Genomic DNA, 47,487 nt, shown 5'->3' with positions numbered 1-47,487 from the left:
CTCGACTCGCGGCCGAAGCGGGCGGGGCCTGGAACCGCTACGCCCCCGATGACCACAGACGGTGACCTCCACAGTTCCCAGCACAAGGAACACAGATCACTCGATCAACGACTCCTGCCAGTCCCGGGGGCCTTATACGCCCCGGAAGCTTCTGTGCATTAGGGCGCTCACGCTTGTGGCGTGGTCGTCGTACTGCGATCTCGAGTCGCCGCTGACCGTGCAGGTCCAGGTTCGCCTGAGTTAGCGCAGTTGGTTGCGGCGGCGGGTCAGGTAGGCGGTCTCGGCGGTGTTGCCCGCCAACTCGATGGCCTTGTCGTAGGCCGCGCGTGACTGCGCGCTCTGGCCCAGCCGGCGCAGCAGGTCGGCGCGGGTGGCGTGGTAGGCGTGGTAGCCGGCCAGCTTGTCTTCCAGGCGGTCGACGGCCGCCAGCGCGACCTGCGGTCCGTCGAGTTCGGCGACCGCGACGGCCCGGTTGAGGGCGACGATGGGGGAGGCGTCGAGGCGGACGAGCTGGTCGTAGAGGGCGAGGACCTGCGACCAGTCGGTGTCGCGGACGTCGCGGGCGGAGGTGTGCACGGCGTTGATCGCCGCCAGGATCTGGTAGCGGCCCGGGGCCGTCCCGGCGGCGGCAGCGGCGAGGCGCTCGCGCACCAACCGGTGCCCCTCGGCGATCAGCGAGGCGTCCCAGGCCCCGCGGTCCTGCTCGGCCAGGGGGACCAGTTCGCCGTCGGCCGAGACCCGGGCGGTGCGGCGGGCCTCGATGAGCAGCATCAGCGCCAGCAGCCCGGCCGCCTCATCGTCGTCGGGCATGAGGGCGCGGACCAGGCGTGCGAGCCGGATCGCCTCGGCGGTCAGGCCGGGACGGAGGGGATCGGTGCCGGGGCCGGTCGCCAGGTAGCCCTCGTTGAACACCAGGTACAGGACGGCGAGCACCCCGGACACCCGGGCCGGGAGGTCCTCCGCGGACGGCACCCGGTACGGGATGCGAGCCGCCTTGATCTTGGCCTTCGCGCGGGTGATCCGCTGCTCCATGGCGGTCTCCCGGACCAGGAAGGCGCGGGCGATCTCGGGCACCGTCAGGCCGCCGACCATGCGCAGCGTCAGCGCCACCCTGGCCTCGGTCCCCAGCGCCGGGTGGCAGCAGGTGAAGATCAGCCGGAGCCGGTCGTCGTCGATGGCGCCGAGGGGCTCGGCCGGGTCGTCGTCGTACACCCTCTGGGCCTCCTGGTGCTTGCCGCCGCGCTTGTTCTCGCGCCGGATCCGGTCGATGGCCTTGCGGTTCGCGGTGGTGGTCAGCCAGGCGCCGGGGTTGGGCGGCACACCGTCGGACGGCCACCGCTGGACGGCGGTCGCGAACGCCTCGGCGGCCGCCTCCTCGGCGATGTCGAGATCACCGAACCGCCTGGTCAGGGCGGCGACCACCCGGGCCCACTCGGCGTGGTGGGCCCGGGTGACCGCGTCATGGGCGTTGGTCCCGCTCACAGGAACGGCCGCACCTCGATCTTGCGGTCGCAGACCTTCGACGCCTCGGCGGCGAGCCTGAGCGCCACGTCCAGGTCGGGGGCCTCCCACACCCAGACGCCGGCGAGGTACTCCTTGGACTCCAGGAACGGTCCGTCGCTGAACACCGCCTGCTCTCCCCGGTTGTCGATGACCGTGGCCGCCTCGGTGTCGGCGAGCCCGCCCGCGAAGACCCAGTAGCCGTCGGCTATCAGACGTTCGTTGAACGCGCTGATGGCGGGCTGCCTGTCCGTGCTGCCGGGATTGCTTTTGTCGTCTATGACGGAAACCAGGTACTGCATCAAAGATCATCTCCTGTGGTGTCACAACGGTGTGGTTCGGTGGCCGGGGACGTCAGGCCGAGGTCGCGTACCGCGGACGCCCGGCCGGCCGGTAGACCTGGATCGTCACGCCCTTGGAGTCGGCGCGCGACTCGACCAGGTCGAGCGCGAGGTCGGGGCCGGTCTCGGGGAACAGCCGCGCGCCCTGGCCGAGGACCACCGGCATCACGATCAGCGTCAGCTCGTCGACCAGGTCGTTCTCCAGCAGCCACCGGATCAGGGTGCCACTGCCGTGGACCTGGAGTTCACCCTCCGACTCGGCCTTCAGCTTCCGGACGGCGGCCGCGACGTCCCCGGGCAGGACGGTGGTGCCCGACCACGCCGGATCGGTGAGCGTGGTCGACGCGACGTACTTGGGACGCGTGTTCAACGCCCGCCAGACGCCCTCCCAGCCGGAGACGTCCTGGGCGGTCCAGGACCCCCACGAACCGGCGAACAGCTCGTAGGTCCGCCGTCCGAACAGGAACGCGTCGGCGCGCTGGTAGGTCTGGTTGATGAACGCGTGGGTTCCGTCGTCGCCCCTCCCCAGGGCCCAGCCGCCGCGGTCGAACCCGTTCCTGCGGTCCTCGTCCGACGCGCCGCCGTTTCCCTGCGTCACCCCGTCGACGGTGACCTGGGTCATGGTCGTCAGCTTCATGATCGCGCCTCCATGTCGGCGCCCCTCGTGGGCGGCCTCACCCCTGCTACGAACACCACCACCCCGATCCGACACCGCGTCTCCGATTTCTTTAAAAACTTCACGGGCTCCGGGAGGCAACCGTCTGTACCTACGAGTATGTACACTCCTGGCATGAGCACTGCGGAACGTCTCGTCGAGAGCACGCGCGAACTGCTCTGGGAACGCGGTTACGTCGGCACCAGCCCGAAGGCGATCCAGCAGCGGGCCGGGGCCGGGCAGGGCAGCATGTACCACCACTTCACCGGGAAGCCGGACCTGGCGCTCGCCGCGATCCGGCGCACCGCCGAGGAGATGTGCGCCAAGGCCGAGGAACAGCTCTCCGCGCCGGGGAGCGTCATGGAGCGCGTCACCTCGTATCTGAACCGGGAGCGGGACGTCCTCAAGGGCTGCCCGATAGGACGCCTCACCCAGGACCCCGATGTCATGGCGGACCCGGCGCTGCGGACCCCCGTCGACGAAACCCTCGCCTGGCTGCGGAAACGCCTGGCCGAGTTGCTGGACGAGGGGCGCGACAGCGGCGAACTGGACGCCGCGCTGGACCCGCGGGTCACCGCCGCGACGATAGTCGCGACCTTGCAGGGCGCCTATGTCCTGGCGCGCGCCGCCGACTCCGCACAGCCGTTCGACCAGGCGATCACGGGGGTGCTGGGCCTACTGGCCGCCCACGTCTCCACCACCCGTGAATAGAGCGGCCCATTCATGCGCGTCTTCGGCCGGGTCCTGCACGTCACCGAGAGCGAATACCTCGCCTGCTCGCCTGTGCGCCGATAGGCCGAGAGGAAAGGCAGCAGAGTCCGTGTATGCGAAACAGTACGAGATCACCCTGCCCGCCGACTATGACATGCGGATCATCCGAAAGCGGGTCGCCAAGGGCGGCCACGTCCTCGACGACCGGGCCGGGCTGGGCCTGAAGGCCTACGTCATCCGCGAACGCGGCGCCGGCGGTTCACCGGTCAACCAGTACGCCCCTTTCTACCTGTGGAACGACACCGGCGCGATGGCCCACTTCCTCGTCGGTGGCGGGGGATTCCAGAACATCCTCCGGGATTTCGGCCGCCCCGTCGCCCGGCACTGGACGGGCATCGCCTGCCATTCCGGCCCCGCCCGTGCGGCACGTCCCAGGGCGGCCTCACGTCGCCTCACCTCGATGCCTCCCGACGCGGACGTGGACGGCACCGGACTGGGCCTGACCGAACTGATCGCAGGGGAGGTCGAACAGCTACGACGGCTCTCCGGCCAGGACGGCGTCCACACCGCCGCACTGGCCGTCGACCCCCACCATTGGCAGTTGGTGCGTTTCGTGGTGTGGGCCGAATCCTCCGCGTCGGATGAGGAGGCGACCGAACATTACGAAGTGCTGCACCTGTCAGCCCCCGAAATAGGGGACCTGCCCGAGGGGCAGGTCTGGTAAAAACCACCTCGCCCCGGCCGCACCGACCGAGGAAATGTCGTGGAATCAGGTTCGTGCGACGGCCTTGGGACGGCCGAGCGCGGGCGTGGTGCGGTCGAGAGCCTGGAGAATGTCGTTGACCCGTTCCTTGGCGTCGCCGAAGAGCATGTGGGTGTTGTCGCGGAAGAACAGCGGGTTCTGGACGCCGGCGTACCCCGTGGCCATGGAGCGCTTGAACACGATGACCTGCCCGCCGTTCCACACCTCCAGGACGGGCATCCCGGCGATGGGGCTCGTGGGGTCCTCCTCGGCGGCGGGGTTGACGATGTCGTTGGCGCCGATCACCAGGACCACGTCGGCGGCGCCGAAGTCGTCGTTGATCTCGTCCATCTCCAGTACGAGGTCGTAGGGCACCTTGGCCTCGGCGAGCAGCACGTTCATGTGGCCGGGGAGGCGGCCGGCGACCGGGTGGATGCCGAACCTGACCTGGACGCCGCAGTCCCGCAGCCGCTCGGTCAGCGCGGCGACCGGGGCCTGCGCCTGCGCGACGGCCATGCCGTAGCCGGGGGTGATGATCACCGAGGAGGCCGCGGCGAGCGCCTCGGCGGTCTCCTCGGCGGTGATCTCCCGGTGCCGGCCCTGGTCGCCGCCGGACGCGGCGGGCGCCTCCAGCCCGAAGCCGCCCGCGATGACCGACAGGAACGAGCGGTTCATCGCCTTGCACATGATGGCCGACAGATAGGCGCCGGAGGAGCCCACGAGCGCGCCGACGATGATCAGGAGGTCGTTGCCGAGCAGGAACCCGGACGCGGCGGCCGCCCAGCCGGAGTAGCTGTTGAGCATCGAGACCACCACCGGCATGTCGCCGCCGCCGATGGAGGCGACGAGGTGCCAGCCGAGCAGCAGCGCGACCGCGGTGACCGCGACCAGCGCCCACGCCTGGGGCTCGACCACGAACACGACCGTGAGCGCGGCGAACGCGGCGAGCGCCGCGATGTTGAGCAGGTTCTTGCCCGGCAGCATCAGCGGCGCGGACTTGAGCCGTCCCGACAGCTTGCCGAAGGCCACGACCGAGCCGGTGAGGGTGACGGCGCCGATGAACACGCCGATGAAGACCTCGGCGCTGTGGATGCCGAGCATGTCCTCGCGGGCGAGGTCGGTCGCCTCCGTCCCGCCGGGGTGGCGCTCGACGTGCAGGTAGCCGCTCCAGCCGACCAGGACGGCGGCCAGCCCGACGAAGCTGTGCAGCAGGGCGATGAGCTCGGGCATCGCGGTCATCTCCACCGCCTTCGCCCGGTTCAGGCCGATCAGCGCGCCGACCGCGATCGCGGCCACGAGCAGCGCGAACGCGGGGACGCCGATACCGTCGTCGATGGTGAGGGCGACGGTGGCGACGAGCGCCACGGTCATGCCGAGCATCCCGTAGGTGTTGCCCAGGCGGGCGGACTCGTGCCGGGAGAGCCCGGCCAGCGCGCGGATGAAGAACAGCGCCGCGACGATGTAGGCCGCGGTCGCGGCGGTTGCGATCGTCATCGCCTAGCTCCTGACGAACATGGCGAGCATGCGGCGGGTGACCGCGAATCCGCCGAAGACGTTGATGCTCGCGAGCAGGATCGCCGCGAGCGAGAGCACGGTGATCGCCGCGTTGCCCGCGCTGATCTGCACCAGCGCTCCGACCACGATGATCCCGGAGATCGCGTTGGTCACCGACATCAACGGGGTGTGCAGGGCGTGGTGCACGTTCCCGATGACGTAGTAGCCGATCACGATGGCCAGCGCGAACACGGTCAGGTGCACCTGCAACGCCGCCGGTGAGAGCGCGACCAGGCCGAACAGCGCGGCGGCCGCGGCGGCGGTGCCGAGCCTGCGCAGCGCCGGGTTCGCCTTGCGGGACGGTTCGTCCGCCTCGGTGACCGGCTGCTCCGGCTGGACGGCGACCGGTGCCGCCGACACCGGCACCGGGGGAGGCGGCCAGGTCAGCTCGCCCTCGCGGACGACGGTCATCGAGCGCTGCACGACGTCGTCGAAGTCCAGGACGAGCGCGCCGTCCCGCTGCGGGGTCATCAGCTTCATCAGGTTGAGCAGGTTGGTGCCGTACAGCTGGGACGCCTGCGCGGGCAGCCGTCCGGCCAGGTCGGTGTAGCCGAGGATGACCACGCCGTTCGCGGTGACCACCCGCTCGCCGGGGACCGTGCCCTCGACGTTGCCGCCGTTGGCCGCGGCCATGTCGACGATCACCGAGCCCGGCCGCATCGTCGCCACCATCTCGGCGGTGATCAGCGTCGGCGCGGGCCTGCCGGGGATGAGCGCGGTGGTGACGATGATGTCGACGTCGCGGCACTGGTCGGCGTAGAGCGCGGCGGCGCGGGCGTTGTAGTCGTCCGACATCTCTTTGGCGTAGCCGGTGTCCGGAGCGTCGTCCGGACGGGCCTCGGCGACGGCGAGGTAGTCGCCGCCGAGCGAGCGCACCTGGTCGGCGACCTCGGGCCGCGGGTCGGTGGCGCGGACGATCGCGCCGAGGCTGCCGGCCGCGCCGATCGCCGCGAGCCCGGCGACACCGGCCCCCGCGACCAGCACCTTCGCCGGTGGCACCTTGCCCGCCGCGGTCACCTGGCCGGTGAAGAACCGCCCGAACTCGTGCGCGGCCTCGATCACCGCCCGGTACCCGGCGATGTTGGCCATCGAGGAGAGCACGTCGAACGACTGCGCCCGGGAGATCCGGGGGACCGCGTCCAGGGACAGTGCCGTGATGGGACGCTTCGCGAGGTCCTCCACCAGGTCCGGCCTCAGCCGGGGGCTCAGCAGGGCGATCAGCGTGGCGCCCGGTCGCAGCGCGTCCAGTTGCCCGGGAGCGGGCGGGTTGACGCCCAGCACCACGTCGGCGGCGTCCGTGTCGCCGATGGCGGCGCCCGCGGCCTCGTACCGGTCGTCCGGGAAGCCGGCCCCGGCTCCGGCGCCGGACTCGACGACCACCTCGTACCCGAGTTTCTGTAGTTCGGTAACGGTGTCCGGTGTCACCGCCACCCGCCGCTCGCCGGGCGGATCCTCCTTGAGAACTCCGATGATCATGGCAACCACCTCACATCTCTCGCGCGTCAGCGGTCCGCGGGCGCAGGACGGGGCATCGCGCCGCCGGCCCGGGGACGCCCGTCCGCCGGTGCGGCGGGCGAGCGAGCGGACGGCGTCGGATATCTTGGCATCAAGCTAATTCTGCCGCGCGCGCGCCCGCTTCCGCTTTGCGCTGTGTGCCAGTCTTGGCCATGAATGTTTGGGCACTTGAGATAGTGCCGCTGCGGGCGGTGACGGCGGGGATGCGTTCCGGCCCGCCGCCGTCCTAGCCTGCCCGGAGGCTCCGGTCCGCCTCCAGGACGCCGTTCCCGGCCGGTCTCACAGGCGTCGCCGCAGTGCTTCGATCTCCTGTACGACCTCCAGTGAGGCGTCCACCTCCTCGTCGTCGATGGACCCGGCACCGCGGTTCCACGGTTGGGAGGACTCCCATTCGTCCAGGTCATGGCGGTCGGCGAAGTGCTCGTGGAGGACGTCGAACAGGGACGTTCCGCAGTGGACGACGTCGAGGGCGGTCAGCTCATCGGCCTTCTCGCGTCCGGAGATGCGCGGAACGCCGTAGGCGGCCGAGCGGCCTTCGCGGAGGTCGCCGAGCCGGTAGCAGATCAGCAGGCCGCCGTGCCTGGCCGGCGGCGGGGACGTGATGTCGCCGTGGGCGTGCCGATAGTCGGCATAGAGCGAGAACACCGGGAGGAGATCGGGTTCCAAGGCGAGGATCTGCTTTTCGACCCTGGCTCTCGGGCCCGGCCGCAGAGGCGGTCCGCCCCTGTCGAGGGGCACCGCCAGCTGCCATGGCTGATCGGTGAACTCCATCGCCAGTTCCGGACGGGCTTCGGCGAGCACGAAGAACTCGTCCGGAAAATCGACCCCGTAGCACTCCCGCAGCACCTCACGCGGTCCTTTTCCGGCCCGGTAGAGCGCCCGGGCGAGAAGGGCCATCGAGTAGAAGTCCGCACGCGAGGCCGCCGCGCGCAGACTCGGGATCGGGTCCTCCTCGTGCGGGATGGCCGGGTCCTGGCCGGGGAGCCAGCGGCGCAGGTGCGCGAGGGCCGGCTCGATCGCGGCCGCCCACCAGTGGTCGGCGGCGCGGTCCTCATCGCGGGCGGCCTCCCCGCGCCGCCCCAGCCAGCGTTCGAGCTCGACGTGGTAGGTGAGAAGGACGTCCAGCAGCGACGCGCCGCACCGCTCCACGCCGGCGTCGAGGTCGAACGGCGAGATGCCGAAGACCGTGGAGCGGCCGGCGCGGAGTTCGCCCAACCGGTAGCAGAGCACCATGCCGCCGTGGGTCGCGTGGCGGTTGCGGAGCTCCACCAGCGGAACCAGATCACGGTCATGGGCGAGGATCTGCTCCTCCGCCCATTCATCGAGGTGGGAGTGCGACGCGGCCCGCCCCCTGCGTGGCGGTCCGGCCATGAGCCAGGGCTGGACGGTGAAGTCGAACGCATGCCGATCGTCCAGCAGGTGGTCCGCGATCAGGAAGAACTCGTCCGGGAAGTCGACCTCATGGCACTCGCGCAGCACCTCGCGCGGACTCGCACCGGCCGCGTACAGCACCCGGGCCAGGCGGGCCATGGTGCGGGCGTCCGAACGCGACGCCGCGGACCGGGCGTGGTCGAGGGTGCCGTCGGACGGCGCGGCCGGCCGATCGTCGCGCGCCTGACCTTCCGGTTCCTCGAAACCGTGCGGGCTGCACGGCAGGCCCCGCTTCTTGCACGTGTCGATGCCGCCGAGGGCGCGCAACCGGCGGACCAGGTCGCTGGTGTGCCGCATGCCCCGCGGAGCCCCCTCCATCGCGGCGTGGAGCGGGGTCTGGCCCCAGTCGTCGAGGGCGTTGACGTCCAGGCCGGCGGCCAGCAGCCGAGGCAGCAGGGCCTCGTGGTCGAGGACGGGGAGCAGGTGCAGCAGCGACCGGCCCCGATCGGTGTGCACGGCGGGATCGACGCCGGCCTCCAGAAGCTCGATCACCCCGGCCGAGTCGCCGTACTGGGCCCGGGCCAGCAAATCCGCCTGCCCACCGGATTCAGCAGAAGAGGAACTGTTCCTGGGATCGGACTCCAGTGCTGGAAAGAGGGCTCGCCTAACCAGTGGGTGGAGGTCGTCCGGCTCCAGGCGACCGAACCGGAGCAATTCGAAATCGACCGGGTGCCGATATTCGGGCATGGACAGGAACCGTTCCTCGTCCGGGCGGGGATACCGGTGCCCTATCGACACCGTCCCGTCGGCCTCGAACGACAGGTGCAGATCGGGCGCCCCCGAATACTCCCGGTACTCGTCCAGCCAGACCGCCTCGCGCCCGTCCCCGCCCGATCGCGTCCGCGCCGAGTCCAGCACGTCCCGGGCCGCTGCGACCAGGCGTTCCAGGGCGATCGGCGGCCAGATCCGCCAGTCGGCGAGCGCGTCTTCGCCGGCGATGATCCCGCATGCCGTGAGGGCCTCGCCGATGCGTTCGTGATCCCACAGGAGGGCGAGCCACTCGGCATGGGCGACCGGATCGTCCGGACGGGGGCCGTCGGGAAGCTCGTCCACCGCGAGGCGGCGGCCGTCGGGGTGGAAGAACGGGATCCGGTCGGCGCCCCCGCAGAGGGCCCGCAGCCCACCGGTCCGCCGGACGTCCCAGAAGGCCGGGTGCAGGCGGTACTTCCCGTATCCGCGGAACGTCGGGGCCGCGCCCGCCGTGGCGGTCATCAGCCGTACGACCGGCCGGGACGGATCGGCGCCGTCCCCGCGCTCGACCGTCAGGGTCACGTGCCCCTCGCCCGGGACCGGATACCGCCGGAGCACACCGATCCTGTCGACGACGCCGCCGCGCGGGTTGAGCATTCGCGGGACGTTCCAGCGCAGGAGATCGGAGGCGAGATGGCGCAGGTCGTCGGCGACCTGCTCGGCGATCTCCGGCCCGTGCGCCGCGGCGGCGGAGAGATCGACGTCCAGGTCGACTGCGGCAGCCGCGAACGCGCCGGCGGTGTCCCCCGCCAGCCGCCGTTCCGTGGCGGCCTCGATCAGCCGCCGCGGCACCGCGTACCGGCGCGCCTCCTGGTACATCTCCAGATCCACGTTCAGCTCGACGCGGGAATGCGCCTCGGCCTCGTGCGCCGAAAGCGGCCGTAGCGGTTTGCGGGACATGGCCGGATTCTTCCGTATTCGCACCGGCCAGGACCGGCGGATCGGGATGACCACGCGTCCGGCCGCCAGGGCGGGCGGCCTTAGTAGGGGTGATTCATTACTGGACGTCGGACCCCCGGGCGTGACCAGTTGGCCGTTCCCGGCGGCACGGTCAGGATTCGGCGTTGGCGAGCAGGGTCGCGGCGATCGCGCGGGCGCGGCGGGCGGGTTCGGGGGCGCGGACGCGCTGCGCGGTCACGATCGCCCCGTCCAGCAGCAGGACGAACTGCTCGGCGAGTTCGGCGTGGTCGGCGTACCCGGCCTTGGCGAGCAGTCCGTCGATGTAGGCGGTGACCGCGCGCTTGTGGTCGTCGGCGAGCGAGTAGACCGCGTGGTCGGTGTCGGCGATCTCGGCCATCGCGTTGATGAACGAGCAGCCGCGGTAGTCGTGGCCGAAGCCCGCCTCCAGCGCGTCGAAGACGGCCAGGGGATGGTCGCCGCGCGCCGCGACGTCCTCGGCCAGGGCGCGGCGCCAGGTCTCGTCCCGTTCCCGCAGGAACGCCGCGACCAGGTCGTCCTTGCTGGCGAAGTGGCGGTAGAAGGACGCCCGGCCCACGCCGGACCGCTCCAGCAGGCGTTCCACGCCGACCGCCTGGATGCCCTCGGCGTAGAAGAGGTCCTCGGCGGCCTGGACCAGGCGTTCGCGGGCGCGTGTCGGCATACCGCCGAGACTACCGCGACTTGCCCAAAAACGGAACCGATCGGTACCGTACCGTCCCATCACATGGAACTGATCGGTACCGTTTTGGAGGTCATGGTGGCGGATGACGGACGGACGCGGCACGCCCGCTGGAGCGTGCTCGCCCTTGGACTCGGAGTCTTCGCGGTCGGGACGGACGAGTTCGTCCTCGCCGGAGTGCTGCCCCTGCTCGGCGACACCTTCGACATCTCGATCGCCGCAGCGGGGCAGGTGGTCACCGCGTTCGCGCTGGTCTGCGCGCTGCTGGCGCCGGTCCTCGGCACGCTGACCGCCCGCTGGCCCCGACGCCGCATTCTGCTGCTCGCGCTCGGCGTCTACCTGGCGGGCAACGCCGCCACCGCGGTCGCGCCGACGTTCCCGGCGCTGGTGGCGGCGCAGATGGTCGCCGCGGTGGGGGCCGGACTGTTCGTCCCGGCGGCGTCGGTGACCGCGGCGGCACTCGTGCCCGCCGAGCGCCGGGGCCGGGCGATCGCCGTGGTCATGACCGGGTTCACCGCCGCCACCGCCCTGGGCGCGCCCATCGGGACCGTCCTCGGGGGGACGCTGGGATGGCGCGCGACGGTGTGGTTCCTGGCCGGTTTGGCGGTGCTCGGCATCGGGACCGTGCTGGCACTGGTACCCAGGCAGATCACGGCCCCGGCGCCCGAGGGCCTCGGCGAGCGGCTGCGTCCGCTGCGCGACCCGCGCGCGCTCGCGCTGATGGGCACCACCCTGGTCGGCTTCACCGCCGTCTACATCCCCTACACCTACATCTCCGCCGTCTTCGAGCCCGCGACCGGCGGGGACCCCGACCGGCTGGCCCTGCTGCTGTTCGTGTTCGGCCTGGTCGGCACGCTGGCCAACTACGCGGGCGGGGCACTGGCCGACCGGCTCGGCGGGCGTACCGTCGCGTCCGGCGCGATCGCACTTCTCTTCTTGGCGCTGCTGGTGATGCCGCTGACCACCGGTTCCTTCGCCGCCGCGACCGTGATGGTGGTCGCCTACGGAATCCCGGCCTGGGCGCTGACCACCCCCCAGCAGCACCGGCTGATCGCCCTGGACCCGGCCGCGGCCTCGGTCTACGTGTCGCTCAACGCCGCCATCCTCTACCTGGCCATCTCCCTGTCGGGCATGGCCGGGGCCGTCGGCATCGGCTGGCTCGGCGCCGACCGGCTCGCCCCGGCCGCCGCCGTGATCGCGCTGCTCGCCCTCGGGCTGTCGGAACTGGCCCACCGGCTCACCCGGCGGCCCCGCGCCGCAAAGATCCCCATGCCCGAGACCCTTGCGGGAGGCACGACCGTCGATCACGCGATGGACAAGTGACGACCGGCAGCGGCCCGTGGCATCGAGGGCGGGCAGGTGTAAATGGCTGGACGGCATGACGCCGGGGCTTGTAACTTGCTCCTGGCCGTGACACCGCCCGAGGAGGTGAGACCCATGAACGCAGTATCGACGTGGGTGCTCCCCTTCCGGTCGCGGTTGGGCGATTGACGTAGGTGTCGCCGGGAGCGCCCCACCACAGGGCACTCCCGAAAGGCAACACCTATGCACTCTCCGCGATCCACCGCCGAGTCGTCGTCGAACGACACTGTCGAGCGCGACCGCACATTCGACGTGATCATTGCCGGATGCGGGCCGACCGGCGCGATGCTGGCCGCCGAACTGCGGCTGCACGATGTGCGGGTCCTCGTTCTGGAAAAGGAGACCGAACCCGCGTCGTTCGTCCGCATCGTCGGTCTGCATATTCGCAGCCTCGAACTGATGGCGATGCGCGGACTGCTGGAACGCCTTCTCGAACACGGAAGGCGGCGTCCCGCGGGCGCCTACTTCGCCGCCATCGACAAACCCGCGCCGGAAGGCCTCGACTCCGCGTACGCCTACCTGCTCGGCCTCCCGCAGCCGGTCATCGACCGCCTGCTCGAAGAACACGCGATCGCACTCGGCGCGCAGGTCCGGCGCGGTTGCGCGCTGACCGGATTCGAACAGGACGATGAGGGCGTGACCGTCGAACTGGCCGGCGGGGAGCGGTTGCGGGCGCGCTATCTCGTCGGCTGCGACGGCGCGCGCAGTACGGTGCGCAAACTGCTCGGCGTCGGCTTCCCCGGCGAGCCCTCGCGGACCGAGACGCTGATGGGCGAGCTGGAAGTGGAGGCGCCGCGCGAGGAGGTCGCCGCCAAGGTCGCCGAAATCCGCGAGACCAACAAGACGTTCAGCTTCGGCCCCTTCGGCGGGGGTGTCTACCGTGTCGTGGTCCCCGCCGCAGAAGTCAGCGATCGCGCGGAACCCCCCACGCTTGAGGATTTCAAACAACAGTTGCGCGCCATCGCCGGAACCGATTTCGGCGTGCACTCCCCGCGCTGGCTGTCCCGCTTCGGCGATGCCACGAGGCTGGCCGATCGCTATCGGGTCGGCCGGGTCCTGCTGGCCGGTGACGCGGCGCACATCCACCCGCCCACCGGTGGTCAGGGCCTCAACCTGGGCGTGCAGGACGCCTTCAACCTCGGCTGGAAACTCGCCGCGCAGGTCCGCGGCTGGGCGCCGGAAACACTTCTGGACACCTACCATTCCGAGCGTCACCCGGTCGCCGAGGAGGTGCTGGACAACACCCGCGCCCAGATGGAACTGCTGTCCACCGAACCGGGCCCGCAGGCCGTGCGCCGCCTCCTCACCGAACTGATGGACTTCGACGAGGTGAACCGCCATCTGCTCGAGAAGATCACCGCGATCGGCGTCCGCTACGACTTCGGCGAGGGGCCCGCGCTGCTCGGCCGCCGCATGCACGACATCGACGTGAAGAACGGCCGCCTCTACGACCTGCTGGATCGCGGCCGCGGCCTGCTGCTGGACCGCACCGAACGCCTGACCGTCGGCGGCTGGTCCGACCGGGTCGACTACCTCGCCGACCCCGGCGCGGCACTGGAGGCGCCATGCGTCCTGCTGCGTCCCGACGGCCACGTCGCCTGGATCGGTGACGACCAGCAGGACCTGAACGACCACCTCTCCCGCTGGTTCGGCGAGTCCGCCGGCTGACCCACCTGAGCGACCGATTGAGCCGTGGTGCTCTTTCGTCAGGGTCGTGGGCACCATCCGGTGCGCACCATACGCTTGCACGGGTTCGGTGGGAGGGCGCCCGCCTGACCTTGGGGGCGCCGCCACCGCCAGACGTCCGGACGCCCACAAGAAACTCCACCGAGGAAGCGATTCACCATGCCGCTCGTCCCCGCCGACCCGACCGTCGTGCATCCCATGCCCGAGCAGCCGCGGGTGGTGCTGCTGAAGCCGCTGGTCACCTCGCCGCTGATCGAGGTCGGCGAGTTCTCCTACTATGACGACCCGGATGATCCGACCGCGTTCGAGACCCGCAACGTCCTGTACCACTACGGGCCCGAGCAGCTGATCATCGGGAGGTTCTGCGCGCTGGGCGAGGGCGTGCGGTTCATCATGAACGGCGCCAACCACCGCATGGACGGGCCCTCGACCTTCCCCTTCCCGATCATGGGCGGCTCCTGGACCGAGCACTTCGACCTCATCACCGGCCTGCCCGGACGGGGCGACACCGTGATCGGCAACGACGTCTGGTTCGGCTACCGGGCCACGGTGATGCCCGGCGTCCGCATCGGCCACGGTGCGGTCGTCGCCTCCGGCTCCGTGGTCGTCGACGACGTCCCCGACTACGGCATCGTCGGCGGCAACCCCGCCCGGCTGATCCGGCGCCGCTACAGCGACGCCGACATCGGCCGCCTCCTGGCGCTGGCCTGGTGGGACTGGCCGCTGGAGCAGATCACCGAGCACGTCCGCGCGATCATGTCCGGCGGTATCGACGAGTTGGAGGAGGCGGCCCGCGGAAGGTAGGGCTGCCACCGGCGGGGCTGTGGGGCAGATAGCGGAAAGGGCCCGCACATCCGGTGATGTGCGGGCCCTGTGTCTCGGCCTGTTCGGAATCCCTACTCATTCATTGGGATAGACCGCGGGATCGGCGGCGAGCAGGTAATCCCAGCTCCCGGGCCCGCCCTGCGGCGCCGCCGGGGCGGATGCCGGACCGGCCGAGGACGCGAACGCCTGGTGGGAGCCGCCCGCGGGGCACACCCCGTTCGTGGGCAGCCCGTTGTACCACAAGCCGAAGCACTTCGAACAGAACCGCCAGTTGCTCTGCCCCACTGGTGCAGCCATGAAGTCCTCGCCTTCCGTAGGATCGATTTGGGTGCGTTCAGGCAATTCCGCCCGTCAAGATCGGGAAGGTTCATTCCCATTCTTCTCTTCGGGCTTGGCGCCCGAGCGGCGCGAGTCCGTGCCTGTGCTGCTACTCCCTCACGATGCCCGAGCCCAGAAAGGCGAGCCATCCCAAAACCTGGGGGTTGTGCGGCGTCGAACGGCGCCACGTTCGTCCGGTCGGCCGCCGGGTCAGGGAATCGCGGTCTCGATCTGGGCGATGTGGGCGGCGAGGATCTCTTCGAACGCGGCGCGGCGGTCGGCGCCGAGGGGACGGATCTCGCGGGCGAAGTGGGCCAGGGCGGGAAAGCGGTCGGGGTCGGCGCCGAGGACCGCGACACGGAAGTGCTCCATGCCCTGCTCGTATTCGCCGGGGGTCAGGACGCCGATGCTCGCCTCGGAGGCGATCAGTGCGGCCAGGAGGATCACGAGCCGGTGGTAGCGGGACGGAATCTCCTCCTCGGGCAGGCCCGAGGCCCGCAATGCCTGTAGCACCTCCTCCATGACCAGCCGGGAACCGGTGCCGCCGGACGCGTAGCGTCCCCAGACCGCGGCGAGCTGGGGGTGCTCCCCGAAGGCCTCTCGCAGGCGCAGGGCCGTGGCGGTGATGCGCTGCTTCCAGTCGCCCGCGGGGCGGTAGCCGTCCATCGCGGCGGCGAGGATCCGGTCGGCGACCGCGCGCAGCAGCTCGGTCTTGTTGCGGAAGTGCCGGTAGAGGCTGGAGGAGTCGGTCCCGAGCGCGGCGGCGAGCTTGCGCACGCTGAACGACTCGGTGTCGCTCGTGCGCAGCAGATCCACCGCCGCGTCCAGGATCTCCTCGGTGGTCCAACGCCGTCGACCTGCCATCTCGCCCCTCTCGTCCGCGCCGAGCCTAGCCCATGCACTTGCCATTGCACGCACCGCGTGCATACTGTGTGCAACACGTTGGCCGAGGGTCCTCGGCCAGGGGAAGGAGAGGGAGACATGGGCGAGACCACTGCTGCGAAGCGGCCCCCGGAGCCGGACTTCGAGACGATGACGACCGAGGAACTGATCGCCTACCGCACCGCGGAGAACGACTGGCGGGCGTCCAGCGAGGCGTGGGCGTTCATCGGGGAGCCCGACCCCGCGGCCGCGATCGAGTGGCAGAGCGTGGAGCTGCCGGGCCGTGACCTCCCGGTCCGGGTGTACCGGCCGGCGTCGACGGACGAGGGTGAAGCCGCCGGCGCGGGTCTGCCGCTCGTAATCCATGTGCACGGAGGCGGGTTCGTGGGCACGGCGGCGCAGTGCGACTGGACCAGCAGCCACCTCGCCGCACGGCTGCCCGCCCTGGTCGTCTCGGTCGAGCACCGTCTCGTCGCGCCGGACAGCCCCCTCACGAACGCCGCCGACGACGGGTGGGACGTCCTCCAGCACGTCCTGCGGCATGCCTCGGAGTGGGGCGTCGACCCGGCGCGCACGGCCGTCTTCGGGGAGAGCTTCGGCGCGCTGATCAGCGCCCTGACCGCCATCCGGGCCCGGGACGCCGGCCTGCGGCTCAGGGCGCAGGTGCTGGTCAACCCCGCGGTCGACGTGAGCGAGACGATGCTGGACTACCCCTCCATCACCGAGTACGCCTACAGCCCGAGCCCCGCCATGCCGCTCCTCCGGTTCCTGCGGCGACTCGCGATCCCGCCGGAGGCCGACGCCCGCGCGCTCTCCCCGCTGTACGCGGACGACCTGAGCGGGCTCGCCCCCGCGCTGGTCGTGGTGCCGACCCAGGACGCGGTCGCCGATCACGGCCGCCGCTACGCCGAGGAACTGCGGGCGGCCGGGACGTCCGTGCGCCTCACCGAATATCCGGGGGCGCGGCACGCGTTCCTCACCCTGCCGGGCGTGGAACCCCAGGCGGCGGACGCCCAGGCGGAGATCCGCGAGTTTCTCCGCGAGGCCCTGGCGGAGTGAGACTGGTCGCCTGCGCGGTCTCCTTCAGGAGCGAACGCTGTGGCCTTCCGTGCCCGGGACGAGGCGGGCCCGGTCGCGCCACGCGCGTTCCCACTGCCGGGTCAGCGCGGGGTAGACGATGAGGTACCGGAACGGCTTGATGAAGGCCATGTACAGGCGCCCGAACATTCCGTTGGGCTTGACGAGCGCGGCCATGCGCAGCTCGTATTCGCCGTTGCCGGCCGGCACCCATCCCATGTGGCACACCGTGTGCACGGTCTTGTTCGCCAGTTCCAAGGCGTACTCGTCCTCAAGGACGTACAGCCGCGTGAACGGAGTGCCGCGGACGGCCACGCCGTCTGCGGCCGCGGGGAGGTCGGGCGGCAGGATCTCCCGCAGCGACCGGACCCGTGTCCCCAGGCTCGCCTTGGGCTTGTCCCAGCCGAACAGGGCGCCGAGCTTCCAGCGGGCCGCGAACAGGAAGCGCACCGCCGGCCCCGCGTTCGCGGGGCCGGCGAGCGCCTCCAGCGCGTCGAGCATGAGCGGGAAGTCGTCCGGACCCGCCCCGGGGGTGCGGTACCGCCACACGTCCTCCACCCGGAAGTCCCGCGTCAGTTCGTGGATCCGCCACGGGCGCGAGGTGTGCTCGGTATGCGGCAGCCGGTTCGACATGATCTCCTCCTCGACCCCATCCGTATACGCTGGCGTATATATCGAGGCTAGGCCTATATATACGGGTGCGTATAGATCTTGGGGAATGAGGTGGGTCACACCGTGGGAGCCGTTCGAACGCCGCGGTCCGCATGGATCGAGGAAGGGTTGCGGGCACTTTCCGCCGGCGGGCCCGACGCCGTGCGCATTGAGGCGCTCGCCAAGAGGCTCGGCGTGACGAAGGGCGGGTTCTACGGGTACTTCGCCGACCGGAACGCGCTCCTGGAGGCGATGCTGGACGTCTGGGAGCGCGAGAGCATCGACGACGTCCTGGCTCGCGTCGCTCGCGAGGGCGGCGACGCCCGGACCAAGATCCGGCTTGCCGGCCGGTTGACGCTGTCGGGGGAACGCCTGCTGCCGATCGACCTGGCCGTCCGGGACTGGGCACGGCGCGACGAGGCGGTCTCCGAGCGCCTGCGCCGCGTCGACAACCAGCGCATCGCCCTGGCGCGCGAGATGATCGGCACGTTCTGCTCGGATCCCGAGGAGGTCGAGGCGCGGAGCCTGCTGGCCTTCTGCCTGGCCATAGGCAGCCATTTCCTCGCCGCGGACCATCCGGGCCGCACCCGCGCCGACGTCCGCGCCCGCGCCGCCGACATCGTGTTGATGGACCTCCACGACGAGGACGGCTGACGGCCGTCCGGGGCGCCCCGCCGCGTCCTCAACCCCGGGGAGGGGGAGCCCTCCCCGGGGAGCCGTCCGACACCAGGCCCTGTGGCTCAGGACTCCAGTGCGTGGCCGATCGTCGCGTCCACGTGGTCCGGAATCTCGTCGTGGCGGTCGCCCACCGTCGACGTCCCGGTGGGCTCGAACAGGAGGATGGAGGCACCGGACGGTGCGTAGGGCCTGTGCTCTGTGCCTGCGGGAACGGTGAAGACCGCGCCCTGGGGGAGCAGCACCGTGCGCTCTCCTGTGGGCTCGCGCAGGGAGATGTGCAGCTCTCCGTCGAGCACGAGGAAGAACTCGTCGGTGTCGTCGTGGACGTGCCAGATGTGCTCGCCTTCGACCTTGGCGACGCGGACGTCGTAGTCGTTGACGCGGGTGACGATGCGCGGGCTCCACACGGCGTCGAAGGAGGCCAGAGCCTTGCCGAGAAGGACGGGTTCGTTGCTCATGGGCCCATCCTCGGGGGTTCGAACGCGCCGCGTGAGTGCTAGGAATTGCATATGGCGAAAGAATCCTCGCAGGCGGGGTCGCACCGGGTCGTCGTGATCGTCGACGAGAACTCCAACCCCTTCGAACTCGGCTGCGCGACCGAGGTCTTCGGGCTGCGCAGGCCCGAGCTCGGCCGTGACCTCTACGACTTCAGGCTCTGCGCCGCCGAGCCGAGCACCGTCATGCGGGACGGGTTCTTCACCCTCACCGGGGTCGCCGAGCTGGAGGAGGCCGACGCGGCGGACACCCTGATCGTCCCCAACCGCCCCGACGTGGAGGTCCCGCGCCGCCCGGACGTGCTCGACGCCATCCGGCGGGCGCACGCGCGCGGTGCGCGCCTGATCGGTTTCTGTAGCGGCGCCTTCACCATGGCCGAAGCGGGAGTCCTCGACGGGCGCAGGGCCACGGCGCACTGGCAGTGGGCGGACTCCTTCCGGGCCCGCTTCCCCTCCGTGCGGCTCGAATCGGACGTGCTGTTCGTGGACGACGGTGACATCCTCACCGCCGCGGGGAGCGCGGCCGCCCTCGACCTCGGGCTGCACGTGGTCCGCCGCGACTACGGCGCGGAGGTCGCCAACTCGGTGAGCCGGCGGCTGGTGTTCGCGGCGCACCGGGACGGCGGGCAGCGCCAGTTCGTGGAGCGTCCCATGCCCAACCTCCCGGACGAGTCCCTGGCACCCGTCCTGGACTGGGCCAACGAACGGCTGGACGCGCCGCTCACGGTGGCCGCCCTGGCGGCGCGCGCGGCGGTCAGCCCGGCGACCCTGCACCGCCGCTTCCAGGCGCAGCTGGGCACGACGCCGCTGAGATGGCTCACCGGCGAACGGCTCGCCCTGGCCTGCCGGTTGATCGAGCGGGGCGAGTCCCGCTTCGAGGTGGTCGCGCGGCGCAGCGGGCTCGGTACCGCCGCCAATCTGCGGACGCTGATGCGTCGCGAGACCGGCGTCACCCCGTCGGCGTACCAGCGCCGCTTCGGCCCGGATCGGACGGCGGGCTCGTAGCCGGCCCCCGGAGCCGTCCCCGGCCTGGGCAAGGACGGCTCCGAGGGCCCCGCGGTCTACTGGGCGGGGGCGAACAACTTCTGGGTCTTCATGGCCATCCATTCACCGGCGATGACGGCCTGGGGCCCTTGCTTGTCGGCAGCCGGGGTGAGGGGCGGTAGCGGCTCGATCACGGCGTCGTGGTTGGGCTGGAAGAAGAACGGGATGGACAGGCGGGAGGAGGTGTCCGCGCGTTCGGGGTTGACGACCCGGTGCATGGTCGAGACCCACCGGCCGCCGGTCCACAGGGCCATGAGGTCGCCGATGTTGATCACGAAGCTGCCGGGGATGGCGCGGACGTCGCGCCAGGCGTCCTCGCCCTGGAGGACCTGGAGGCCGCCCTTGTCGTCCTGCTGGTAGAGGACGGTCAGGCCGCCGAAGTCGGTGTGGGCGCCCCTGCGGAGCTGGTCCGGCAGCGGCTCGTCCACCTGGGGGTAGTAGAAGTTGGCGACCAGCGACGAGACGTGCCGGTCGAACTTGTCGTCGAAATGGCCCTCGTCGAGCCCGAGGGCCAGGGCGCACAGCCGCAGCAGGTCGGCCGCCAGCGCGTGGATCGCGGTCAGGTACTCCTGCCAGGTGTCCTTGAACTCGGCCGGGTCGCTCGGCCACAGGTTGGCCAGTTTCCAGGTCGCCCAGTAGTCGCCGAGCGCCTCGCGTTCCCGGTCGCCCATTTCTCCCGTGACGTGGACGCCGAAGGTCTCGCACAGGTCGGGCGGCGTCCTGCGGTCGAGGCTCTGGGCGGTGGTGCCGCCGGACCTGCGGAATCCGGAGAATCCGGGGCGGTGCGCGATCCGGTCCTTCTCGGCGTCGGGCAGTTCGAAGAACGCCGTGGTCGCCGTGTGCATCCGGTCGATGAGCTCGGACGGGATTCCGTGGCCGACGATGACGAAGAAACCCGAGGTCCGGCAGGCCTTGCCGATCGCCTGGGCCAGTGCGGCGCGGCCGGAGCCGGTGCGCCGCGCGGAGATGTCGATGACCGGCACATATCCGTCGACCATGGTGACCGAGTTCGGGTTCATGGGCGCCTTCGTCGCGTCTCGGTTGAAGCTGTCTTCTGGAGCCATGACTTCCAGTGTCACGTTGAACCGATCTCGGAGACTTCTGCCGGACACCGTCCCGGTGGCAGGCCCGAACCGGCCGAGAACCCTCAACCGCCGATCAAGGTTCCGGAATCGTAGGGGCCGCCGCGCTGGGCGGCTTCGCCGACTGGCAAGCTGGAGACGCCTGTCTCCCTGCGCAACCGAGCGGCGCTGCAAAGGGGCCCGCGTTTCCACGCGGCTCACAAATGGTCCTTCGGCGGAGTTCTCCTCACACTCTTTCAGCGGAAGGGCAAGGCCGCCTGAAAGGCGCCCGTCACACGGTTCGGGGTGCGCCTAGGTGTATCCCATGGCGGGGATGACATCTGCGAGTGTTCGTTCGATCAGAGTGCGCGTGGTGCTGTCGAACTGGCCGTCGCGGTGGGTGAGGCCGCGGAGGTGGAATGTCGACGTGGTCGCGAAGTCGTCAACGCCGACGCTCTCGAAAAGCGCTTCTCGCCGGGTGGGCCAGTCGGCGGCGAGGTCCTCCGCCTTGACCTCGCCGTATCGCCTGCTGCCGAGATCGGCGGTCGCCTTCCAGGTGAGCCAGCGGTCGTAGATCGGCTTGAGCCAGGCGAGCACACCCTCGACCGTTGACGGCGCCCACGGTTGGTCGACGTGCGAGGCGACCACTGCGACGGGGTGGCGCTTGATGTGGACGATGGTCGCCTCGGGGACGAGTTCCCAAAGGAATTCCATGCACAAGAGGTTGAACGGTGTCTTCTCGCACCATGCCGGTTTTCCGGCGTCGGCCGCGGCCCCGCCGAACATTTCGTCTACTGAGCGACGAAGGGTTTTGAGCAGTTCGCTCCGATCGCCGAAGTACCTCGGGATCGCCCGGCGGCGGCTCTGGCGCTCGAACGGCCCGGCGGCCCAGTCGGTATGGCCGGACCCTGCCGCCGGCACGGACTCGTCGAACGTGGTCGCGACGAGCTCCGACCACAGGCGTCCCACCGCGTTCCAGTAGTGCCGCTCGCCGATGGCCTCGGGGACGGTGTGACCGCGATCGATGTCCTTGCGGCCCACAAGCCGCACGGTGAGCAAGTCGCTGAGCCTGCGGAGGGCGTCGTCCCCGACGTAGGGGTCGTACCGGACCGTGAGCGCGTCCGCCAGGTCCCTGAAGCCGCCCGGGTCGACCAGGAACCTGGTCTCGATCGGAATCCTGTGTATCTCGGGATGCTCGCCGAGGATGTCGGCGAGCTGCGATGTTCCCGACCGGCCGGTGCCGGCTACGAAGATCGGCGATGGAAGGTTCACGGGGAAGTATCCGACCATGCGGGGCGACCTAGCCGACCGGGTCGTCCGGCGACCGGCGGTCGATCGGCCGGGCGAGGCCCGTCTGGTAGGCGATGACGACGAGTTGCGCCCGGTCGCGGGCGTCCAGCTTCGTCATGGCGCGTTGCACGTGGGCGCGGACGGTGAACGGGCTGAGGAACATCCGCTCGGCGATCTCCTGGTTGGACAGGCCGGTCGCGACCAGGGCCACCATCTCGCGCTCGCGCGGGGTGAGGACGGCGAGTTGTTCCGGGTGGTGCGCGGGGAGGCCGTCCGGGGTGGCGAGGAAGCGGGCGACCAGGGAGCGGGTCGCGGCGGGGGAGAGGAGGGTGTCGCCGGCGGCGATCGTCCGCACGGCGTCCAGCAGGTCCCCGGCCCCCATGCCCTTGCCGATGAAGCCGCCGGCCCCCGCGCGCAGCGCCTGGGCGACGTACTCGTCGGTCTCGTAGGTGGTGAGGATCAGGATGCGGCTGCCGCGCAGGTCCGGGTCCGCGCAGATCTCCGACGTGGCGGTGAGGCCGTCCACCTCGGGCATGCGGATATCCATGACCACCACGTCCGGACGCAGTTCCCGGGTCAGCCGCACCGCCTCGGCGCCGTCGGCGGCCTCGCCGACCACGGTGATGTCGTCGGCGCTGTCGAGCAGGATCCGGAACGCGCCGCGCAGCAGGGCCTGGTCGTCGGCGAGCAGAACCCGGAGAGTCATGGCGCGTCCCCCGTGGTCGTGTCACGGGCGGGCGGGAGGGGCAGTTCGGTGGAGACGAGGAAGCCGCCCTCCGGACGCCGGCCCGCGGAGAGGTGCCCGCCGACCGCGGTGGCGCGTTCGCGCAACCCGATCAGACCGTAGCCGGACGGCCGGTCCGGTGCCGCGGGCGCCGTGCCGTCGTCGGCGACGGTGATGGTGAGGCGGTCGTTCCTCCAGGCGAGGCGCACCCGGGCGCTCCCGGTGCCGGCGTGCTTGGTCACGTTGGTCAGGGCCTCCTGGACGATGCGGTACGCGGTGAGGTCCACCCCCGGCGGCAGCGGCCTGGCCGGGCCCTCCTGGTGCACCGACACCTCCAGGCCCGCGCGGCGGAAGGAGTCGAGGAGGGTGGGGAGCCGGGACAGTCCGGGCGCCGGTTCGGAAGGCGCCACCGCGTCCCCGGTCTGGCGCAGCAGGCCGACCGTGGCCCGCAGGTCGTCGAGCGCGTCCCTGGTGGTGCCGACGAGTTCTCGCAGGCTCTCCCGGGTCTGTTCGGGGCGGACGTCGAAGAGGTGGGAGGCGACGGTGGCCTGCGCGTTGGCCAGGGTGATCTGGTGGGCGACCAGGTCGTGCAGCTCCCGGGCGATGCGGACCCGCTCCTCGGCGACCCTCCGGCGCGCCTCGCTGTCCCGGCTCTCCTCGGCCCGCCTGGCCCGCTCCTCCATGGCCGCCAGGTAGGCCCGCCGGTTCCGCGTCGAGTAACCGAGGACGCCCGCCACCAGCGGGGACGCCGCCACCGCCGCCATCCTGCTCGCGTCCTTCCAGGAGAGGTCCTCGAACAGGAGGACCGAGGCGACCAGCAGCGCGGCGGAGGTGAGCGTCACCGCGCCCGCCGCGCGCCATTCGGTGCGCACGGCGAGCGAGTACGCGGTGATCACGACGGGGGCGACGGTGAGCGGGGTCAGCAGGAGGTCCAGGGGCTGCGCCAGCACGCCGCACAGGGTCGTGCCCGCGACGGCGGCCACGGGTGCCCGGTGCCGCAGTGGCAGGACGGCGCAGGACACCACGGCGATCACGTAGGCGGCGCCGGGCGGCGGTCCCACCGTGTCACCGGCCCGCAGCACACCGCCGAGCAGGCAGCACGCGAACGCCGCCGCCGTGACCGCCGCCTCGCGCCACCATGATCGCGCGCCTCCGTTCGTCATGGCCGGCTCAGCGCCCGCCGTGGGGGAGCTGCGGCAGGAGCGGCGCGGAGGACGGGGCGCGCCTGCTCAGCGCCTCGCCTTCGATGTCCACGTTCGGGAGCACACGGTTCAGCGTACGGGGCAGCCACCAGGCCCGGTCGCCGAGCAACGCCAGGACCGCGGGCGCGATCGCCATCCGGACCACGAAGGCGTCGAAGGCGACGGCGGAGGCCAGGCCGACGCCCATCGTCTGGATCGTCGGGTTGCTCATCCCGACGAACCCGGTGAACACGCTGATCATGATGATCGCCGCCGCGGCCACCACCCGTCCGCTGTGCCGGAAACCGTGCACGATCGCCTCTCCGGGGGGTGCGCCGTGGACGTAGGCCTCCCGCATCCGGCTGACGAGGAAGACCTCGTAGTCCATGGCGAGGCCGAACACGATGCCGATGATGAGGATCGGCATCAGCGACATGACCGGGCCGGTCTGCTCGATGCCGATCAGGTCCGCCGCCCAGCCCCACTGGAAGACGGCGACGACGACGCCGAAGGCGGCGCCCACCGACAGCAGGAAGCCGAGCGCGGCCTTGACCGGGACCAGCACCGAGCGGAAGACCACCAGCAGCAGGAGCACCGCCAGGCCGATGACCACGGCCAGGTAGGGGACGAGGGCGTCGGACATGGCGTCGGAGATGTCGATGTTCAACGCGGTGGTGCCGGTCACCAGGACGCCCGCGCCCGTGTCGGCCTCGACGCCGCCGGCCGCGTCCCGGATCGCGTGCACCAGGTCCTTGGTCTCGCCGCTGTTCGGCGCGGTCGTCGGGACGGCGGTGAGGACGGCCGTGTCCCCGTTCCGGCTGAGCACCGGGTCACCGACCGAGGCGACGCCGTCCACCCCGCGGACGGTCCTGGCGACCAGGTCCGCGGCGGCCCGGCGGTTCGCGGACCCCGACAGGTCCACGACCACGGTGAGCGGGCCGTTGAAGCCGGGGCCGAAGCCGTCGGACAGCAGGTCGTAGGCCCGGCGCTGGGTGGTCTCCACCGACTTGGACTCGTCCCCGGGCAGGCCGAGTTCGAGGCTCAGCGCCGGGAGCGCGACGGCGCCGAGCCCGAGTCCGGCGGCCAGCAGCACGGCCACCGGCCGGCGCAGGACGAACCGCGCCCAGCGGGTGCCGAGCCCGGGCCGTCCGTCCGCGACGGGGGCCCCGCCGTCTGGCGGGGGCGCCTTGCGGACGGCCCGGGACAGCACCCGCCGCCCGAAGAAGCCGAACAGCGCGGGAACGAGGGTGAGCGCGACCAGCACGGCGAGGGCCACGGCGCCCGCGCCGGCCATGCCCATCTTGGTCAGCTCGGGGATTCCGACGACCCCGAGCCCGACGAGCGCGATGAAGACGGTCGCGCCCGCGAAGACGACGGCGGATCCGGCGGTCCCGACGGCCCGTCCCGCGGCCTCCTCCGGCTCGCCGCCCCGGGCGCGCTCGTCGCGGTAGCGGGAGGTGATGAACAGCGCGTAGTCGATGCCGACCGCGAGCCCCAGCATCAGCGCCAGGATGGCGGCGGTGGAGGTCAGGCCGAGCGGCACGGCCAGTGCGCTGACCAGGCCGAAGCTGATGGCCACGCCCCAGAACGCGGTCAGCAGCGACAGCCCGGCCGCGACCAGCGACCCGAGGGCGAGGATCAGCACCACCGCCGCCACCGCCACGCCGATGATCTCCGTGGTGCCGCCGGGCGCCTCCTCGGCGTCCAGGGCCGAGCCGCCGATCTCCACGGTCAGTCCCGCGTCGCGGGCCTTGCCCGCGGCGGCTTCGAGGGCGCTCTTCGTCGGCTCGGCGAGGTCGACGGCGTCCGCCGTGTAGGTGATCGTGGAGAAGGCGATCGTGCCGTCCTTGCTGACGGCGCCGGTCCGGTAGGGGTCGGTGGTCGCGGCGACCTGGTCGCCCCCCTTCAGCGAGCCGAGCGCGGCGGCGACGGCCGCCTTGCTCCGCGTGGACGTCACCCGCTGCCCGTCCGGCGCCTGGAAGACCAGGCGGGCCTCGGCGCCCTGGGAGTTGCTCTGGGGGAACCGCTCGTCCAGCAGGTCGAACGCCTGCTGCGACTCGGTGCCGGGCATGGCGAGGTCCTCGTCCTCGCCGGACGGCGCCGTGGCGGCCGCGACCACGGCCAGCACCAGGGCGGCCAGCCACAGCGCGCCCACGAGGCGGCGCCGCCGGAAGGCCCACCGCCCGATCCGATAGAGATATGTCGCCACCTGTCGATCACTCCAGACGCCGTTGGCAAGGGAAATACGCGAGATTCACGCGCCACCCACATTTCCCTCCGGCGCCTATGCCCGGCATCGTCTCCCGCCGCCGTCTTTTCTCTGGTGCGTCGCGACGAGGCGTCCACATGGCCTAGTGCATATGCACTAGGCCGGGCGCGCGTTCCCCGTGGAGCGGCGGGGAGTGGACGCCGACATATTCGGTTGGACGGGCGGCCGACGGCGGCTAGTGTTCGTCCCACCTCGCGGCTGCTGAACCTCGGGGGAGCCCATCGCCTACCGCGCGATGTCCCGTGCGTCCACCACGGACGTCCACGTATCCGACCCATGCCCGAATTCCAGCAGCCACGAAGGAAAGACCCATGAACGCATCCCGGCAGGATTCGCGTCTTGTTCGCGCCGACGACAGTTGGCTCACCCTCCCCAACCGGTGGGGCATTCCCATCGACGTCTGCGCCGGCGCCGACGTGCCGATCGAGTCCAGCGCGGTCGAGGAGATCCTCACCGTGCTCGAAACGGCCGACACCCTGGCGCGGCTCGCCGCCGCGACCGGGCAGGAGAAGGCGGCGATCGACCGCGTCGCGCTCACCCCCGACCTGCACAAGGGCGCCGGAATCCCCATCGGCACCGTGCTCCGGACCAGCGGCGCGCTGATCCCGCAGGCGGTCGGCAACGACATCAACTGCGGAATGCGGCTGGAGACGACCTCGCTCACCGTCGACCAGGTGCGTCCCCGGCTGGGCGCGCTGGAAGGCCGGCTGCGGCATCTGTTCTTCGAGGGCGGCCGGCGGATCGCGCTGTCGGGGCTCCAGCGGGAGGCCCTGCTCCGCGACGGGCTGCCCGGCCTGCTCGGCGTCCCGGGGGAGCGCGCGGGCGGGATCTGGTCGCAGCACCGTCCCGAGGACGGGCGGCCGGGCCGGGTCCACGGCGAGCGGTACCCGACCGCGACCGCCGAGCCGTTCCGCGACTGGATCGACAGCGCGGGCGGCACCAGCCACGACAGCATCATCGGCAGCGTCGGCGGCGGCAACCACTTCGCCGAGGTGCAGTACGTCGCGTCGGTCCACGACCGGCAGGCCGCGTACGCGTGGGGGTTGGAGCTCGGGCGGGTCGTGCTGATGGTGCACAGCGGCTCGCTGTCGCTGGGGCACCAGGCGAACGCCGAGGGCCTGGACCAGGCGAGGAGGGCGTGGCCCGGCTCCGTCCCGCTCCCGGACAACAAGATCCTTCCCATCCTCCTCGGCGAGCGGAACGAGGCGGCGCTCCGGCGCTACCTCGACGCGTTCGGCAACGCCGCGAACTTCGCGGTCGGCAACCGGTTCTTCCTCTCGCTCATGCTGCGCCAGGGGCTCGCCGCCGAGTGCGGCGACCTCACCGCCGATCTGGTCTACGACGCCCCGCACAACCTGCTGTGGCGGCACGACGACGGGTCGGTCGTGCACCGCAAGGGCGCGACGCCCGCGGGCGGGTACGCCGACATGGCGGGCGGGCCGTACGCGATGTGGGGCGAGCCGGTGATCGTGCCCGGGTCCATGGGGGCGGCCAGTTACGTGCTGCGCGGGCACGGCAACCCGCGGACGCTGGCGAGCGCGTGCCACGGCGCCGGACGCCGCGTCCCGCGCGGTGCGGCGTCCCGGGCGAGCGACGCCGACCTGGACGCGTTCCTCGACGAGTTCCGCGTGGTCACGCCGCTCGACCCCCGCGACCCCTCGGTCGCGCGGCGCGCGGACGTGATGGCCGCCTGGCGGCGCGACCTCAAGCAGGAGGCGCCGTGGGTGTACAAGGACATCGGCCCGGTCGTGTCCAGCCTCGGCCGCGCCGGCGTCGCCGACCCCGTGGTCGAGCTGCGGCCGCTCCTTACCGTCAAGGAGTAGCCCCGGACGGACGGGTGCCGATGCCGTCGAGGAGCGATTCGACGACGACGTCGGCACCCTGGGCCGGGGTGAGCTCCGGCATCTCGTGGGCGGCCAGGTTCGTCAGGTGCACGAGCAGGGAGCGGGCCCAGCGGTCGGGAAGGCCGGGCCGGATCACGCCTTCGCGCGCCGCGCGGTCCATGAAGGCGTCGAGACGGCCGAGCAGCTCGCGCAGGCGGGGGGCGGACTCCGCGTCGTCCGGCAGGCGGCTCAGGTCGACGGGCCAGCGGCGGCTCACGCCGATGATGCCCTCGGCGTACCGGTGCAGCGCGACGGGAACCGGCGCCTCGGCCAGGCGGGCCGCGTCGACGACCTCCCAGCATGCGTCGAGCTTGCCGCGGTGGATGACGTCCACCAGCGCCTCTCGGGTGGGGAACCGCCGGTAGACGGTGCGCCGGTCGACGCCCGCCCGCGCCGCGATCGCCGCGATGCTGACGCCCGGGTCCTGTCGCAGCAGGTGGGCGGCGGTCTCCAGGACCGAGTCGAGGTTGCGCGCGGCGTCGGCTCTCATGGCGGCCACGATCCTACCCACCCGCCTGGCAGCTCAGCTCCGAAGTGCATCCACGAAATGGCATGTGTGGTTCTAAGTGCTACATTCGTGTGACAGTAGCGACGCACGACCACATCCTCGGAGGGTGTTCCAGTGAAGACCTTCGTCATCACAGGCGGCACGGACGGCATGGGACGCGCGATCGGGCTCGCCTACCTGGAACGCGGCGACTCGGTCGCGATCGTCGGCCGCAACGCCGGCAAGGGAGCCGCGTTCCTCGACGCGGCCCGCCGGCTCGGCGCCGCCGAGCGGGCGCGCTTCGTCCATGCCGACCTGAGCTTGATGTCCGACACCCGCAGGGCCGTCCAAGAGGTGGAAACGCATTTCGGCAAGGTGGACGCCCTGGTGCTGTGCGCCCGCCATTTCCGCTCCACCCGCCTCGTCACCGCCGAAGGGTTCGAGTACACGTTCGCGCACTTCTATCTGAGCCGTTTCCTGATGAGCTACGAGATGACCGACCTGCTGGACGCCGCCGATCGGCCGGTCGTCCTCAACGTCGCGGGGCCGGGGCCGAACCCCGAAAGCGTCCGCTGGGACGATCTCGGCCGCGAACGGGACTACGACGGCCAGGGCGCACTTATGCAGGGCGGCCTGCTGAACGACCTCCTCGGCACCGGATACGCGCAACTCCGGCCCTCGGCGAAGGTTCGCTATGTGCTGTACAACCCGGGCAGCGTCGCGACCGCGCTCTCCGGCGAATACCACCCGCGCGTCGCGGCCCAGATCGAAGTCATGCGCAGGCACGCGCAGCCGGTCGGAAAGGCCATCGCACCGATACTCGAACTGCTGGACGCCCCGCCCGCCGAGCCGCTCAGCGCCGTGGCCATGGGCCGTCCGATCGCCTTGGACGGCCCCGGCTTCGACCCCGAGGCCGCCCGGCGCCTCTACGACCTGACCCGCGACCTCATCGACTCCGACTGAGCGGTGTGCAGGATCTCGTGCTCCCACCGGTGCCGCGGCTGGGCGTGCAGGCGCCAGTAGTGTTCCGCGATGTCGTCGGGATCGAAATCGGTGCCCGGCGCCACGGGACCGTCGACGGTGATGCTGGCGGCGTGCACCCCGGCGTCCCCGTACTGCTGGTGGAGGAGCCGCACCAAGGTCCGTACTCCCGCCTTGCCCAGGGACAGGCTCACATATTCCGGCTTCGGTTCCGGCATGCCTCCGGTGACGAGAATGGATCCGCTCCCGCGACGCGCCATTTCCGGCGCCAGATGACTGGCGGCGGTAAGCGCGCCCACTACGTTGACCGCCCACGCGTCCAGCTGCTCGCGCGCCGACAGTTCCCCGGGCGCGTCGGGCCGGACGAGCGCGGCGTTATAGACAACGACGTCGGGCACGCCGAGCTCGGCGACGGCCTGGTCCAGCGCGGCTCGCAGTGCGTCCTCGTCGGCGCTGTCGGCCGCCACCGTGACGACCGGCACTCCGCTGGACGCGACGGCGTCCGCGGCCGTTCGCAATGTCCCGTCGCTACGGGCTATGAGGGCGATCGGAAAGCCCTCCCGCGCGAACCTGCGGGCGACCGCCTGGCCGATCCCCGGCCCCGCTCCGATGACCACCGCTCCGGACATGCCGCCTCCTCGAAATTCCTGGTCGGGAATATTCGGCACGTTAAGGCGTCACATCCATGTGAAGGTCAACCCGGAGGAGGCGCGGATGCGGATCGGTGAGCTCGCCAGCACGACGGGGGTGAACCGGCGGCTGCTGCGCTACTACGAGGACCAGGGGCTGCTGCACCCGACCCGGCTGGCCAACGGCTACCGGGAGTACGACGACGCCGACGTGACCGCGGTGCGCCACATCCGCGCCCTGCTCACCGCCGGGCTCCCCACCGCGGCCATCGCCCGGCTCCTGCACTGCGTCCACGACGAGGACGGACGGATGGTCCCCTCGCCCTGCCCGACCATGATCGCCAAGCTGCGGCAGGAACACTCGCGCGTCACCGGGGAGATCACCCGCCTGCGAGCCACCCAGCACGCGCTCGACTCCATGCTCGACACCGCCCTGCGGCAGGACGGCACCACGCCTTCAGATCCCGTACCGGTCGCGGGGAACACCCGATGAGGCACCGCCGCCTGCATCCCGTCACCGGAGGACGCGGCGTCCCGCGTACACGGCGGCGCCCAGCGCGATCACCGCGGCCCCGGAGATGACCGAGGTCGCGGGCAGGGCGAAGGCCAGGACGAGGCACCCGGCCAGCCCGGCGGCGGGAATCAGCCGATACGGGCGGCCCTCCTCGGGGGCGAGGGTCCAGGCGGAGGCGTTGGCGACGGCGTAGTAGAGCAGGACCCCGAAGGACGAGAACCCGATCGCCCCGCGCACGTCCCCGGTCGCGGCGACCACGGCCACCACTGCGCCGACGAGGAGTTCCGCGCGGTGCGGGACCTGGAATCTCGGGTGGACGGCGGCCAGCACGTGCGGCAGGTGCCGGTCCCGGGCCATGGCCAGGGTTGTGCGCGAGACGCCGAGGATCAGCGCGAGCAGGGAGCCGAGCGCGGCCACGGCCGCACCGGCCCGGACGGCGGGGACCAGCCATCCGGCACCGGCGGCCCGCGCCGCGTCGGACAGCGGCGCGGCCGCCTCGGCCAGCCCGTCCGGCCCCAGCACGCTCAGGACCGACACGGCGACGACGGCATAGACGACCAGGGCGATACCGAGCGCGAGCGGGATCGCCCGCGGGATCGTGCGCCCGGGATCACGGACCTCCTCGCCCAACGTGGCGATGCGCGCGTACCCGGCGAAGGCGAAGAACAGCAGGCCCGCCGCCTGGAGGACGCCGCCGACCGTGGCGTCGGAGCCGATGTCCAGCCGGGCCGCGTCCGCCGTGTCCGCGGTGAGGGCCGCGACCACCACGGCGGCGAGGACCGCCAGGACCACGGCCACGATCACCCGGGTCAGCAGCGCGGACTTGCGCACCCCCGCGTAGTTCACCGCCGTCAGCGCCACCACCGCCGCGACCGCGACCGCGTGCGTCCGCCCCGGCCATACGTACGAGCCGACGGTGAGCGCCATCGCCGCGCAGGAGGCCGTCTTGCCGACGACGAAGCCCCACCCCGCCAGGTAGCCCCAGAATTCGCCGAGGCGCTCGCGGCCGTACACGTACGTCCCGCCCGAGGCCGGGTAGCGCGCGGCCAGCCGTGCGGACGAGGTGGCGTTGCAGTAGGCGACCACGGCGGCCAGTGCCAGGCCGATCGGCAGCCCGGAGCCCGCGGCGCGCGCGGCCGGGGCGAGCGCCGCGAAGATCCCCGCGCCGATCATCGACCCCAGACCGATCATGACGGCGTCGGGGACGCCGAGCGTCCGCCGCAGCTCCTCCGGGACGTCGCCCGCGGTCGATGACCTGCTCATGGGCACACTCCAGGCGACATGAGGCCGGACGCCCTCCCGGCGGGCGGCGCCGTACTCGGTCGGCGCTCCTGAGACGCTACTTGAGGCGCTGCTTGCGCGCGTGGGTTCGCGCTTTCATCCGGTTGCCGCAGGTCGCCATGGAGCACCAGCGGGCGGTCCCGGGACGGCTGTGATCGATGAGGAACAGGTTGCACTCCTCGTTGGCGCAGGCCCGCAGCCGTCCCGGCAGTCGCGCGGTGACGCGCGACCACGCGAGGACGACGCGCACGGCCAGCTCGTCCTCGGGCGCCACCTCCAGCCGCCACGACACACCGTCGGCCGAGACGGCGGGACGCAGCCGCGCCTGATCGAGCACCGAGGCCAGATCGCCGACGTCCGAGGACGTCCGCCGGACGAGCCGGTGCAGCGTGTCGCGCACGAGCCGCAGGCGCTCGCGCTCCTCGCCCGTGCCACGTCCTCCGAGTGCCCGTATCCAGTCCGCCGCCCCTTCTCCGCTCAGGAGGTCGGTGGGGCGTCCGTCGACCACCGGTGCGCTGTTGAGCACGGTGAGCAGCAGCTCCTCGTCCTCGACCACGGCTCACTCTCCTTGACACTCCGCGGGGCCCTGTGCATCATGAGCATAGCCTAACCAGTTAAATTCATTTAAGGGGTTACCATGGCGGCTGTTCACCACCGGACCGTGGACGTCGACGGCCTGACCGTCTTCTACCGGGAGGCGGGCCCGGCCGACGCGCCCGTCCTCCTGCTGCTGCACGGCTATCCGACGAGCTCGCACATGTTCCGCCACCTCATCCCGGCGCTGGCCGGCCACTACCGGCTGATCGCGCCCGACCACATCGGCTTCGGCCGCTCGTCGGCGCCCAGCGCGGCGGACTTCGCCTACACCTTCGACGGGCTCGCCGAGGTGACCCGCGGCTTCCTGGACCGCCTCGGCGTGGACCGCTACGCGATCTACGTCCAGGACTACGGCGCGCCCATCGGCTGGCGCCTCGCGCTGGCGGCCCCGGAATCGGTCACCGCCGTCGTCTCCCAGAACGGCAACGCCTACGAGGACGGGTTCGACCAGGAGTTCTGGGAGCCCATCTGGGCCTACGGAGCGCACCGCACCCCGGAGAACGAGGCGGGGGTGCGACCCGCGCTGGACCGGGAGGCCGTCGAATGGCAGTACACCCACGGCGTCCCCGACCCCAGCCTGATCGACCCCGACGCCTGGGAGCACGACCTGGCGCTGCTCGCCCGTCCCGGCAACGACCGCGCCCAGGTCGCCCTGTTCGGCGACTACGCCGGCAACCGCGCCCTGTACCCGGCGGTGCAGGAGTGGCTGCGGACGAGCCGCGTCCCCGTCCTCGCGATCTGGGGACGCAACGACGAGATCTTCCTGCCGGCCGGCGCGGAGGCGTTCCGGCGGGACGCGCCGGACGCGGAGATCGTCCTGCTCGACGGCGGCCACTTCCTGCTGGAGAGCCACCTCGACGAGGTCGCCGCCGCCATCATCGGGTTCCGTCCCCGCATAGTCGGAGCGCCCATCGCCGGGTGACCGAACGCCCGAGCCGAGGCTGTCGCGCGGCTCTTCAGCTCGCGTCTCGCTCGACCCGGACCTGCCGTTGCTGGTCCGGGTCGAGGTAGCTGAAGGCCGTCGCGCGGCTGACGCCGAGCCTGGCTGCGATATCGGCGATGGTGTGCGCCCGTCCACCGTCCTTCCTGCGGCGCTCGTACAGTCGCCGGGCAATCTGCTGTTCGGTCGCGGATTCCCACGACCCGTACCGGTTGACTCCCATATAACTGGGCCTACAGAGCAAGACGGCGAGGATCAGCCACCCGAGGATCGGCAGGAGTGCGAGCCGCCGCCAGCCGAGGGCGAGGCCACTGTCGTGCAGACGCCGGGTGCACACCGAGCACATTGGAAACAACAGGACGGTATTGACGATGAGGGTTACCACCCCGAGCGCCTTGGCACGCGTTACCACCGTCAGCATGATCAGGCTCCACGCGCACAGCTCGGCGAACAGGAAGTAGAACCAGAACTCGCTGCGAGTGGCGCGTCCGTCAAAATCCCAACAGCGTCTGAAGGCTTGTGCGATCGCCGGAAGGAAGCCCGCCATCGACCTTGCTCCTCGAACCCAGAGTCGCCAGGACCGTAACTCTGAACTGCGGGGACCCCTCCCGGCCGAGGCTGCTATCCGGGACCGGCTGAGCCCCGCTCAGCCGGTCCTGCGGCGGCGCACGTAGTAGGCGACGGTGAGGACGGCCAGGAGCGGACCCCAGGCCAGCAAGGGTGCGTAGCAGACACGGAGGAGGTTGAGCTGCCACTCGTGGGCGAAGGTCTTGTCGAAGTTCTCGTTGGACTCGGCGAAGAAGAGGGCGAAGAAGCTGTTGGCGATGAGGAGGGACGCGCCCAGGCCGGCCGGGATGACGGCCGCGAGCGGCGGGATTCTGCGGCCTCCCCAGAAGGGGACCCATTTCGGGACGACCTCGCCCCACCGGTTCACCAGGCCGACGGCCAGGAACGCCAGCGCCTCACTGACCGCGGACAGCAGGACCATGTAGACCCAGCCGGGCAGCCAGCCGGGAAGGTCGTCGTCCATGTCGCCGGAGACCTCGCGGTGCTCGACGATCGGAAGGTCGAAGGCCCCGAACGCCAGCCGCCACAGGCAGGAGGGCAGCACGACCAGCGTGGTCGCGTAGGCCGCCAGCACGGCCCATCGCTGTGCGCCCTCGACCGGCCGGCCGTGCAGCTTCACGAAGGCGGCGACCACCGGGTTTGGGCGGCGTGCGGGTGGACGGGTCCGGGTCGCGGTCACGGCGAACTCCTCACAAGGCGAGGTCACCGGGTTCGGTGACGCTGGGGCAACCCTCGTCCAGCGCGGGACGGCACCACCTCCCCCAAGATCACGATGTCCTTCCCCCGCGCGGGGCATTCCGGCGGGCTCGATCCACCCTTGGGGGGAGGACTTGGCGAAATATGTAGGTCGGTCTACTCTTTCGCCATGGGAGAGAAGGGTGCGCGGACGCGGGACCGGCTCATGGACGCGACGCAGGAGCTCATCGAGGTCGGCGGCTACTCCGGCGCCGGGCTCAACCAGGTGGTCGCGGCCAGTGGCGCGCCTCGCGGCTCGCTCTACTTCCACTTCCCCGAGGGCAAGGACCAGCTGGTCGGCGCGTCCATCCGGCGGGCCGGGCTGGCGATCGGCGACGGCATGGAGGGCTTGGCGGAGTCCAGCGGTTCCGCGGCGGAGTTCGCCCAAGCGGTGCTGCGGCACCTGGGGGACCGGTTGGAGGAGTCGGGCTGGCGCAAAGGGTGCCCGGTGGCCACGGTCGCGCTGGAAATGGCCGCGACCAGCGACCCGTTGCAGGAGGCCTGCTCGGAGGTCTACTCCCGATGGGAAGCGGCCCTGCGCGCCCGCCTGGACGGACGCGCGGACGCCGATGACCTCGCGGTGACGGTCCTGGCGCTGATCGAGGGGGCCCTGCTGCTGGCCAAGGCCCACCGCAGCAGGGAGCCGCTGACGCGCGTCGGACGCCAGATCACCGCCCTGCTCGGCTGAGACGGGCCCGCCGCGACCGGCGGGCTCTCTTTTGGCGAAGAAAATATGTAGACCGATCCATTAGGAGCGCACATGGATGCGATCGTCTTCGGGGCGACGGGCTTCATCGGCCGTTCGCTGGTCGCCGAGCTGCTCGGCCGGGGACGGCGGGTGGCGGCGGTCGTCCGCGACGACTCCCTCACGCCCTGGCTCACCGGCCAGGGCGTCGACACGGGCGGGCTCGTCGTGGTCACCGCCGACATCACGCGCCCGCTCACCGGCTTGCCCGCCGCTCGCGACGTCTACAACGTCGCGGCTCGTTACGCGTTCGGCCTCGCGGTGCCGGAGGCCCGGGCGGTCAACGTGACGGGGGCGCTCAACGTGCTCGAATGGGCCGCAGCGCTGCCCGGGCTGCGGCGGCTGGTGCACGTCAGCGGCTACCGGGTGAGCGGGGCCGGCGGACAGCCCGACTACGCGAGGCTCGGGGCCTACGAGGCGTCGAAGATCGAGGGTGACCTCGCAGTACGCGCGCGGGCCCGCGAGCTGGACGTTCCGCTGACCATCGCGAACCCCAGCAGCGTGATCGGGCCCGGCCAGTACATCGGCCCGGCCGCCCTCGTCGAGAACCTGTGGAACGGACGGCTACCCGCGTTCCCCGGCGGCCCGGACGTCTTCGTGCCCATCGTCACGATCGGCTACTTCACACGCTTCCTGGCCGAGATCCCCGCGGCACCGCCGAACGAGCACCACTGGGTGCTCGACGACGCCACACCCCCGCTCCCCGAGTTGATCGGCATTATCGCCGATCACATGGGGGTGCGGGCGCCCCGCCGGTCCGTGCCCGTGGGCCTCCTGCGGCGCCTCCCGCGCAAGCTCACCGGGGCCGATCCCGAGACGTTGTCGTTCCTGTCGGCCGACCGGTACCCGACAGCCTCCGCCTCCGCCCTCGCCGCGTCCGTCGGCCTTGAGATGCCTCCGGCCGCCGATGCGCTGCGGACCTGGGCCGACGACCTGCTGGCCGCCCGCTTCGGCGCCGCGTCGCCCTGGACAAGGCCCTACGGCTTCGCCTCCGTGGCGGGCACGCGAACCTGGATGCTCGGTGATCGCCATCGCCCCGCCCACGTCCTGCTGCACGGGCTGCCGATGAACGCCGACGTCTGGGCGCCGCTGGCACCCCACCTCACCGGCCCGGTCCTGGCGCCTGACCTCCCCGGGTTGGGACGCTCGGCCGCCTCGTCCCTGCCGACGGACGCATGGCTGGCCGACCTGATGAGCCCGGTCCGCACCCGGCCCGTGCTGGTCGCGCACTCGCTGGCCTGCGCGCCCGCGCTCCGCTTCGCCGCCGAGCATCCCGAACGCGTCAGCAAGCTCGTCCTCGTCTCCCCGTCGTTCCTGCAAACTCCCAGCTCGCGGTTCACCCGCTCGCGTGTCGCCGTGCCGGTGATGCGGCGCATGTCGTCCTCCCGGCTGGCCGGGACGCTCGGCCTGCCGGACGGCCCGGAGGTCGCCAGTGCCGCCGCGGACCTGCGGCGGCCGGGCGCGCCGCGCCGGGTGGTCACGGCCCTGCGTGCGGCTCACGCCGAACGCGAGCGAACGAGAGCGCTGCTGGACGAAGTAGCCGTCCCGGTCGAGATCATCGTGGGATCGGCCGACCCGCTGGCCATGGACGTCGTCCAGCCGGTGACCGAGATCGCCGGAGCCGGGCACTACCCTCAGCTCACCCATCCGGCCCGGGTGGCCCACGGCCTCCGGATGGGAAAACCATTTGTGACCAGCCCGGAAGGCCTGTAACGATCATGAGCCTATGAGCCGCCTGGAGAATGCCGAGATTCCGACCGGTCCCGTGGACGTTCCCGACGCCGTCGCGGCTCTCGCCGGGGGAGACACCGTCACTCCGGTGTGGCGCAACGAGCTCGGGGGACTGACGTTCCGCCTGGAAGGCGGCGCGGTCAGGTACGTCAAGTGGGTCGCCGCGGGCACGCCGGAGATCGATCTGGCCGCGGAGGCGGAGCGGCTAGCCTGGGCGGGGCGATGGACCTCCGTCCCGCAGGTCATCGAGCACGGTACGGACGATGAGGGCGCGTGGCTGGTCACCGCGGAGGTCCCCGGCAGCTCCGCGGTGGACCCCCGGTGGAAGGACGACCCGGCGACGGCGGCGGCCGGGATCGGGCGGGGGCTGCGCCTGCTGCACGACTCCCTCCCCGTCGACGGCTGCCCGTTCGACTGGAGCGTCGAGCGGCGGCTCGTCCGCGCCGACGAGCGCATCGCCGAAGGGGAGGGCCCGGCCGACCGGTCGCCCGAGTACCGGCACCTGGAGCTCGCGAAGGCCCGCGCGCGCATCGGTGAGCCGCCTGAGATCGACCGGCTCGTCGTGTGCCACGGGGACGCGTGCGTTCCCAACACGTTGCTGCACGACGACGGCGCGTTCGCCGCGCACGTGGACCTCGGGTCGCTCGGCACGGCCGACCGGTGGGCCGACCTCGCGGTCGCGGCGTGGAGCACGGAATGGGACTACGGGCCGGGGTACGACGGCGTCCTGTACGAGGCGTACGGGATCGACCCGGACCCCGAGCGCATCGACTACTACCGCCTGCTCTGGGACATGGCCTGAAGGCCCCGACCGGTGTGTGAGGGTGGGCGGCATGGCTGACCACGAGACCGGCCCGGCCGGGGAGGCGTCCCCGCGACCCCGGCGGTACGTGCTGACCGGGGCCCCGGGTGCGGGCAAGACCACGATCGCCCACCGGTTGAGGGACCGCGGGCACATGGTGATCGACGAGGCGGCCACCGATGTCATCGCACAACGGCAGGCCCGCGGCGAACAGGAGCCCTGGAACGGTCCTGGATTCCTTGAAGACATCCTCCGGACGCAGCAGCAGCGGCAGCGGGCGGCCGACGCCTCCGGCGCGGTGGTGCAGATCTACGACCGCTCACCGCTGTGCACGCTGGCCCTGGCCCGCTACCTGCGGCGCGCCGTTCCCGAGGCGCTGGCGGCGGCGATCGACCGCATCGAGCGCGACGGCGTCTATCACCGGCAGGTCTTCCTGATCCAGCCGATCGGCTTCGTCGCCCCCACCGCCGCGCGCCGGATCACCTTCGAGGAGTCCCTGGCCTTCGCGCGCGTCCACGAGCAGGTGTACCGGGCCCATGGCTACGAGCTGGTCGACGTGCCGCCCGCACCCGTCGACGAACGCGTGGCGGAGATCGAACAGCACATCCACGAAACGGTGCTCCGAGGGCGATGAGAGCCATGTCGGCGGGGAACGTCACCGCGTGACCCGGACGGCGGCTCCGCCGTCCGGGGTGACGGCGAAGAAGGCGGTGCCGATGACCACGACGCCCGCGGCGGTGGTGAGCACGGCCGCGCCGAACCCGGCGCATGGCACGCGTGGCGCCCTGTGCTCTCCGTCCCGCGGTCGGGGCGAGAGCAGCTCGCGAGGATCGGCGTTCCTCGCCGGCGGCGGCCGTCACGCGTGCCGAGCGCGGCCCCGGCGGCGGCTTCGTCCGGCGCGAAGCGCCGCCGCTCTCCTGTGGCGTCCTCCCGGGCGGCCGAAGCACGGGAAGGATGCGGTCCGGCCGGTCGTTAACGGACGCGGGTGGCCCGCTCCAGGTTGCGGTCAGAACTCCAGGCCCCGTTAGGTACGGCGTCGCCCGGCGTCTTCGCTGAGGGCCCGCCGCGTCCACGCGGGGGACTTCGAGGTTCCGCGCAGGCCACCGAGCCCGCCGTCCGATCCGCCGGGGCGGTCCGGTGCCGCCGGCTCGGAGGTCACCTGGCGGTCGAGGCGATGGCGACCAGAACGTACTGACCGGCCTCCACGGGTTGGACCGAGGCGGTGAGCCAGCCGGGGACGGCGATGTGCGAGCCGGGACGGGGGCCGATCATCAGGTGGCGTCCCCAGAGGCGGGCCAGTGCCGAGGGGACCGGGGGACCGGACCGGGGGTCGGCGATGATGATGGCGCCCGCCTCCGGGCGCTCGGGGGCGGAACCCGCGTCCAGGATCCACCACGCGATCTGGCTCGCCGGGTTGCCACTGGGCGGCATGTGGTAGCCCTCCCGCCAGACCTGGACGGCGATGTCGATGGTTCCGGCGGGGGGCGCGAGTCCGGGCTCGTGGGCGGCGGCCAGAGCGTCGAACGAGGTCTGGAACCGCGCGGTCGCCGCCGCGAGGTCCGTGATGATTTCTCCGGGCGGCACGACCTCCAGGGCGGGGCCCTCGGCGCTGAGGGCCCCGGCGGAGGGGGCCAGCAGCCCTGTCGGGTCGAGGGTGGCGAAGGCCACCGGCGTTCCCCAGTGCCGGCGGACGGCCGGTCCCGCGTGACCGCAACTGCGTCGATCGCGGCCGGAGGAGGGGACGGGGGTGGGAACAGGGGCGGGGGCGGGGGTGATCAGCGTCATGACGTCCGGCTCCGAGGTTGGTGGTAGACGATGTTCCAGGCGATCGCGACCCTCAGCCGGAGATGGGTGGTGGTCGCCCTCATCCAGTTGGCCTGCCAGCCGGGAAACGCGATCATCCGGCCGGGGACGGGGGTGTAGTGGACGGCCCCCGGCGAGGCGTCGCGCGTGACGGCCGCGGGACGCGGATCGAGCAGCTCCAGATGGCCGGCATCGGCGTCGACGCTCGGGTCGGCGGCCACCGACAGCAGGCCCGACCAGGCGGCGTCATGGCGGGTGTGCGGCCGGAACGGCTCACCGGGCCGGCAGACCAGCGCCCACGCCTCGGTGTGGACCTCGTGGTCGGGGATCTCGTCGGCGGCCTCGCCCAGCACGGCACGGGCGAGGGTCCTGCCGGCGAGGCCGATCTCGTGCCTCAGCCAGTCGATCGAGGGGTGGTCCCGGGTGAGCATGGTCGGGGGTGATGCGATCGGCCCGCCGGGGCCGTCGGCGTGCCCATCGCCACCGCCGTCGAGGATGAGCGTACGCAGGTCCGGGAGGTGCCGAGCGGCGCCGGTGCAGTCGGCCTGGTACACGGGGGTCCGCCACATCTCCAGCACCAGCCGCTCCTCGGGCGTCGCGGACGCGGCGGGGCTGGGTGGATCGTGGGATGTGCTGGTCTCTGTCACGATCGTGCTCCTTCTCGATGGTGCGGCCACCGTCGTGGCGTGGTGCCGCACTCCGGGGACAGGAGTAGGGCACCCGGCCGCCGGAACCATCCGGGCCCACGTCCGGAAGGGGCCCGATCCGAAAGTGGCCTGGTCCTCGGTGGCCGGGTGCGAGCGGAAACGGTGCGAAGTCCGCGCCCCGAGGGGCGGCGCGAGGGTCTAGACGGGTTCGGTGAAGTCCTCCCCGGGGGCGTCGGTCAGGCGCTGCAGGTAGTTGTGCTCACCGAGGGACTCCAGGAGCCCGAGTTCGGTCTCCAGGTAGTCGACGTGCTCCTCCTCGTCGGCGAGGATCTCCTCGAAGATCCGGGCCGAGGTGATGTCGCCGCGCGAGCGCATCAGCTCGACGCCGGCCCGCAGCCGCGTGACGGTCTCCAGCTCCAGGGCGAGGTCGTTGCGGAGCTGCTCGGGAACGCCTTGCCCGATTCGCAGCGCGCTGAGGTCCTGGTAGTTCGGCGCACCCTCCAGGAAAAGGATGCGTTCGGTGAGCCGCTCTGCGTGCTTCAGCTCGTCGTGGGCTTCCGATCGGGTGTGCTTGGCGAGTCGCACATAACCCCAGTCCTGCTGCATCTTCGCGTGCAGGAAGAACTGGTGGACCGCCGTGAGTTCCGCGGTGAGCTGCTCGTTGAGCAGCTCAATGATCTGGCTGTCACCTTCCATGGCGCTGATGCTCACACGAGCGGAAGGGCCCGACCAGGTTTGAAACTTCGAGTTGAATGTTCGGCGCCGAGCGAATTCGCGGGGCCAACTGCGCGGATCGGCGGCTCCGCCGGTCCGGAAAGAGTCGTCACCGGGGCGCGCGGATTCCTCAACGAGGAAGATCCCGAGGCGTGGGCTCGCGTCGACCTGTACACTCTTGCCGCAGGTCGGGCAGTCGATGGTGCATGAATTCCGACAGAATTCACTCGCATATACCGGACCATCTCACGCCGGAGCGCCTTTCAACATGACGGGAGTCTTTCTAGTCGGCATGAAGTTTTCCGGGCTTCCTGACAAGTGGCTTTGGACGTTGTCCATGGTCATGGCGCCGCGCAACCGATCAGTCAAGTTAATGGCGATCAATCGGACCCCGTGAAAGGATCTATTTCCGTCCGAATTTCTTAGGCGAACCTTATTTAGGATAGACTAACTTTACTAAGGATAGGCTAGCCTAATTTATTTAGATCTGCCCGGTGTCGGGCGGTGGGCCGGGCATGGAGTTGTCGCGGCCATCCTTGTCGCCACTGCCGTTCGAATCCTCCTCGGTGGCTCCCACTATTGCGCGCAGGCGCCCGCCGGGGGCGTTCACCGCAATACGGTGAACGCCCCCGGCGGGCGGGCCGGCCTCGGACGATCAGCTCCACGTCTCCGCTTCGGCGACGCCCGGAACCGGCTTGCCGATGAGCGCGACGGTGGCCCAGAAGGCGACCTGGCCGATCCCGATCATCAGCGTGGCCAGCTCCTTCTCGTCGAAGTGCGCGGCCGCCTCCGCGTACAGCGCGTCGGAGACCCGCTCGCCTTCGGCCGCCGGCTGGAACACCGCCTCCGCCAGCGCCAGCGCCGCCTGCTCGGGGCCCGTGAAGTAGGGCGCGTTCCGCCAGGACGCCACGGCGGCGATCCGCTCCTCGGACTCCCCGGCCTCACGCAGCGCCTTGGTGGACCGGATGACCAGGTAGGTGCTGCCGACGATCTGGGCGACGCGCAGGCCGGCCAGGCCCATCGGGGTCCCCGGCAGCGAGCCGTTGCCGGTGGCCTTGGCCAGCGCGCCCGCCACCGGTATGAGTTCGGGTACGAGAACGGTGGGGTTGGACATCCGCGATCCCATGGTTCCTCCTAGAGCGAAGCCGGTTCGGGACCGGCGCCTTGTTGGTCTGACGGCGCTACGACGTCCGGGCGCGGCGAAAGGTAACGTCCGAAAGGTGCGTTACCTCACGGCCGCCTGGTGCGTCCTGGTAGTGACACCGTCCAGGACCAGGGGGAACCGTGACCGAAGAGGAACAGCTCGCCGCGAGATTCGAGGGCCAGCGCCCTTATCTGCACGCGATCGCCTTCCGCGTGCTCGGGTCGCACGCGGACGCCGACGACGCCGTCCAGGAGGCGTGGCTGCGGCTCGTGCGGAACGGCGGCGGCGACATCGAGGACCTGCGCGGCTGGCTGACCACGGTGACGGGCCGGATCTGCCTGGACGCGCTGCGCCGGCGCGGGACGCGGGGCGAGCAGCCGCTGGAGTTCGACATCGGCGCGCTCCAGCGGGAGCCGCTCGCCGACTCCCGGCTCGACCCCGAGCAGGAGGCGGTGCTGGCCGAATCGGTCGGGCTGGCGCTGTACGTCGTCATGGACGCGCTCACCCCGGCGGAGCGGGTGTCGTTCGTCCTGCACGATGTCTTCGAGGTGCCGTTCGACACGATCGCGGCCGTCCTCGGACGGAGCACCGCGGCCTCGAAGATGCTCGCCAGCCGGGCCCGCGGACGGCTGCGGTCGGGCACGCCCTCGCCCGACTCCCACGCCGCGGGCCGCGAGGTCGTCGAGGCGTTCTTCGCGGCGGCCGGCCGGGGCGACGTCGCCGGGCTGCTCAGCGTGCTCGCGCCCGACGTCGAGGTGCGCGCCCAGGGGCTGGAGGGCGACTTCGTCGTGCGGGGCGCGGACAAGATCGCGGCCCGGGCGACGATGTTCGCGCGTCCGGACGCGCGGGTGCACCCGGCGCTCGTCGGCGGCGTTCCCGGGGTGCTCATCACCGTCGAGGGACGGCCGGTCACGGTGATGGCCTTCACGGTCACCGGCGGCGTGGTCACCGCGATCCGCACCCTCAACGACCCGGCCCGGCTGGAGCAGGTCGTCCCCTCCTGGGTCGCGTGACCCTCCGGCATCGCCGCACCTTTCGAGGTGTGGCGCGATGAGGGCTGCGTTCTTCTTGCCCTGTCGGGATCATTCCGCCGCGTCCTGGCCGACCTCCAGGACCGGCGGGGGCTTCCGTCACACCCGTCCGCCGCCCTTCGTCATGGCGGCGACATCACGAAACCAAGTCAGGCGGACCATGACACACACAACACAGCGGCGCGGCCTCGCGCTCGCGCTGCTCGCGGCCACCCAGTTCGTGCTCGTGCTCGACGCGTCCATCGTCGGCGTCGCGCTGCCCTCCATCGGGCGTGATCTGAAGTTCGCGCCCGAGGACCTCTCCTGGGTCGCCAACGCCTACACGCTGACGTTCGGCGGCCTGCTGCTCCTCGGCGGACGCGCCGCCGACCTGGTCGGACGCCGCGTCATGTTCATGGTCGGGATGGCGCTGTTCGCCGCGACCTCGCTGGTCGGGGCGCTGTCGGTGAACGCGGCCATGCTGGTGGGGGCCCGCGCCGTGCAGGGCGTCGGCGCCGCGATCGTGGCCCCGGCGGCGCTGTCGCTGATCATGACGATCTTCGCGGCGGGACCCGAGCGCAACAAGGCCATGGGCGTCATCGGCGCGGTGGCCGGGGCGGGCGGCGCGGCCGGGTCGATCCTCGGCGGCGGGCTGACCGAGTGGCTCGGCTGGGAGTCCACCCTGTACGTCAACGTCCCGATCGGGGTGCTGGCGATCGCGCTGGCGCCCGTGCTGCTGCCCGAGGCGAAGGACGCGGGTGCCCGCGGCTTCGACCTCGCCGGCGCGGTGACGGCCACCGGCGGGCTCGCGGCGCTGGTCTACACGCTCGTCGACGCCAACAACGCGGGCTGGCGCTCCGCCCAGACGTTCGGCCTGGGCGCGCTGTCGCTGCTGCTGATCGCGCTCTTCTTCGTCATCGAGGCCCGGGCCGCGCAGCCGCTCGTCCCGCTGCGGATCTTCCGGCTGGGCATGCTGCGCGGCGCCAACATCATCGCCCTGCTGAGCACGATGGCGATGTTCCCGATGTTCTTCTACATGACCTTCTACATGCAGCAGGTCCTCGACTACGGCCCGGTCAAGGCCGGGCTCGCCGCGCTGCCGCTCGCGCTGACGATCGCGGTGACGGCGGGCGTGGCGTCCGCGCTGATCACGAGGATCGGCGTCCGGGCCCCGATGGCGGCAGGGTTGATCGTGACCGGCGCGGGGCTGGCCTGGTTCTCCCGCATGTCGGTCGACGGGAGCTTCCTGGTGGACGTCCTCGGCCCGTCCCTGGTGATCGGGGTCGGGAGCGGGCTGGCGTTCGTCACCACCACCGTCGGGGCGACGTCGGCGGCCCGGCAGGAGGAGGCGGGCCTCGCGTCCGGCCTGTTCAACACCGCCCAGCAGTGCGGCGGCTCGCTCGGCCTGGCGATCGTCGTCGCGATCGCCACCGCCCGCACGACCGACGTCCTGGAGGGCGGCGAACGCGTCCCCGCCGTGGCCCTCACCGAGGGCTACCAGATCGGCATGCTGACCGCCGCGGGAATCGCGGTGGCGGCGGGCCTGCTGGCGATCGCGCTGATCCCGGGCCGCTCGGCGGCGAGCCACAGCCCGGAGGCGACGGCCACGGCCGACCCCGCCACGATCTGACTTTCGTGAGACCGCTGCCCGTGGCGAACGCCACGGGCAGCCATTCTTTGCGGCAGCGGGAATGGGCCGGTTCGGCCATGCCGAGGGTTCCGCATATCGCGAGCGTATCGAAAACCGGATACGCGATGGCAACAGGCCTCCCTCTTCACTTGAGGTATGTACAACAATGCACCTCGGTCATCGCCGCCCCGCCGTACACGCTGGTTTGTGTTGGCCGGTCTGGCGATCCTCGGTGTGGCGATCGCCGCGTTCGCCGTGCAGTGGTCGCTCGGGTCCTCCGGTTCGGAGGACACCTCGGGGGCGTCGGACGCGTCGGGTACCTCGGTCGAGATCACCCGGCCGGTCAGGCCGCTGACCTCGGACGAGGCCATCGGCGTCATTCCCGACGGCGCGCCGATCTCGGTGTTCGACCGGAGGCCGGCGGTGAGCAGGCTCGACCCGGACCTCCGCGCCGCGCTGCGCCGGGCGGCCAAGGAGGCGCAGGCCGGCGGCGTCCGGATCCGCGTCAACAGCGGCTGGCGGTCACCCACCTACCAGCGGCGGCTGCTGCGGGAGGCCGTCGCCAAATACGGCTCGGAAAGGGAGGCCGCGCGGTGGGTGGCCACCCCGACCACGTCCGCTCACGTGTCGGGCGACGCGGTCGACATCGGCCCCGCCGCCGCCGCGAATTGGCTTTCCGAGCACGGCTCCGCGTATGGGCTGTGTCAGATATACCGCAATGAGCCTTGGCATTACGAACTGCGTTCCGAGGCCACCGACGACGGTTGCCCGTCGATGTATCCGGACCCGACCTTCGACCCGAGGATGCGGTCGTGAACCGGGCCCCGGTCGTGCCCCGACGCCCCACGGACGCCTTTCGCCCGCCGACCTTTCAGACCCTTCCCGGAGCGGTGGCCGCGAACATGGCCGAGATCCGCGCCCGGACCAAGAGCACGATCATGGCCCTGGTGAAGGCGGACGGGTACGGCCACGGCGCCGTCACGGTCGCCAGGGCCGCCGTCGCCGCCGGTGCGGAGTGGCTCGGGACGACGAGCATCGCGGCGGCCTCGGCGCTGCGCGAGGCGGGGCTCACGGCACCGATCCTCACCTGGCTCCATTCCTCGGGGATCGACGCCGGCGCGGCGGTCGCCCACAGGATCGACGTCGCGGTCGGTTCGGTGGACGAACTCGACGCGCTCGTCTCCCAGGCCGCATCGCCGGTGCGGATCCACCTCCACCTGGACACCGGAATGGCCCGGGGCGGCTGCCCTCGCGCCCGGTGGGACGAGCTGATCGGTCTGGCCCGGCGTGCTCGGGACGCGCGGAAGGTCGAGGTCGCGGGTGTCATGGGGCATCTGCCGCTGGCCGACCACGCCGATCCCGCGGCGAACGCACCCGCGGTCGCGGAGATGCAGGAGGCGCGGCGGGCCGTCCGGGAGGCGGGGCTCGGTTCGCCGCCCGCCCACCTCGCGGCCACCTCGGGCGCGCTGACCGACCCGGCGACCCATTTCGACATGGTCCGCGTGGGGGCCGGACTGGTCGGGATCGACCCGTCCGGGACGGTACGGCTGCACGGCGCGTCCCGGCTGACCGCGCCGATCGTGCACACGGCGGCGGTCGCGGCCGGCACACCGGTCGGCTACGGCGGCACCTATGTCACGGAACGTGCCGCCCATCTGAGCATCCTGCCCGTCGGCTACGCCGACGGGATTCCGCGAGGATGCGCGCCCGAGGCCGGCGTCGAGATCGGCGGGCGCCGGTTCCCGGTCGTGGGACGGGTCTCGATGGATCAGATCGTGATCGACACGGGCGCCGAGTCGTTCCCGGTCGGCACGTCCGCGACCGTGTTCGGGCCGGACGGGGGCGCGACCCCGACCGTCCAGGACTGGGCGCGCTGGGCCGGGACCATTCCCCACACCATCGTCACCGGCATCGGGCCGCGCGTGCGAAGGAACGTCGGGTGACGCCGCGGCGGCGGGCGGCCCGGCCGCCGTGCCCCGGCGCGAGCGGTCACCATCCGTCAGCATATGTCAGCGATATGCCGTTGCGCATAGTCTGCGGGAATGCGCGTGCTGATAGTGGAGGATGAGCCCTACCTGGCCGAAGCCGTCCGCGACGGACTCCGGCTGGAAGCGATCGCCGCCGACATCGCCGGCGACGGAGACACCGCGCTCGAACTACTCAGTGTCAACTCCTACGACCTCGCCGTCCTGGACCGGGACATCCCCGGTCCCTCCGGCGACGAGGTAGCGCGGCGGATCGTCGCCTCGGGCACCGGCATCCCGATCCTCATGCTCACCGCCGCCGAC

At 71.6% G+C, this 47,487-nt stretch carries 47 protein-coding genes (1 of these 47 running past the window's edge); 21 read left to right on the top strand and 26 right to left on the bottom strand.

Annotation, left to right across the window (positions count from 1 at the left end):
- Positions 1–240: 240 nt before the first annotated feature.
- Genes K2F47_RS36185 through K2F47_RS36175 form a run of 3 tightly spaced genes read right to left on the bottom strand, consistent with a single transcriptional unit; the run spans position 241 to position 2,478 of the window.
- Complete coding sequence (locus tag K2F47_RS36185) at positions 241–1,482, bottom strand: RNA polymerase sigma factor (protein ID WP_242910686.1); 1,242 nt, start codon at positions 1,480–1,482, stop codon at positions 241–243.
- A complete protein-coding gene (locus tag K2F47_RS36180) occupies positions 1,479–1,802 on the bottom strand; it encodes a YciI family protein (RefSeq protein ID WP_242910685.1) in 324 nt (107 codons plus the stop codon). Before K2F47_RS36180 ends, K2F47_RS36185 begins: the two co-directional genes overlap by 4 nt.
- A 52-nt stretch (positions 1,803–1,854) precedes the next feature.
- Positions 1,855–2,478, bottom strand: a complete 624-nt coding sequence (locus K2F47_RS36175) for a dihydrofolate reductase family protein (RefSeq protein ID WP_242910684.1) — start codon at positions 2,476–2,478, stop codon at positions 1,855–1,857.
- Between the two features lie 153 nt (positions 2,479–2,631).
- On the opposite strand from K2F47_RS36175, the gene K2F47_RS36170 reads away from it, so the two are divergent.
- Together K2F47_RS36170 and K2F47_RS36165 are read left to right on the top strand one after the other, a co-directional pair.
- The gene (locus K2F47_RS36170) at positions 2,632–3,207 is read left to right on the top strand and encodes a TetR/AcrR family transcriptional regulator (protein WP_242910683.1); all 576 of its coding nucleotides are present in this window, start codon (positions 2,632–2,634) and stop codon (positions 3,205–3,207) included.
- Between the two features lie 109 nt (positions 3,208–3,316).
- Positions 3,317–3,931: a DUF4865 family protein gene (locus K2F47_RS36165; protein WP_242910682.1), complete on the top strand. Its 615-nt coding sequence runs from the start codon at positions 3,317–3,319 to the stop codon at positions 3,929–3,931.
- Positions 3,932–3,976: 45 nt separating this feature from the next.
- Here K2F47_RS36165 and pntB read toward each other — a convergent pair whose 3' ends face one another.
- The 4 genes from pntB to K2F47_RS36145 all read right to left on the bottom strand — a co-directional run bounded on the left by pntB (position 3,977) and on the right by K2F47_RS36145 (position 10,799).
- Positions 3,977–5,443 carry a Re/Si-specific NAD(P)(+) transhydrogenase subunit beta gene (pntB, locus tag K2F47_RS36160; RefSeq protein WP_242910680.1) on the bottom strand — a complete coding sequence of 489 codons (1,467 nt, stop codon included), beginning with the start codon at positions 5,441–5,443 and terminating at the stop codon, positions 3,977–3,979.
- 3 nt (positions 5,444–5,446) lie between these two features.
- Positions 5,447–6,979, bottom strand: coding sequence for a Re/Si-specific NAD(P)(+) transhydrogenase subunit alpha (locus tag K2F47_RS36155; protein WP_242910679.1), 1,533 nt, complete (start codon positions 6,977–6,979; stop codon positions 5,447–5,449).
- Positions 6,980–7,297: 318 nt separating this feature from the next.
- On the bottom strand, positions 7,298–10,099 hold the full coding sequence (locus K2F47_RS36150) for an ankyrin repeat domain-containing protein (RefSeq protein WP_242910678.1): 2,802 nt from the start codon (positions 10,097–10,099) through the stop codon (positions 7,298–7,300).
- A 151-nt stretch (positions 10,100–10,250) separates the two neighbouring features.
- The gene (locus tag K2F47_RS36145) at positions 10,251–10,799 is read right to left on the bottom strand and encodes a TetR/AcrR family transcriptional regulator (protein WP_242910677.1); all 549 of its coding nucleotides are present in this window, start codon (positions 10,797–10,799) and stop codon (positions 10,251–10,253) included.
- 63 nt (positions 10,800–10,862) lie between these two features.
- Here K2F47_RS36145 and K2F47_RS36140 point away from each other — a divergent pair, with 63 nt between their 5' ends.
- The 3 genes from K2F47_RS36140 to K2F47_RS36130 all read left to right on the top strand — a co-directional run bounded on the left by K2F47_RS36140 (position 10,863) and on the right by K2F47_RS36130 (position 14,669).
- Positions 10,863–12,140 carry an MFS transporter gene (locus K2F47_RS36140; protein ID WP_242910676.1) on the top strand — a complete coding sequence of 426 codons (1,278 nt, stop codon included), beginning with the start codon at positions 10,863–10,865 and terminating at the stop codon, positions 12,138–12,140.
- A 222-nt stretch (positions 12,141–12,362) separates the two neighbouring features.
- Positions 12,363–13,847 (top strand): rifampin monooxygenase, encoded by a 1,485-nt coding sequence (rox, locus tag K2F47_RS36135; RefSeq protein ID WP_272497918.1) that lies wholly within the window; start codon positions 12,363–12,365, stop codon positions 13,845–13,847.
- 177 nt (positions 13,848–14,024) lie between these two features.
- Positions 14,025–14,669, top strand: a complete 645-nt coding sequence (locus tag K2F47_RS36130; protein WP_242910675.1) for a CatB-related O-acetyltransferase — start codon at positions 14,025–14,027, stop codon at positions 14,667–14,669.
- Between the two features lie 96 nt (positions 14,670–14,765).
- Here the strand turns inward: K2F47_RS36130 and K2F47_RS36125 are convergent, their stop codons facing one another.
- Positions 14,766–14,987 (bottom strand): hypothetical protein, encoded by a 222-nt coding sequence (locus tag K2F47_RS36125; RefSeq protein WP_242910674.1) that lies wholly within the window; start codon positions 14,985–14,987, stop codon positions 14,766–14,768.
- Between the two features lie 231 nt (positions 14,988–15,218).
- On the bottom strand, positions 15,219–15,872 hold the full coding sequence (locus K2F47_RS36120) for a TetR/AcrR family transcriptional regulator (protein ID WP_242910673.1): 654 nt from the start codon (positions 15,870–15,872) through the stop codon (positions 15,219–15,221).
- 117 nt (positions 15,873–15,989) lie between these two features.
- On the opposite strand from K2F47_RS36120, the gene K2F47_RS36115 reads away from it, so the two are divergent.
- Positions 15,990–16,949, top strand: a complete 960-nt coding sequence (locus K2F47_RS36115; protein WP_242910672.1) for an alpha/beta hydrolase — start codon at positions 15,990–15,992, stop codon at positions 16,947–16,949.
- A gap of 24 nt (positions 16,950–16,973) precedes the next feature.
- On the opposite strand, the gene K2F47_RS36110 is transcribed toward K2F47_RS36115, so the two are convergent.
- Positions 16,974–17,600, bottom strand: a complete 627-nt coding sequence (locus K2F47_RS36110; RefSeq protein ID WP_242910671.1) for a DUF2867 domain-containing protein — start codon at positions 17,598–17,600, stop codon at positions 16,974–16,976.
- A gap of 147 nt (positions 17,601–17,747) precedes the next feature.
- Here K2F47_RS36110 and K2F47_RS36105 point away from each other — a divergent pair, with 147 nt between their 5' ends.
- A complete protein-coding gene (locus tag K2F47_RS36105) occupies positions 17,748–18,272 on the top strand; it encodes a TetR/AcrR family transcriptional regulator (RefSeq protein ID WP_242910670.1) in 525 nt (174 codons plus the stop codon).
- Between the two features lie 86 nt (positions 18,273–18,358).
- Here K2F47_RS36105 and K2F47_RS36100 read toward each other — a convergent pair whose 3' ends face one another.
- Positions 18,359–18,754: a cupin domain-containing protein gene (locus K2F47_RS36100; protein WP_242910669.1), complete on the bottom strand. Its 396-nt coding sequence runs from the start codon at positions 18,752–18,754 to the stop codon at positions 18,359–18,361.
- A 51-nt stretch (positions 18,755–18,805) separates the two neighbouring features.
- On the opposite strand from K2F47_RS36100, the gene K2F47_RS36095 reads away from it, so the two are divergent.
- On the top strand, positions 18,806–19,795 hold the full coding sequence (locus K2F47_RS36095) for a helix-turn-helix domain-containing protein (protein ID WP_242910668.1): 990 nt from the start codon (positions 18,806–18,808) through the stop codon (positions 19,793–19,795).
- Positions 19,796–19,851: 56 nt separating this feature from the next.
- Here K2F47_RS36095 and K2F47_RS36090 read toward each other — a convergent pair whose 3' ends face one another.
- From K2F47_RS36090 to K2F47_RS36070, 5 genes are all read right to left on the bottom strand, one after another.
- Complete coding sequence (locus tag K2F47_RS36090) at positions 19,852–20,898, bottom strand: isopenicillin N synthase family dioxygenase (RefSeq protein WP_242910666.1); 1,047 nt, start codon at positions 20,896–20,898, stop codon at positions 19,852–19,854.
- Positions 20,899–21,207: 309 nt separating this feature from the next.
- Complete coding sequence (locus K2F47_RS36085; RefSeq protein WP_242910665.1) at positions 21,208–22,167, bottom strand: sulfotransferase; 960 nt, start codon at positions 22,165–22,167, stop codon at positions 21,208–21,210.
- A gap of 28 nt (positions 22,168–22,195) precedes the next feature.
- Positions 22,196–22,891: a response regulator transcription factor gene (locus tag K2F47_RS36080; RefSeq protein ID WP_242910664.1), complete on the bottom strand. Its 696-nt coding sequence runs from the start codon at positions 22,889–22,891 to the stop codon at positions 22,196–22,198.
- Positions 22,888–24,072 carry a sensor histidine kinase gene (locus tag K2F47_RS36075; RefSeq protein WP_242910663.1) on the bottom strand — a complete coding sequence of 395 codons (1,185 nt, stop codon included), beginning with the start codon at positions 24,070–24,072 and terminating at the stop codon, positions 22,888–22,890. Before K2F47_RS36075 ends, K2F47_RS36080 begins: the two co-directional genes overlap by 4 nt.
- Before the next feature lie 7 nt (positions 24,073–24,079).
- Positions 24,080–26,299 carry an MMPL family transporter gene (locus K2F47_RS36070; protein ID WP_242910662.1) on the bottom strand — a complete coding sequence of 740 codons (2,220 nt, stop codon included), beginning with the start codon at positions 26,297–26,299 and terminating at the stop codon, positions 24,080–24,082.
- Between the two features lie 371 nt (positions 26,300–26,670).
- Between K2F47_RS36070 and K2F47_RS36065 the strand changes: the two genes are divergently transcribed.
- On the top strand, positions 26,671–28,182 hold the full coding sequence (locus K2F47_RS36065) for an RtcB family protein (RefSeq protein ID WP_242910661.1): 1,512 nt from the start codon (positions 26,671–26,673) through the stop codon (positions 28,180–28,182).
- On the opposite strand, the gene K2F47_RS36060 is transcribed toward K2F47_RS36065, so the two are convergent.
- Positions 28,172–28,732, bottom strand: a complete 561-nt coding sequence (locus K2F47_RS36060) for a TetR/AcrR family transcriptional regulator (protein ID WP_242910660.1) — start codon at positions 28,730–28,732, stop codon at positions 28,172–28,174. The genes K2F47_RS36065 and K2F47_RS36060 overlap by 11 nt on opposite strands.
- Before the next feature lie 132 nt (positions 28,733–28,864).
- On the opposite strand from K2F47_RS36060, the gene K2F47_RS36055 reads away from it, so the two are divergent.
- Positions 28,865–29,692: an SDR family NAD(P)-dependent oxidoreductase gene (locus K2F47_RS36055; protein ID WP_242910659.1), complete on the top strand. Its 828-nt coding sequence runs from the start codon at positions 28,865–28,867 to the stop codon at positions 29,690–29,692.
- Here K2F47_RS36055 and K2F47_RS36050 read toward each other — a convergent pair.
- The gene (locus K2F47_RS36050; protein ID WP_242910658.1) at positions 29,656–30,339 is read right to left on the bottom strand and encodes an SDR family NAD(P)-dependent oxidoreductase; all 684 of its coding nucleotides are present in this window, start codon (positions 30,337–30,339) and stop codon (positions 29,656–29,658) included. The genes K2F47_RS36055 and K2F47_RS36050 overlap by 37 nt on opposite strands.
- Before the next feature lie 85 nt (positions 30,340–30,424).
- Here K2F47_RS36050 and K2F47_RS36045 point away from each other — a divergent pair, with 85 nt between their 5' ends.
- Positions 30,425–30,832, top strand: coding sequence for a MerR family transcriptional regulator (locus tag K2F47_RS36045; protein ID WP_242910657.1), 408 nt, complete (start codon positions 30,425–30,427; stop codon positions 30,830–30,832).
- 21 nt (positions 30,833–30,853) lie between these two features.
- Here K2F47_RS36045 and K2F47_RS36040 read toward each other — a convergent pair whose 3' ends face one another.
- Together K2F47_RS36040 and K2F47_RS36035 are read right to left on the bottom strand one after the other, a co-directional pair.
- Positions 30,854–32,116 (bottom strand): APC family permease, encoded by a 1,263-nt coding sequence (locus K2F47_RS36040; protein ID WP_242910656.1) that lies wholly within the window; start codon positions 32,114–32,116, stop codon positions 30,854–30,856.
- Between the two features lie 76 nt (positions 32,117–32,192).
- Positions 32,193–32,690 (bottom strand): CGNR zinc finger domain-containing protein, encoded by a 498-nt coding sequence (locus K2F47_RS36035; RefSeq protein ID WP_242910655.1) that lies wholly within the window; start codon positions 32,688–32,690, stop codon positions 32,193–32,195.
- Positions 32,691–32,771: 81 nt separating this feature from the next.
- Between K2F47_RS36035 and K2F47_RS36030 the strand changes: the two genes are divergently transcribed.
- The gene (locus K2F47_RS36030; protein WP_242910654.1) at positions 32,772–33,653 is read left to right on the top strand and encodes an alpha/beta fold hydrolase; all 882 of its coding nucleotides are present in this window, start codon (positions 32,772–32,774) and stop codon (positions 33,651–33,653) included.
- Positions 33,654–33,687: 34 nt separating this feature from the next.
- Here the strand turns inward: K2F47_RS36030 and K2F47_RS36025 are convergent, their stop codons facing one another.
- Both K2F47_RS36025 and K2F47_RS36020 read right to left on the bottom strand, forming a co-directional pair.
- Positions 33,688–34,218: a DUF805 domain-containing protein gene (locus K2F47_RS36025; protein WP_242910653.1), complete on the bottom strand. Its 531-nt coding sequence runs from the start codon at positions 34,216–34,218 to the stop codon at positions 33,688–33,690.
- Positions 34,219–34,317: 99 nt separating this feature from the next.
- Positions 34,318–34,917 carry a hypothetical protein gene (locus K2F47_RS36020; RefSeq protein ID WP_242910652.1) on the bottom strand — a complete coding sequence of 200 codons (600 nt, stop codon included), beginning with the start codon at positions 34,915–34,917 and terminating at the stop codon, positions 34,318–34,320.
- A 186-nt stretch (positions 34,918–35,103) separates the two neighbouring features.
- Between K2F47_RS36020 and K2F47_RS36015 the strand changes: the two genes are divergently transcribed.
- The 4 genes from K2F47_RS36015 (at position 35,104) to K2F47_RS36000 (ending at position 38,885) form a co-directional block, all read left to right on the top strand.
- A complete protein-coding gene (locus K2F47_RS36015; protein ID WP_242910651.1) occupies positions 35,104–35,661 on the top strand; it encodes a TetR/AcrR family transcriptional regulator in 558 nt (185 codons plus the stop codon).
- A gap of 72 nt (positions 35,662–35,733) precedes the next feature.
- Positions 35,734–37,431 carry an alpha/beta fold hydrolase gene (locus tag K2F47_RS36010; protein ID WP_242910650.1) on the top strand — a complete coding sequence of 566 codons (1,698 nt, stop codon included), beginning with the start codon at positions 35,734–35,736 and terminating at the stop codon, positions 37,429–37,431.
- A 13-nt stretch (positions 37,432–37,444) separates the two neighbouring features.
- Positions 37,445–38,251 carry an aminoglycoside 3'-phosphotransferase gene (locus K2F47_RS36005; RefSeq protein WP_242910649.1) on the top strand — a complete coding sequence of 269 codons (807 nt, stop codon included), beginning with the start codon at positions 37,445–37,447 and terminating at the stop codon, positions 38,249–38,251.
- Between the two features lie 31 nt (positions 38,252–38,282).
- The gene (locus tag K2F47_RS36000) at positions 38,283–38,885 is read left to right on the top strand and encodes an AAA family ATPase (RefSeq protein WP_242910648.1); all 603 of its coding nucleotides are present in this window, start codon (positions 38,283–38,285) and stop codon (positions 38,883–38,885) included.
- A gap of 521 nt (positions 38,886–39,406) precedes the next feature.
- On the opposite strand, the gene K2F47_RS35995 is transcribed toward K2F47_RS36000, so the two are convergent.
- The 4 genes from K2F47_RS35995 to K2F47_RS35980 all read right to left on the bottom strand — a co-directional run bounded on the left by K2F47_RS35995 (position 39,407) and on the right by K2F47_RS35980 (position 42,541).
- Positions 39,407–39,919 (bottom strand): hypothetical protein, encoded by a 513-nt coding sequence (locus tag K2F47_RS35995; protein WP_242910647.1) that lies wholly within the window; start codon positions 39,917–39,919, stop codon positions 39,407–39,409.
- A 113-nt stretch (positions 39,920–40,032) separates the two neighbouring features.
- Positions 40,033–40,701, bottom strand: a complete 669-nt coding sequence (locus K2F47_RS35990; RefSeq protein ID WP_242910646.1) for a 2OG-Fe(II) oxygenase family protein — start codon at positions 40,699–40,701, stop codon at positions 40,033–40,035.
- 198 nt (positions 40,702–40,899) lie between these two features.
- Positions 40,900–41,397 carry a bacterioferritin gene (bfr, locus tag K2F47_RS35985; RefSeq protein WP_242910645.1) on the bottom strand — a complete coding sequence of 166 codons (498 nt, stop codon included), beginning with the start codon at positions 41,395–41,397 and terminating at the stop codon, positions 40,900–40,902.
- Between the two features lie 673 nt (positions 41,398–42,070).
- Positions 42,071–42,541 carry a carboxymuconolactone decarboxylase family protein gene (locus tag K2F47_RS35980; protein ID WP_242910644.1) on the bottom strand — a complete coding sequence of 157 codons (471 nt, stop codon included), beginning with the start codon at positions 42,539–42,541 and terminating at the stop codon, positions 42,071–42,073.
- Between the two features lie 158 nt (positions 42,542–42,699).
- On the opposite strand from K2F47_RS35980, the gene K2F47_RS41610 reads away from it, so the two are divergent.
- The 5 genes from K2F47_RS41610 to K2F47_RS35955 all read left to right on the top strand — a co-directional run.
- Complete coding sequence (locus K2F47_RS41610; protein WP_242910643.1) at positions 42,700–43,572, top strand: sigma-70 family RNA polymerase sigma factor; 873 nt, start codon at positions 42,700–42,702, stop codon at positions 43,570–43,572.
- A 178-nt stretch (positions 43,573–43,750) separates the two neighbouring features.
- Positions 43,751–45,199, top strand: coding sequence for an MFS transporter (locus K2F47_RS35970; RefSeq protein ID WP_242910642.1), 1,449 nt, complete (start codon positions 43,751–43,753; stop codon positions 45,197–45,199).
- 207 nt (positions 45,200–45,406) lie between these two features.
- Positions 45,407–46,015, top strand: a complete 609-nt coding sequence (locus tag K2F47_RS35965) for a M15 family metallopeptidase (RefSeq protein WP_242910641.1) — start codon at positions 45,407–45,409, stop codon at positions 46,013–46,015.
- A gap of 74 nt (positions 46,016–46,089) precedes the next feature.
- Complete coding sequence (gene alr / locus K2F47_RS35960) at positions 46,090–47,142, top strand: alanine racemase (RefSeq protein ID WP_242910640.1); 1,053 nt, start codon at positions 46,090–46,092, stop codon at positions 47,140–47,142.
- Between the two features lie 99 nt (positions 47,143–47,241).
- On the top strand, positions 47,242–47,487 hold the 5' end (the start) of the coding sequence (locus K2F47_RS35955; RefSeq protein WP_242910639.1) for a response regulator transcription factor. Its footprint extends 435 nt past the window's final position; only the first 246 of its 681 coding nucleotides appear in the window; its start codon is at positions 47,242–47,244; its stop codon lies beyond the right edge, outside the window.

The organism is Actinomadura terrae (assembly GCF_022751215.1).
GTDB classification, from domain to species: domain Bacteria; phylum Actinomycetota; class Actinomycetes; order Streptosporangiales; family Streptosporangiaceae; genus Spirillospora; species Spirillospora terrae.
This window is presented reverse-complemented; position numbering and strand designations above follow the sequence as displayed.

Excerpts from the sequence above, each read along its gene's own strand:
- K2F47_RS36040 (WP_242910656.1), bottom strand. The coding sequence starts at position 32,116 with ATGAGCAGGTCATCGACCGCGGGCGACGTCCCGGAGGAGCTGCGGCGG.
- K2F47_RS36000 (WP_242910648.1), top strand. The coding sequence starts at position 38,283 with ATGGCTGACCACGAGACCGGCCCGGCCGGGGAGGCGTCCCCGCGACCC.
- K2F47_RS36180 (WP_242910685.1), bottom strand. The coding sequence starts at position 1,802 with ATGCAGTACCTGGTTTCCGTCATAGACGACAAAAGCAATCCCGGCAGC.
- rox (WP_272497918.1), top strand. The coding sequence starts at position 12,363 with ATGCACTCTCCGCGATCCACCGCCGAGTCGTCGTCGAACGACACTGTC.
- K2F47_RS36170 (WP_242910683.1), top strand. The coding sequence starts at position 2,632 with ATGAGCACTGCGGAACGTCTCGTCGAGAGCACGCGCGAACTGCTCTGG.
- K2F47_RS36090 (WP_242910666.1), bottom strand. The coding sequence starts at position 20,898 with ATGGCTCCAGAAGACAGCTTCAACCGAGACGCGACGAAGGCGCCCATG.
- K2F47_RS35980 (WP_242910644.1), bottom strand. The coding sequence starts at position 42,541 with ATGGGATCGCGGATGTCCAACCCCACCGTTCTCGTACCCGAACTCATA.
- K2F47_RS36045 (WP_242910657.1), top strand. The coding sequence starts at position 30,425 with ATGCGGATCGGTGAGCTCGCCAGCACGACGGGGGTGAACCGGCGGCTG.
- bfr (WP_242910645.1), bottom strand. The coding sequence starts at position 41,397 with ATGGAAGGTGACAGCCAGATCATTGAGCTGCTCAACGAGCAGCTCACC.
- K2F47_RS36125 (WP_242910674.1), bottom strand. The coding sequence starts at position 14,987 with ATGGCTGCACCAGTGGGGCAGAGCAACTGGCGGTTCTGTTCGAAGTGC.
- K2F47_RS36155 (WP_242910679.1), bottom strand. The coding sequence starts at position 6,979 with ATGATCATCGGAGTTCTCAAGGAGGATCCGCCCGGCGAGCGGCGGGTG.
- K2F47_RS36075 (WP_242910663.1), bottom strand. The coding sequence starts at position 24,072 with ATGACGAACGGAGGCGCGCGATCATGGTGGCGCGAGGCGGCGGTCACG.
- pntB (WP_242910680.1), bottom strand. The coding sequence starts at position 5,443 with ATGACGATCGCAACCGCCGCGACCGCGGCCTACATCGTCGCGGCGCTG.
- K2F47_RS36015 (WP_242910651.1), top strand. The coding sequence starts at position 35,104 with ATGGGAGAGAAGGGTGCGCGGACGCGGGACCGGCTCATGGACGCGACG.
- K2F47_RS36175 (WP_242910684.1), bottom strand. The coding sequence starts at position 2,478 with ATGAAGCTGACGACCATGACCCAGGTCACCGTCGACGGGGTGACGCAG.
- K2F47_RS36010 (WP_242910650.1), top strand. The coding sequence starts at position 35,734 with ATGGATGCGATCGTCTTCGGGGCGACGGGCTTCATCGGCCGTTCGCTG.
- K2F47_RS36140 (WP_242910676.1), top strand. The coding sequence starts at position 10,863 with ATGGAACTGATCGGTACCGTTTTGGAGGTCATGGTGGCGGATGACGGA.
- K2F47_RS36095 (WP_242910668.1), top strand. The coding sequence starts at position 18,806 with ATGGCGAAAGAATCCTCGCAGGCGGGGTCGCACCGGGTCGTCGTGATC.
- K2F47_RS36030 (WP_242910654.1), top strand. The coding sequence starts at position 32,772 with ATGGCGGCTGTTCACCACCGGACCGTGGACGTCGACGGCCTGACCGTC.
- K2F47_RS36150 (WP_242910678.1), bottom strand. The coding sequence starts at position 10,099 with ATGTCCCGCAAACCGCTACGGCCGCTTTCGGCGCACGAGGCCGAGGCG.
- K2F47_RS36080 (WP_242910664.1), bottom strand. The coding sequence starts at position 22,891 with ATGACTCTCCGGGTTCTGCTCGCCGACGACCAGGCCCTGCTGCGCGGC.
- K2F47_RS35970 (WP_242910642.1), top strand. The coding sequence starts at position 43,751 with ATGACACACACAACACAGCGGCGCGGCCTCGCGCTCGCGCTGCTCGCG.
- K2F47_RS36025 (WP_242910653.1), bottom strand. The coding sequence starts at position 34,218 with ATGGCGGGCTTCCTTCCGGCGATCGCACAAGCCTTCAGACGCTGTTGG.
- K2F47_RS36110 (WP_242910671.1), bottom strand. The coding sequence starts at position 17,600 with ATGTCGAACCGGCTGCCGCATACCGAGCACACCTCGCGCCCGTGGCGG.
- K2F47_RS36115 (WP_242910672.1), top strand. The coding sequence starts at position 15,990 with ATGGGCGAGACCACTGCTGCGAAGCGGCCCCCGGAGCCGGACTTCGAG.
- K2F47_RS36050 (WP_242910658.1), bottom strand. The coding sequence starts at position 30,339 with ATGTCCGGAGCGGTGGTCATCGGAGCGGGGCCGGGGATCGGCCAGGCG.
- K2F47_RS36065 (WP_242910661.1), top strand. The coding sequence starts at position 26,671 with ATGAACGCATCCCGGCAGGATTCGCGTCTTGTTCGCGCCGACGACAGT.
- K2F47_RS36120 (WP_242910673.1), bottom strand. The coding sequence starts at position 15,872 with ATGGCAGGTCGACGGCGTTGGACCACCGAGGAGATCCTGGACGCGGCG.
- K2F47_RS36130 (WP_242910675.1), top strand. The coding sequence starts at position 14,025 with ATGCCGCTCGTCCCCGCCGACCCGACCGTCGTGCATCCCATGCCCGAG.
- K2F47_RS36145 (WP_242910677.1), bottom strand. The coding sequence starts at position 10,799 with ATGCCGACACGCGCCCGCGAACGCCTGGTCCAGGCCGCCGAGGACCTC.
- K2F47_RS36005 (WP_242910649.1), top strand. The coding sequence starts at position 37,445 with ATGAGCCGCCTGGAGAATGCCGAGATTCCGACCGGTCCCGTGGACGTT.
- K2F47_RS36100 (WP_242910669.1), bottom strand. The coding sequence starts at position 18,754 with ATGAGCAACGAACCCGTCCTTCTCGGCAAGGCTCTGGCCTCCTTCGAC.
- K2F47_RS36060 (WP_242910660.1), bottom strand. The coding sequence starts at position 28,732 with ATGAGAGCCGACGCCGCGCGCAACCTCGACTCGGTCCTGGAGACCGCC.